This window comes from Pseudomonas sp. Irchel 3A18, from assembly GCF_900187465.1.
GTDB classification, from domain to species: Bacteria; Pseudomonadota; Gammaproteobacteria; order Pseudomonadales; family Pseudomonadaceae; genus Aquipseudomonas; species Aquipseudomonas cichorii.
The window spans coordinates 76,780-133,772 of sequence record NZ_FYDI01000012.1; the positions used below are offsets into that span (position 1 = coordinate 76,780).

At 57.6% G+C, this 56,993-nt stretch carries 44 protein-coding genes and 2 pseudogenes; 25 read left to right on the forward strand and 21 right to left on the reverse strand.

Features of this window, described 5'->3' with window-relative positions:
* The 5 genes and pseudogenes from CKW23_RS20290 to CKW23_RS20310 all read left to right on the forward strand — a co-directional run.
* Nucleotides 1–1,631: pseudogene (locus CKW23_RS20290) on the forward strand (toxin); the annotation flags it as partial.
* A gap of 18 nt (nt 1,632–1,649) precedes the next feature.
* Nucleotides 1,650–5,960, forward strand: coding sequence for a SpvB/TcaC N-terminal domain-containing protein (locus tag CKW23_RS20295; RefSeq protein ID WP_095068204.1), 4,311 nt, complete (start codon nt 1,650–1,652; stop codon nt 5,958–5,960).
* Nucleotides 5,960–8,851: an RHS repeat domain-containing protein gene (locus tag CKW23_RS20300; RefSeq protein WP_025261656.1), complete on the forward strand. Its 2,892-nt coding sequence runs from the start codon at nt 5,960–5,962 to the stop codon at nt 8,849–8,851. The genes CKW23_RS20295 and CKW23_RS20300 overlap by 1 nt, the downstream gene beginning before the upstream one ends.
* A 187-nt stretch (nt 8,852–9,038) precedes the next feature.
* The gene (locus CKW23_RS20305; protein ID WP_025261657.1) at nt 9,039–11,816 is read left to right on the forward strand and encodes an RHS repeat domain-containing protein; all 2,778 of its coding nucleotides are present in this window, start codon (nt 9,039–9,041) and stop codon (nt 11,814–11,816) included.
* Between the two features lie 166 nt (nt 11,817–11,982).
* Complete coding sequence (locus CKW23_RS20310) at nt 11,983–14,802, forward strand: RHS repeat-associated core domain-containing protein (RefSeq protein WP_051427745.1); 2,820 nt, start codon at nt 11,983–11,985, stop codon at nt 14,800–14,802.
* Nucleotides 14,803–14,845: 43 nt separating this feature from the next.
* On the opposite strand, the gene CKW23_RS20315 is transcribed toward CKW23_RS20310, so the two are convergent.
* From CKW23_RS20315 to CKW23_RS20325, 3 genes are all read right to left on the reverse strand, one after another.
* On the reverse strand, nt 14,846–16,003 hold the full coding sequence (locus tag CKW23_RS20315) for a phosphatidylserine/phosphatidylglycerophosphate/cardiolipin synthase family protein (protein ID WP_025261658.1): 1,158 nt from the start codon (nt 16,001–16,003) through the stop codon (nt 14,846–14,848).
* Between the two features lie 138 nt (nt 16,004–16,141).
* Nucleotides 16,142–16,480 carry a hypothetical protein gene (locus CKW23_RS20320; RefSeq protein ID WP_025261659.1) on the reverse strand — a complete coding sequence of 113 codons (339 nt, stop codon included), beginning with the start codon at nt 16,478–16,480 and terminating at the stop codon, nt 16,142–16,144.
* The gene (locus tag CKW23_RS20325; protein WP_095068205.1) at nt 16,477–17,583 is read right to left on the reverse strand and encodes a serine hydrolase; all 1,107 of its coding nucleotides are present in this window, start codon (nt 17,581–17,583) and stop codon (nt 16,477–16,479) included. Before CKW23_RS20325 ends, CKW23_RS20320 begins: the two co-directional genes overlap by 4 nt.
* A 272-nt stretch (nt 17,584–17,855) precedes the next feature.
* Here CKW23_RS20325 and olsB point away from each other — a divergent pair, with 272 nt between their 5' ends.
* Both olsB and CKW23_RS20335 read left to right on the forward strand, forming a co-directional pair.
* A complete protein-coding gene (gene olsB, locus CKW23_RS20330) occupies nt 17,856–18,611 on the forward strand; it encodes an L-ornithine N(alpha)-acyltransferase (protein WP_025261661.1) in 756 nt (251 codons plus the stop codon).
* Nucleotides 18,611–19,402, forward strand: coding sequence for a 1-acyl-sn-glycerol-3-phosphate acyltransferase (locus CKW23_RS20335; RefSeq protein ID WP_025261662.1), 792 nt, complete (start codon nt 18,611–18,613; stop codon nt 19,400–19,402). The genes olsB and CKW23_RS20335 overlap by 1 nt, the downstream gene beginning before the upstream one ends.
* Here CKW23_RS20335 and CKW23_RS20340 read toward each other — a convergent pair.
* Entirely contained in the window at nt 19,360–19,959 is a 600-nt protein-coding gene (locus tag CKW23_RS20340; RefSeq protein WP_025261663.1) for an ACP phosphodiesterase, read from the reverse strand. The genes CKW23_RS20335 and CKW23_RS20340 overlap by 43 nt on opposite strands.
* Nucleotides 19,960–20,116: 157 nt before the next feature.
* Here CKW23_RS20340 and CKW23_RS20345 point away from each other — a divergent pair, with 157 nt between their 5' ends.
* From CKW23_RS20345 to CKW23_RS20355, 3 genes are read left to right on the forward strand one after another with little or no spacing between them, the layout of a single operon-like run.
* Nucleotides 20,117–20,431: a helix-turn-helix transcriptional regulator gene (locus CKW23_RS20345; RefSeq protein WP_025261664.1), complete on the forward strand. Its 315-nt coding sequence runs from the start codon at nt 20,117–20,119 to the stop codon at nt 20,429–20,431.
* A 26-nt stretch (nt 20,432–20,457) separates the two neighbouring features.
* Nucleotides 20,458–21,624 (forward strand): MFS transporter, encoded by a 1,167-nt coding sequence (locus CKW23_RS20350; protein ID WP_095068206.1) that lies wholly within the window; start codon nt 20,458–20,460, stop codon nt 21,622–21,624.
* A gap of 21 nt (nt 21,625–21,645) precedes the next feature.
* Nucleotides 21,646–22,695: an alkene reductase gene (locus CKW23_RS20355; protein WP_025261666.1), complete on the forward strand. Its 1,050-nt coding sequence runs from the start codon at nt 21,646–21,648 to the stop codon at nt 22,693–22,695.
* A 67-nt stretch (nt 22,696–22,762) separates the two neighbouring features.
* On the opposite strand, the gene CKW23_RS20360 is transcribed toward CKW23_RS20355, so the two are convergent.
* The 4 genes from CKW23_RS20360 to CKW23_RS20375 form a co-directional block, all read right to left on the reverse strand.
* Entirely contained in the window at nt 22,763–23,305 is a 543-nt protein-coding gene (locus CKW23_RS20360; RefSeq protein WP_143008667.1) for a hypothetical protein, read from the reverse strand.
* Nucleotides 23,306–23,817: 512 nt separating this feature from the next.
* On the reverse strand, nt 23,818–24,678 hold the full coding sequence (locus CKW23_RS20365; RefSeq protein ID WP_025261668.1) for an ATPase: 861 nt from the start codon (nt 24,676–24,678) through the stop codon (nt 23,818–23,820).
* Nucleotides 24,679–24,744: 66 nt separating this feature from the next.
* Nucleotides 24,745–25,743 carry an NAD(P)-dependent oxidoreductase gene (locus tag CKW23_RS20370; protein ID WP_095068208.1) on the reverse strand — a complete coding sequence of 333 codons (999 nt, stop codon included), beginning with the start codon at nt 25,741–25,743 and terminating at the stop codon, nt 24,745–24,747.
* 36 nt (nt 25,744–25,779) lie between these two features.
* Entirely contained in the window at nt 25,780–26,679 is a 900-nt protein-coding gene (locus tag CKW23_RS20375) for a LysR family transcriptional regulator ArgP (protein WP_025261670.1), read from the reverse strand.
* A 96-nt stretch (nt 26,680–26,775) separates the two neighbouring features.
* Here CKW23_RS20375 and CKW23_RS20380 point away from each other — a divergent pair, with 96 nt between their 5' ends.
* The 11 genes and pseudogenes from CKW23_RS20380 to CKW23_RS20430 all read left to right on the forward strand — a co-directional run bounded on the left by CKW23_RS20380 (nt 26,776) and on the right by CKW23_RS20430 (nt 41,871).
* Entirely contained in the window at nt 26,776–27,378 is a 603-nt protein-coding gene (locus CKW23_RS20380; protein ID WP_025261671.1) for a LysE/ArgO family amino acid transporter, read from the forward strand.
* A 203-nt stretch (nt 27,379–27,581) separates the two neighbouring features.
* Complete coding sequence (locus tag CKW23_RS20385) at nt 27,582–28,163, forward strand: superoxide dismutase (protein ID WP_025261672.1); 582 nt, start codon at nt 27,582–27,584, stop codon at nt 28,161–28,163.
* A 242-nt stretch (nt 28,164–28,405) separates the two neighbouring features.
* On the forward strand, nt 28,406–29,512 hold the full coding sequence (locus CKW23_RS20390; protein WP_025261673.1) for a pyridoxal phosphate-dependent aminotransferase: 1,107 nt from the start codon (nt 28,406–28,408) through the stop codon (nt 29,510–29,512).
* A gap of 327 nt (nt 29,513–29,839) precedes the next feature.
* On the forward strand, nt 29,840–31,888 hold the full coding sequence (locus tag CKW23_RS20395) for a bifunctional diguanylate cyclase/phosphodiesterase (RefSeq protein WP_025261674.1): 2,049 nt from the start codon (nt 29,840–29,842) through the stop codon (nt 31,886–31,888).
* A gap of 195 nt (nt 31,889–32,083) precedes the next feature.
* Nucleotides 32,084–33,436 carry an imelysin family protein gene (locus CKW23_RS20400; RefSeq protein ID WP_095068209.1) on the forward strand — a complete coding sequence of 451 codons (1,353 nt, stop codon included), beginning with the start codon at nt 32,084–32,086 and terminating at the stop codon, nt 33,434–33,436.
* Between the two features lie 160 nt (nt 33,437–33,596).
* Nucleotides 33,597–33,713 (forward strand): annotated as a pseudogene (locus CKW23_RS20405) (PAAR domain-containing protein); the annotation flags it as partial.
* Between the two features lie 165 nt (nt 33,714–33,878).
* Complete coding sequence (locus CKW23_RS20410) at nt 33,879–35,306, forward strand: di-heme oxidoredictase family protein (RefSeq protein ID WP_025261676.1); 1,428 nt, start codon at nt 33,879–33,881, stop codon at nt 35,304–35,306.
* Between the two features lie 32 nt (nt 35,307–35,338).
* Nucleotides 35,339–36,403 (forward strand): imelysin family protein, encoded by a 1,065-nt coding sequence (locus CKW23_RS20415; RefSeq protein WP_025261677.1) that lies wholly within the window; start codon nt 35,339–35,341, stop codon nt 36,401–36,403.
* A gap of 17 nt (nt 36,404–36,420) precedes the next feature.
* Nucleotides 36,421–37,518 (forward strand): DUF1513 domain-containing protein, encoded by a 1,098-nt coding sequence (locus CKW23_RS20420; protein ID WP_025261678.1) that lies wholly within the window; start codon nt 36,421–36,423, stop codon nt 37,516–37,518.
* Nucleotides 37,519–37,648: 130 nt separating this feature from the next.
* Nucleotides 37,649–38,800: an efflux RND transporter periplasmic adaptor subunit gene (locus CKW23_RS20425; RefSeq protein ID WP_025261679.1), complete on the forward strand. Its 1,152-nt coding sequence runs from the start codon at nt 37,649–37,651 to the stop codon at nt 38,798–38,800.
* Between the two features lie 14 nt (nt 38,801–38,814).
* Entirely contained in the window at nt 38,815–41,871 is a 3,057-nt protein-coding gene (locus CKW23_RS20430; RefSeq protein WP_025261680.1) for a multidrug efflux RND transporter permease subunit, read from the forward strand.
* 53 nt (nt 41,872–41,924) lie between these two features.
* Here the strand turns inward: CKW23_RS20430 and CKW23_RS20435 are convergent, their stop codons facing one another.
* The 5 genes from CKW23_RS20435 to colR all read right to left on the reverse strand — a co-directional run bounded on the left by CKW23_RS20435 (nt 41,925) and on the right by colR (nt 45,653).
* Nucleotides 41,925–42,152 carry a hypothetical protein gene (locus CKW23_RS20435; RefSeq protein WP_025261681.1) on the reverse strand — a complete coding sequence of 76 codons (228 nt, stop codon included), beginning with the start codon at nt 42,150–42,152 and terminating at the stop codon, nt 41,925–41,927.
* Nucleotides 42,152–42,874, reverse strand: a complete 723-nt coding sequence (locus tag CKW23_RS20440; protein WP_025261682.1) for a lipopolysaccharide kinase InaA family protein — start codon at nt 42,872–42,874, stop codon at nt 42,152–42,154. Before CKW23_RS20440 ends, CKW23_RS20435 begins: the two co-directional genes overlap by 1 nt.
* A 6-nt stretch (nt 42,875–42,880) precedes the next feature.
* Nucleotides 42,881–43,561 carry a class I SAM-dependent methyltransferase gene (locus CKW23_RS20445; RefSeq protein ID WP_025261683.1) on the reverse strand — a complete coding sequence of 227 codons (681 nt, stop codon included), beginning with the start codon at nt 43,559–43,561 and terminating at the stop codon, nt 42,881–42,883.
* Between the two features lie 132 nt (nt 43,562–43,693).
* Nucleotides 43,694–44,980, reverse strand: a complete 1,287-nt coding sequence (locus tag CKW23_RS20450; RefSeq protein ID WP_025261684.1) for a HAMP domain-containing sensor histidine kinase — start codon at nt 44,978–44,980, stop codon at nt 43,694–43,696.
* Nucleotides 44,970–45,653, reverse strand: a complete 684-nt coding sequence (gene colR, locus CKW23_RS20455; protein WP_025261685.1) for a two-component system response regulator ColR — start codon at nt 45,651–45,653, stop codon at nt 44,970–44,972. The genes CKW23_RS20450 and colR overlap by 11 nt, the downstream gene beginning before the upstream one ends.
* A gap of 161 nt (nt 45,654–45,814) precedes the next feature.
* Between colR and CKW23_RS20460 the strand changes: the two genes are divergently transcribed.
* Nucleotides 45,815–46,555 carry a phosphatase PAP2 family protein gene (locus CKW23_RS20460; protein WP_025261686.1) on the forward strand — a complete coding sequence of 247 codons (741 nt, stop codon included), beginning with the start codon at nt 45,815–45,817 and terminating at the stop codon, nt 46,553–46,555.
* Here CKW23_RS20460 and uvsE read toward each other — a convergent pair.
* The 5 genes from uvsE to CKW23_RS20490 form a co-directional block, all read right to left on the reverse strand.
* A complete protein-coding gene (gene uvsE / locus CKW23_RS20465) occupies nt 46,552–47,571 on the reverse strand; it encodes a UV DNA damage repair endonuclease UvsE (protein WP_095068221.1) in 1,020 nt (339 codons plus the stop codon). The two genes, CKW23_RS20460 and uvsE, sit on opposite strands and share 4 nt — an antisense overlap.
* 167 nt (nt 47,572–47,738) lie before the next feature.
* Nucleotides 47,739–49,382 (reverse strand): chaperonin GroEL, encoded by a 1,644-nt coding sequence (groL, locus tag CKW23_RS20470; RefSeq protein ID WP_095068210.1) that lies wholly within the window; start codon nt 49,380–49,382, stop codon nt 47,739–47,741.
* A gap of 48 nt (nt 49,383–49,430) precedes the next feature.
* Nucleotides 49,431–49,724, reverse strand: coding sequence for a co-chaperone GroES (locus tag CKW23_RS20475; protein ID WP_004881479.1), 294 nt, complete (start codon nt 49,722–49,724; stop codon nt 49,431–49,433).
* 255 nt (nt 49,725–49,979) lie between these two features.
* Nucleotides 49,980–50,471: an FxsA family protein gene (locus tag CKW23_RS20485; protein ID WP_095068212.1), complete on the reverse strand. Its 492-nt coding sequence runs from the start codon at nt 50,469–50,471 to the stop codon at nt 49,980–49,982.
* A 67-nt stretch (nt 50,472–50,538) separates the two neighbouring features.
* Nucleotides 50,539–51,270 carry a HugZ family protein gene (locus tag CKW23_RS20490; protein ID WP_095068213.1) on the reverse strand — a complete coding sequence of 244 codons (732 nt, stop codon included), beginning with the start codon at nt 51,268–51,270 and terminating at the stop codon, nt 50,539–50,541.
* Between the two features lie 125 nt (nt 51,271–51,395).
* Here CKW23_RS20490 and CKW23_RS20495 point away from each other — a divergent pair, with 125 nt between their 5' ends.
* The gene (locus CKW23_RS20495; RefSeq protein ID WP_095068214.1) at nt 51,396–52,154 is read left to right on the forward strand and encodes an SDR family oxidoreductase; all 759 of its coding nucleotides are present in this window, start codon (nt 51,396–51,398) and stop codon (nt 52,152–52,154) included.
* Between the two features lie 57 nt (nt 52,155–52,211).
* Here CKW23_RS20495 and CKW23_RS20500 read toward each other — a convergent pair whose 3' ends face one another.
* Nucleotides 52,212–53,219 (reverse strand): DUF481 domain-containing protein, encoded by a 1,008-nt coding sequence (locus CKW23_RS20500; RefSeq protein WP_095068215.1) that lies wholly within the window; start codon nt 53,217–53,219, stop codon nt 52,212–52,214.
* A gap of 132 nt (nt 53,220–53,351) precedes the next feature.
* Here CKW23_RS20500 and CKW23_RS20505 point away from each other — a divergent pair, with 132 nt between their 5' ends.
* Both CKW23_RS20505 and CKW23_RS20510 read left to right on the forward strand, forming a co-directional pair.
* A complete protein-coding gene (locus tag CKW23_RS20505; RefSeq protein WP_095068216.1) occupies nt 53,352–53,708 on the forward strand; it encodes an MGMT family protein in 357 nt (118 codons plus the stop codon).
* Nucleotides 53,709–53,762: 54 nt separating this feature from the next.
* Nucleotides 53,763–55,316, forward strand: a complete 1,554-nt coding sequence (locus tag CKW23_RS20510; RefSeq protein ID WP_095068217.1) for an AmpG family muropeptide MFS transporter — start codon at nt 53,763–53,765, stop codon at nt 55,314–55,316.
* A gap of 33 nt (nt 55,317–55,349) precedes the next feature.
* Here CKW23_RS20510 and CKW23_RS20515 read toward each other — a convergent pair whose 3' ends face one another.
* The gene (locus CKW23_RS20515) at nt 55,350–56,048 is read right to left on the reverse strand and encodes a hypothetical protein (protein WP_051427747.1); all 699 of its coding nucleotides are present in this window, start codon (nt 56,046–56,048) and stop codon (nt 55,350–55,352) included.
* Nucleotides 56,049–56,271: 223 nt separating this feature from the next.
* Complete coding sequence (locus CKW23_RS20520) at nt 56,272–56,970, reverse strand: hypothetical protein (protein ID WP_051427748.1); 699 nt, start codon at nt 56,968–56,970, stop codon at nt 56,272–56,274.
* Between the last annotated feature and the right edge of the window lie 23 nt (nt 56,971–56,993).

Below are 56,993 nucleotides of genomic sequence, written 5' to 3' on the forward strand. Positions count from 1 at the left end.
CCCTGACCCTGGATGGCAAACCCTTGTCTCTGCCGCTGTTTGCCGCGCCTCTGGACCCTCGCGCCCTGCTCGCCGCCTACGCCAATGGCGCCACCGAAGGCGGTGCGGGCAGCCTGCTGGCCCAGGAAACGCCGCACTACCGCTACGCGGTGATGTTCAACCGGGCAAGTAGCGCAGTGGATAACCTGATTCAGTTCGGCAATACCCTGCTGTCGATCATCGAACGCAAGGAACAAGGGCAACTGATAGAACTGCAACAGCAGCAAGCGTGGAAGTTTGCGCAGTACGCCATCGACTTGCAGTTGGAAGCTCAAAAGGTCGAAATCGAAGCGCGCAAGGCGCTGCAAGCCGCCAAGGCCATAGCCGATGCCCGGGCCAGCTTCTACGGCAAGCTGGCGGATGAGAATGTCACTGACATTGAGATCGATGCGGCTGTTTCTCATATGAAGGCCAGAGTGGCAAGCGGCAGCGCATCGGTCTCGAAGGCTGTTGCTGCAGCACTGAAACCCGTCCCCAACCATCTGGGAGTTCATTCAGGCGCAGTTGCCGGGTACGTATGCGGGGCCGCAACCGGCATGGCAGGAGGAGGATTCCAGCTTGAAGGTATTCCTCAAATGGTTGCCATCGGCGCAGAGGGTCTCGCCACACTCGAAGACAGCATCGGCACCGCTCTGGAACATACGGAGTTTTTCCGGCGTCGTTTGCAGGAGTGGGAAAACTCTCGTGATCAGGCCAGGCTGGAATCGGAGCACATCGACACGCAACTGGCCGTGCATGACGCACAGACCCGCATCACCGCCCTGCAACTTCGTCAGGCCCAGGAAGCGAAGAAACAGGCCGAAGTCATTTATGCATTCCTCAACAAGCGCTTCACCCACAGCCAGCTGTACCAATGGCTCAACGGCCAGTTCTCGACCTTTTACTATCAGGCTTACGACGCCACTTTCTCTCTATGCCTGGCAGCCCAAGCCTGTTGGCAATACGAAATTGCCGACTACGCGACCACCTTCATCAAGCCCGCCGCGTGGAAAGACGCCTGGCGTGGCCTGACCGCTGGCGAATCGCTCAAGCTGAACCTGTTGCGCATGGATGCGGCGTATCTGACGCGCAACGACCGCAAGCTGGAAATCATCAAGACGGTTTCAGTGAAGCAATTGCCTGTCTCCACCGAAGAGGCCCCCAGCATCAATCCTGGCTGGGACGCCGTGGTCGCTCGCCTGGCAGAGGAAGGCATCGCCGAATTCGAGATCACCCAGGCGATGCTCGACGCCGACTATCCCGGCCACTACCTGCGCCGCATCAAGCGCGTCAGCGTTTCGCTGCCGGTGACAGTAGGCCCTTATCAGGATATCCGCGCCATCCTCACGCAAACCTACAGCGCCGTACAGATGAATGGTCCGCAAGGGGCGCTGAAGGAAAACATGCGCGCCAGCCAGCAGATTGCGGTTTCAACCGGCGTCGATGACGACGGCATATTCGTTTTCAACTTCGATGACGAGCGCTATCTGCCCTTTGAAGGCACCGGAGCGATTTCCCGTTGGGCCTTGCAGTTCAGTGCCAGCCAGGAGGGCATGATCGCCTCGATCACCGACATCATCGTACACGTGCGCTACACCGCGAAAAGCAGCTGACAACGGAGAGCCAGAGCCATGGACGCTCAAGCACAATCGCAACAACCATCGCAGCCGGCAGTCGCGACGCCCTCGCTGCCCAAAGGGGGTGGGGCCATTCAAAGTATTGGCAAAAGCTGGGGGGCCGTTGGCAGCAACGGTTCGGCGTCTCTGGAAATCGCCTTGCCTGTAAGCCCTGGTCGAGGCTATGACCCTGCGCTCTCGCTCAGATACCAAAGCACCATCGGCAATGGCCTGTTCGGTATTGGCTGGAGCCTGAACCTCGGCTGCGTGGCGCGGCGGGCCAGCAAAGGCGTGCCCGGCTACAACGACGATGATCTGATCCTCGGCCCCAATGGCGAAGCCTGGTTGCCGGAGCGCGACGCCAATGGTGTCATCCAGTTCACCAGTGCCAGCAGCTATAACGGCCATGATCTGGGCAAGACGTATCAAGTGGTTCGCTATTTCGCCAGGATCGAAGGCGCGTTCGAGCGAATAGAACACTGGCGCATCGACCCGGTCGATCCGGGTTTCTGGCTGATTCACGGTGCCGACGGCAGCCTGCATTTCTACGGCAAGAAATCCAGTTCACGCAGCACCGACCCGGCCGACGCCAACCGGGTCGCCGAGTGGCTGCTGGAAGAAAGCATGAATGCCACGGGCGAACATATTCTCTACGAGTACAAGGCCGAGGACGAAGCCGGCCTGCCCGATGATTATCCTCGGGACTTCATTGCCCAGTGTTATCTGTGGCGGGTGCGTTATGGCAACGCCAAGGCCCATCCGGTGCTGTACCTGTGGGACGAAGACTCGCTGGAAAACCTGGAGTGGCACTTCGACCTGCTGTTCGACTATGGCGAACGCAGCATCGATCCAAAGACCATACCGACCTATGCGGAGCAGGCTGAATGGCCGGTGCGCAGCGACCCGCACTCCAGCTTTGCCTATGGCTTCGAGCTGGGCAACCTGCGGCTGTGTCAGCAAGTCCTGATGTTTCATCACTTTGCGGACGAACTGGAGGAGTCACCCTTGCTGGTCCAGCGCCTGCTGCTGGAATACAAACAGACCACTCTCAAATACAACGCGCTGGTCGGTGCGCATTCACAGGCCTGGGACGGGACAGCAATGCATCAACTCCAACAGCAGCCCACCCTGCAATTTACCTACAGCGAATTCGATAGCAAAAACGACATTTACAAACCAATGGATTCGATGCCGGGCCTCAATGACGGCCAGCGCTATCAGATGGCCGATTTGTACGGCGATGGCTTGCCCGGCGTGCTCTATAAAGAGGACAAGAGCTGGCGCTATCGGGAACCGGTACGCGCTGATACAGGCGGTGCGGATGCCGTAGCGTACGGTCCGTGGCAGGAGTTGCCCAAAATCCCGACTGCCGACTCAAACACACCGGTACGCCAGGCGCTCACCGACATGACCGGCGACGGACGGCTGGACTGGATCGTTGCCCAGCCCGGCATGTCCGGTTTCTTCACACTCAAGCCGGACCGGAGCTGGTCAAGCTTTGCGAGCTTCGCGGCCTTCCCGCCCGAGTTCTTTAATCCTCAGGGGCAGATGGCCGATCTGGTGGGTAACGGGCTTTCGGATCTGGCCTTGATCGGCCCACGCAGCGTTCGGCTGTATGCCAATCGCCGGGCGGCGGGCTTCGCAGCACCGACTGACGTCACACATGACGATGACCGCTTGCCACTGCTCAGCGACAGCCCCAATGAACTGGTGGCATTCGCCGACTTGCTGGGCACCGGGCAGCAGCATCTGATCCGCATTCGGCACAATGAAGTCCGCTTCTGGCCAAATCTGGGGCATGGGCGTTTCGGCAAGGGCCAGCTGTTCGCCAGCTTGCCGTTCAGCTATGAGGCGTTCGATTCGAGCCGGGTTCTACTGGCCGATATGGATGGCTCCGGAGCCAGCGACCTGCTGTACCTTGAGTCGGACGGCATCCAGGTGTTCATGAACGAAGGCGGCAATGCGTTCGCCGCGCCTTTCGAGCAAGCCTGGCCCGACGGAATGCGCTATGACCGTTTCTGCCAGGTCAGCGGTGCCGATCTGCAAGGTCTGGGCTTTTCGAGCCTGATCATTACCGCCCCACACATGCAGCCCCGCCACTGGACGTTGCACTATGCCGCCAACGCATTCGGCTTATTGCACAAACCCTACCTGCTCAAAGCCACGGACAACCATATGGGTACGACAGGCGAAGTGACTTATCGCAGCTCGGCTCAGGAATGGCTGGATGAGAAAAAGGACTTGCTTGAGGCAGGCAAGAGCGCTGTTTCACATCTGCCATTTCCGGTTCATGTGGTGGTCAAGCAAACCCAGAAAGACATCGTGACCGGTAATACCCTGAGCCAGCTCTTCCAGTATCGACAAGGCTTTTACGATCCACGCGAACGGGAGTTCCGCGGCTTCGGGCTGGTCTTGCAGACCGATACCGAAATACCGCCTCAGCAACAAGAGGGCTTTACTGCGCCGGTACTGAACAAAACCTGGTTTCATACCGGGCGCGACCCGCAGCAGCCTCACGACGACTACGACGCCAGCGATCCGCAGGCCGTGCCGCTGGGTGAGCATCTGTTGTCCAGCTACGACCCGGACACCCAGACCGAGCAACTGATCGTTGAACCTGATGAGGCTACTCGGCGGGAAATGGCCCGTACACTCAGCGGTTCGCCATTACGCACGGAAGTCTCAAGCACGGACGGCGTACTGTATTCCGTACAAGCGCAACGCTACCTGGTACGCCAGCTTCAGCCACGATCGCCACATCAGCCTTACGCCTTGATGATGCCGATGTCGCTGGAATCCATCACGTATCAATACGAGGCCGAGCAGCTTGATGACCCCATGTGCCAGCACCAACTGAACCTGGCCTGGGACCATTACGGCACCGTGACTTACGCCGTGACGGTGAACTATGCACGGCGCAAGAAGCCGCAGGATACGCCGCCGTTTGAAGACCCCTGGCAGCAACAATGGTGGCAGGCGTCCCATGACGAAGCACAGCAGAACTTCTACCTGAACGAAGCACGCAACGAAAGCATTCACCTGGACAGCCCGCAAAGCTGGCGCCTGGGATTACCCTACAGGACTCGGGGCAATGCCATGGTCGTTCCGGCAAGCGTACTGGCACCGTCGCAGATCAGCTACGAGCACTTCATCGACCCGCAAGGCACATTCGCCGCCCTGCCCCGCACACTCATCGGCCTGTCGGTACAACGCTACATCGGTGCAGGCGATGGGGAGGCGACTTTTCAGGCGCTGGCCGACGCCGTCGAAAACGCAGAACTGGACGATCACGCGCTCAGCGCCTACGAGCGCGTCATGGATGCCGATCAACTGGCCATCAGACTCGCAGAAGTGGGCTACCAACAGATGCCCTCGTTCCTGCCCGATGACGGTTTGAACCTCTGGTCGGTCAAGCAGGGATTCTTCACCTACGCCGGGCCTGAAGCCTTCTATCGCATCACCACATTCAGGCCGACGCGCAGCCATGGCTGGACCAGCGTTGAATACGACCCCTACAGCTTGTTCGTGAACAAGATCACCGACCCGGTGGGTTGCATCACCACAGCGACTTACAACTACCGCGTGCTGCAAGTGTTCCGGATTGTCGATCCCAACCACAACACCCAGGAGGCGGACTACGATGCATTCGGTCGGTTATGGGCCAGCAGTTTCTACGGCACCGAGCTGGGCCAGGAGGTCGGCTTCGATCCGCTCGATCCCGAGACCCGCGTCTGGGGTGGCAGCAACGAGGCAATCAATTCGCCTGCAAGTGCCCTGAGAAATTCGGCAGCCGTTTATTACTACGACGGCAATGTCTCATTTGGTACGGGCAGCATCCCCTTTGCCAGTGCGGTCCTTCAGGCAGACCGCTACCCGGGCGATCCGCAGAAACAGATCCGCATCAGCCTGGTTTCAGTGGATGGCTTCGCACGCACCTTGCAGACCCGGCAACTGGTCGAGGATGGCGACGCCTATGCGGTCGACGAATACGGCAAGCTGATACTGGAAGGCGGCAAACCGAAAATCGTCCACGCCTCGCCCCGCTGGCGGATAAGCGAGCGTGTGGAATACAACAACAAGGGGCTGGCGGTGCGGGTCTATCGCCCATACTTCGCCAACCGTCATGTCTATGTGAAAGACGAATCGTTGCGTGAACATGGTTATTTCGACCGACAGTTCTACGACCCGCTGGGGCGCCCGACCATTACCCTCACCGCCAAGGGCTGGATGCGACGTCAGACTTACCGCACCTGGTACAGCATCAGCGAGGACGAGAACGACACAGCTGAAGAAATGCTGGCATTGAAGGCGTCAGGAGAGCACTGATGAGCAATGCACTGCACTCCCACACCCCGATTGTCACTGCTATTGACGGGCGGGGCCTGACGGTGCGCGCAACCGAATATCGCAAACTTCAGGACCAGGACGAACCGCTCACCCTGACGTCGCGCATGGCCTATGACGCAGCGGGCCGCCTCACTGCGCTCTGGGACCCACGCCTGTGGGCACTCGCGCAACAGGATGCAGCATCACCCACCACCCGTACTTACCGTTACAGCCTTACCAGAGTCCCGCTGTTGACCGAGAGCGTGGACGCTGGCTGGGAACTGACCTTATCGGCTGAGGCCAGCAATGTCGTTGAAAGTTGGGATGCACGCGGCAGCACACGGCAGATCAAATACGACCCCTACCTCAGGCCAGTGGCGACAGTGGAAATCGACGCACAGCAGAATGCCCGCACGATCATCCGCTCGGTGTATGCCGACAGCAGCGATGATTCAGCCGAACACAACCGGTGCGGTCAACTGGCTCGCCTGGATGACACCGCAGGCTCGCTGCATTTTCCCGATTACGGGGTTCTGGGCCAGCTTCTCAGCCAGCCCAGGCAATTCCTGAAAACCCCGGAACTGCCTGACTGGACAGACGCAACGGACTATCTCGACCTGGTGGAAACCGAAGCATTCACCACGCACTGGCAGTACAACGCTGTCGCAGAGCCGACACTGCAAACCGATGCAAGAGGCAATGTCCAACGTGCGGCCTACTCGGTTGCAGGCAACCTGAGCGGCGTCTATCTACAACTGAATTCACAGGACGAAACCACGCTTGTGGATGGCATGGTCTACAACGCATTCGGCCAGGTAGAAAAACAGACAGCGGGAAACGGCGTGGTCAGCCAGATCGTTTATGAGGCATCCACCGGCCTGCTGCAAAGCCTGACCGCTGGCCGCGCAGGCAGTGAAGCCTTGCAGTCGCTGCATTACGGTTACGACCCGGTCAGCAATATCCTGATGATCGAAGACAACGCCCAACCGATTCGCTTCTTCGCCAACCAGCGTATCGAACCCATCAGCCTCTACCGCTACGACACGCTTTATCAATTGATCGAAGCCACAGGCCGTGAAGTCAAAACCGGTGCCAGCCATGGCCCCGCCTTGCCCGTCCTGCAAAACCTGCCGCCCGACCCGAATCAGGTCAGCAACTACACCCAGAGTTACAGCTACGACAGCGCCGGCAACCTGTTGCAGATGCGCCATGTCGGCGCACAAGCCTTTACCCGCACCCTGCGCGTGGCACCGGACAGCAACCGCAGCCTGCCCGAAGGTGAAGTGGAGGTGGATTTCGACACCGCCTTCGACGCCAATGGCAACCTGTTGCAACTGGTGCGCGGCCAGACGCTGGAGTGGGATTTACGCAATCAGTTGCAGCAGATCACCACCGTCACCCGCGCCACCGCAGCGAGCGATAACGAGCATTACATCTACGAAGGCCAGGGCCAGCGCTGCCGCAAGATCCACAGCGCCCAGACCTCCAGCCGCACGTTGAGCAATGAAGTGCGCTACCTGCCAGGCCTGGAAATCCGCACTACCGCCGATGGCGAAATCCTGCATGTCATTACGGCCCAGGCCGGTCGCAGCAACGTGCGGGTTCTGCACTGGCAGGCCGGCCAGCCGAACGACATTGACAACGATCAAATGCGTTACAGCCTGGACGATCATCTGGGGTCGAGCACCCTGGAGCTGGACCAGCAAGGAGGCCTGATCAGCCAGGAAGGCTACTACCCGTTTGGCGGCACGGCCTGGTGGGCAGCGCGCAGTGCCGTGGAAGCGAAGTACAAGACGGTGCGTTACTCGGGTAAGGAACTCGATGCCAGCGGGCTGTATTACTACGGTTTTCGCTATTACGCACCATGGTTGCAGCGCTGGATCAATCCGGACCCGGCGGGCGATATCGACGGTTTGAATTTATATCAGATGCTGGGTAACAACCCCATCAGTCGATTCGATCTGGATGGAAGAATGGATTCATCCGGACAGCAAGATCGAAGCAAAGCCAAAAGGAGACTTATCCACAATACGGTTGTTCATCTGGCAGCGCTGAAACTTATTAAAGAGCGGGTCAATGCAGTCATACAGCAGATAGAAAACTATCTGGACCATGAGGAGCGTGGTATCTCGGCTGTCAAACGCAGCACTTCCCTGATGGGCCAGACTACCGCAAAAATGGCCGGCTCTACAGGCGGTGGCGCTGCAGCGGGAGCCTTGGTTGGGGCAATCGCATGCGGAGCATGCGGCCCCCCCGGGTGGGTGGCGGGCGGAGCTGTACTCGTCGGTGGGTTCGCAGCCGCGAAGGCATCAGGGTACATAGCGGAAAAAACCACTGGCAGACTGAAATGGAACACGGCCATCAATTTGAAAAACAGCGAACTGGACCCTGAAAAGATATTTGATGAAGCTTCGCAAACAGCCCACTCACTGCATGGGACGGTGATACATGCGGCCCGTGAATATACCGATCTAAGAGATCAAAAAGCACGCAACAACATGATGAAATTGATGGCTGGAACAGCATTGGAGCAAACACCAGTGGTCGGTATTGCCATAAAACACGCTCCGGAATTCGTGGAGCTGACATACGAAATACAGCACAGCGAAAAACAGATAGAACCTGAGAAATGGGGGGAGCTGGACACCCATCTGAATACACTGGAGACGGACTTGCTAGAAAGGATGAACGCTCTCAAAGATGAGTTTGAAAGAATCGGCATAGAGTCGGTAAAGGTCAGTGTAATACCGTTGAAAGAAAGAGCATCGGTTGAAACCTTGAACAAAAAGATGAGAACGGTAATGGGCATTATTAAAAACGCCCGAGACCTGTCCATTGAAGCAAGGAAACCGAGTCGACAAAACTCAAAGTTCAAGATGACTAGATTGTGAAAACGACAGGTGAAGCGAATTCGCGCAGACCTGCTGATGCTGTAGATACCGCTCGTGGCCAAGGTCCCTCCCATATGGCCCTGTGGGAGGGGCCTTGGCCGCGATCAGGGGGGATGTGACATACGGCCAAACCGGCCAATGTCACTGAACTAAACTCATGTCAGACCGCAAACAGGGACGCTTGCGAATGAACATGGCACTGCACACTCACACACCCAGGCTGCTCGTTATCGATCCGCGTGGATTGGCGCTACGCAGCGTTGAGTTTTGTCGCCGCGAGCAGGATCAGCCTGTCGATGAGCGTGTGACCTGCCAGGCCTACAATGCGGCTGGACATCTGGTCAGCCAGCGTGATCCTCGTCTTGCACTTCCCAACCTCAGCACGGCTTACAGCCTCAGCAATCAGGCGTTGCTGACCGAAAGCGTCGACGCCGGCTGGCGGCTCGGGTTATTGAACGAAGCAGGCTTGCCGGTTGAAGGGTGGGACAGTCGCGGTAGCCAACGCCAGGTTGAATACGATGCTGTGTTGCGTCCGTTGGCAATCACCGAAGACGGGCAAGTAACCGAGCGGCTTGATTACGGTGGGCCAGATGGTTTTGAGCACAACCAGTGTAACCGGCCAGTTCGCCATGACGATACGGCGGGGACTCGCCATCTACCGGATTACGGTGTGCTCGGGGCTGCACTGATCGAAGCCCGGTATTTTTTGCTTGATCCAGAAGCACCGGATTGGCCACTGGACGAAGCAGAGCGCGATGCCCTTCTGGAAAGCAATCGCCTGGAAACACAATGGGCCTTTAATGCCTTGGGCGAGCCTCTTCTACAGACCGACGCCATCGGCAATGCGCAGTCCTTCAAGCAGACCGTGGCCGGGCAATTGAAAGCCGTCGATCTGACGTTATCCGGTGCAACGCAAACGCTGGTCAGCGATATCCGTTACAACGCCTTCAATCAGATCGAGCAGGAAACGGCGGGCAATGGTGTGATCAGCCACTCGATCTACGATCCTCAAGATAGTCGTTTGATAGAAATCCGGGCGGGCAGCCCGGCGTTGCAGCACCTCATCTACGCTTACGATCCGGTCGGCAATATCCAGCAGATCGAAGATGCTGCCCAACCGATTCGTTACTTCGCCAACCAGCGCGTCGAGGCGATTAATCAGTACCGCTACGACACGCTCTATCAGTTGATCGAAGCAACGGGCCGTGAGGTCAATATCGGTGCCAGTCACGGTCCTGCCCTGCCCGGTTTGCAGCCGCTGCCGCCTGATCCGAACCAGATCAGCAATTACACCCAAAACTACGACTACGACGCGGCGGGCAATCTGTTGCAGATGAGGCATGTCGGCGCGCAGTCTTTTACCCGCACCATGCGCGTAGCCCCGGACAGTAACCGCAGCCTGCCCGAAGGTGAAGTGGATGTGGATTTCGACACAGCCTTCGATGCCAACGGCAACCTGCTGCAACTGGTCCGCGGCCAGACGCTGGAATGGGATCGACGCAATCAATTGCAGCAGATCACCACCATCACTCGCGCGGCAAAGGCCAACGATCACGAACGCTATATCTACGACGGCCAGGCCCAGCGCTGCCGCAAGATCAACAGCACCCTGACCTCCAGTCGCATGCTGAATAACGAGGCTCGCTACCTTTCGGGCCTGGAAATCCGCACCAACGCCGATGGCGAGATCCTCCATGTCATCACCGCTCAGGCGGGGCGCAGCAGCGTGCAGGTATTGCACTGGCAGGCAGGCCTGCCGAGCGGCATCGCCAACGACCAGGTCCGCTACAACCTGGGCGATCACCTGGGATCGAGCACTTTGGAACTGGATCAACAAGGCGACCTGATCAGCCAGGAAAGTTATTACCCGTTTGGTGGCACGGCATGGTGGGCGGCTCGCAGTGCATTAGAAGCGAAGTACAAGACGGTGAGGTATTCGGGCAAGGAACGCGATGTCAGCGGATTGTATTATTACGGCTTCAGGTATTACGCACCGTGGTTGCAGCGGTGGATCAATCCGGACCCGACGGGTGATGTGAACGGGTTGAATCTTTTTTGTTTTGTGGGTAATTCCCCCGTCTGTCATAAGGATATGGACGGCAGGATTTATATAGGGGTACGAGACCCAGTCGAAGAAGAGATACTGAACGCCGGAAACGTTATCATGTTTCGGGGCCTGGATGAGTTCCCGGATGATTTAAAAGAAAATATAAAAAGAGCCTTAGTCAGCAATCAAATCACCTACCAGCATGCAGGCGAAATGATAAGGTATTACCCAAACGAAAGCGCCGACATTATGCGCAGCTTCTTTGGCTACCAATATTCTGATGTCGTACACGACGTTACCCACTCGTGGGAATCCTCTTATATACGGGCCTCTGAATACCTGAGCGATGATGGAGAAGGAAAGTTTCTTGGAATTAGAACCCCTAACGAGAAGCTCAGCGCCTTTATTTTCCCCGAAGACCCTCTAGGCCGGATAGCCATAGATACCAGACATGCCTATACAAAAAAGCTGCCTCATACCATAGGCCACGAGCTGACGCACATAGACGACGTACTGGAAAGTGCAGTAAAAGGCCCTTCCTCAACGGACAATTACTATATCTTCGCAGAATACATCTCCCTATTGACAGGGGGAGGAAATATAACCCAGAAACCCCCATACCAAGCCGTTTCCGAAATCATCACCAGTGGAGGTTTGAACTTGAACTATTTCTCATACATCTTACCGGCCGCCAACAACTTCATAGAACGGGTCAAGACTTTTTATCCTGCCCCTGAGTTCATCACAGATTTAAATACTGCAATCACTCAATTTAATCAAAACCCCGGTATTGCTGCCAGGGTTTCCGCCAATAATGCTGACAGCCTAATGCATGCAGCCCATCACTTACACGAGTATTACATGAAAAACATCTTGACGCAGACTGCCCCTACAACACAGAGACGCGGTCAGCCATAAAAAGAGATACGAAGTTGACGGCATTCGCAAAAAAGTATTCCGGCCTGCAAGAATACAGGAGGCCTATTCCCGGATAAATCCGGTCCTACATGATTCGATATATGGACAAGCCATCCAATCGCCTTGAACTAAACTCATGTCAGACCGCAGACAGGGACGCTTGCGAATGAATATGGCACTGCACACTCACACACCCAGGCTGCTCGTTATCGATCCGCGTGGATTGGCGCTACGCAGCGTTGAGTTTTGCCGCAGCAAGCAGGATCAACCTGCCGATGAGCGGGTAACCTGCCAGGCCTACGATGCCGCGGGACGTCTGGTCAGCCAGCGTGATCCTCGTCTTGCACTTCCCAACCTCAGCACGACTTACAGCCTCAGCAATCAGGCGTTGCTGACCGAAAGCGTCGACGCCGGCTGGCGGCTCGGGTTATTGAACGAAGCAGGCTTGCCGGTTGAAGGGTGGGACAGTCGCGGTAGCCGACGCCAGGTTGAATACGATGCTGTGTTGCGTCCGTTGGCAATCACCGAAGACGGGCTGGTAACCGAGCGGCTTGACTACGGTGGGCCAGATGGTTTTGAGCACAACCAGTGCAACCAGCTCATTCGCCATGACGATACGGCGGGGACTCGCCATCTGCCGGATTACGGTTTGCTCGGGGCTGCACTGATCGAAGCTCGGCATTTTCTGCATGCCTTGGAAACACCGGACTGGCCACTGGCCGAAGCAGAGCGCGATGCCCTTCTGGAGAGCGACAGCCTGGAAACACAGTGGGCGTTCAATACTCTGGGCGAACAGATTCGGCAGACCGATGCCATGGGTAATGCGCAGTCCCTCAAACAGACCGTAGCCGGGCAATTGAAAGCCGTCGATCTGAAGTCATCGAGCACCACGCAGACGCTGGTCAGTGATATCCAGTACAACGCCTTCAATCAGGTTGAGCAGGAAACCGCAGGCAATGGTGTGATCAGCCGCTCGCTCTACGATCCTCAAGATGGTCGTTTGATGGAAATTCGTGCGGGCGATCCAGCGTTGCAGCACCTCATCTACGCTTACGACCCGGTCGGTAATATCCTGCGAATCGAAGACGCTGCCCAACCGGTTCGCTTCTTCGCCAATCAGCGCGTCGAGGCGATTAATCACTGCCGCTACGACACACTCTATCAGTTGATCGAGGCCACGGGCCGCGAGGTCAATACCGGTGCCAGTCACGGCCCTGCCCTACCCGGCTTGCAGCCGCTGCCGCCCGATCCGAACCAGATCAGCAATTACACCCAAAACTACGATTACGACAGCGCCGGGAATCTGTTGCAGATGCGCCACGTCGGCGCGCAAAACTTTACCCGCACCATGCGTGTGGCAGAGGACAGCAATCGCAGCCTGCCCGAAGGTGAAACCGACGCGGACTTTGATACCGGCTTCGACCCCAACGGCAACCAGTTGCAACTGGTCCGTGGCCAGACGATGGAGTGGGATGTCCGCAACCAGTTACAGCAAATCACCACCGTCACCCGCGCCACCGAAGCCAGCGATAACGAGCGCTATATCTACGACGGCCAAGGGCAAAGATGCCGCAAGATCAACAGCACTCTGGCCTCCAGTCGCACGCTGAATAACGAGGTTCGCTACCTGCCGGGGCTGGAAATCCGCACCACTGCCGATGGAGAAGTTTTGCACGTCATCACAGCCCGAAACAGTCGGATACTGCACTGGCAGGCAGGTCTGCCGAGCGGCATCGCCAATGATCAAATCCGCTATAGCCTGAGCGATCACTTGGGCTCAAACACTCTGGAACTGGACCAGCAAGGCAACCTGATCAGCCAGGAAAGTTACTACCCGTTTGGCGGTACATCGTGGTGGGCTGCGCGCAGTGCTGTGGAAGCGAAATACAAGACAATTAGATATTCAGGTAAAGAGCGTGATGCCAGCGGGTTGTATTACTACGGGTTCAGGTATTACGCGCCATGGTTGCAGCGCTGGATCAACCCGGACCCGTCAGGCGATGTGGATGGGTTGAATCTCTTTTGCTTTGTCGAGAACAACCCCATCAATCGCATTGATCCAGATGGACAAAAAAACGAAATGGCCAGAGAACGTTGGAGGCTCGCGGTCGATGAAATCAAAGAACGGAAGAACACGAGTGACATAAGCGTCAAAACATTTGCCCCTGGCATAATTGCAGTGAGCATAGAAGGCAAGAATGAATTATTTTCAAGAATGGGGATAAATTTCGCTCGTCCCTTCAAAGGTAAACGCCAACTTTCTTATCTATCTCTAGAGTCGGATTATAAAAGCAAAATTTCAGGTGGCGACTACCGTTTCCCACTAAAGTCTGCACCCGGTTTCAAAATATATGAAGAGGCTGGCGCTCCGACGAGTAATTATATCGCCTTCATCAACGGTGGCTTCTATAACAACAGAGGTGAAGCATCACCCTCTGCACCTACACATGCAGCGATTGGGAAGATATTCATGGGAGGGAAGGAGAAAGCGTCAGTCGATATTCCCAAAGGTTACGAGCAGTATTATGTCCCCCTTACCATGAGTGATGGCTCGACCATTCACACAGGCCCATTATTGACGTCCGGAGGCAAGCTTGAGTTTACTGAAGAGCACTTGAAGGATAAAAAATTCCAATACTCCCCAGAGACGGCTGCCCCCGGACAACTGGGACATGCAGGCACGCCCAATCAGCGTTCGGGCATCAGTATGCCGGTCGTGTTCGATAAAGAATCCAGAATTCGTATCGCAGTAGGTTTGGGTGGAGGCAGAACGCAAAGCTCCCGTGCCTATACAATGCCCGAATGGGCAAATGTAATGCTCAAACTGGATAGTATGAATGCGACATCAGGCTGGTCAGTCAATCTGGATGGTGGCGACAGTTCCGTGTTGGGTGTTGTCTCCCGTAACGGGACCATACTTATGGATCAAGCGGCACTGGCTAATCATAAGCGAAGAATACCCAACTTCATTACCTTTTATAAATAAGTGTAACTTTCGCTCGCGAATGAATTCGTTCCAACATCACCGCTTAGTTGCGCCGATCCAGCAGATTGACCACCAACCGATCAATCCAGCCCCAAAGCCGCTGCTTGACCCGGCGCCACAAAGGTCGGGCTTTCCAGGCGTCCAGAGTAATTTCGGTGCTCTGGGCGAAATCCTTGTCGAAGCTGGCAACCACATCGCGGGTCAGGTCCGGGTCGATGGCTTCGAGGTTGGCCTCAAGGTTGAAGCGCAGGTTCCAGTGATCGAAATTGCAGGAACCAATGCTGACCCAGTCATCGATCAGCACCATTTTCAGGTGCAGGAATCGCGGCCGGTACTCGAAGATTTTCACTCCGGCCCTGAGCAGACGCGGGTAATAGCGATGCCCGGCGTAACGCACCGAGGGATGATCGGTACGCGGGCCGGTAAGCAGCAAGCGAACATCGACACCTCGCAAAGCCGCCTTGCGCAGCGAGCGGCGAACTTTCCAGGTGGGCAGAAAATATGGCGTCGCCAGCCAGATACGCTTCTGGCCGCTGTTCAGCGCGCGGACCAGAGACTGCACGATATCGCGATGCTGACGCGCATCGGCGTAAGCCACGCGCCCTAGGCCGTGACCGGACTCAGGAATTCTTGGCAGATGCCTGAGACCGAAGTCTTCCATGGGTCGCCAGGCCGTGCGGTGCAGGTTGGCGTGGAACTGACGGTCGAACAACGCCTGCCAGTCGATCACCAGCGGGCCGGTGATTTCCACCATCACTTCATGCCACTGGCTGACCGGATGGCTCGGCTCCCAGAATTCATCCGTGACACCCGTACCGCCCACCACCGCCAATGCCTTGTCCACCACCAGCACCTTGCGATGATCGCGGTAAAAATTGCGGATGCCCCGTCGCCAGCGAATCGGGTTATAGAACCGCAGGATCACCCCGGCGTCGGTCAGTTGCCTGCGCAATCCGGTGCTGAAAGCCTGAGAGCCGAAGTCGTCAAACAGACAGCGCACGATCACACCGCGTCGTGCGGCTTCGGCCAACGCTCGAACGATGGCGTCCGCACAGGCGCCTGCTTCGACCAGATACAGCTCCAGATCGACCTGCTGCTCGGCGCGGTCGATGGCGGCGATCATGCGCGGGAAAAACGTCGGGCCATCAATCAGCAGTTGAAAGTGGTTGTCCGGCCGCCAGGGAAAGATCGCTCCCGCCACGTCAGCGTGCCGTGAAGATCAAAACAGCGGTAGCGAGGGTGGCGTGGGCAAGCAGCTTGGGCATGAAAACTCCGAATGCACATTCAAGGGCAACCTTATCCGCCTGTCAGACCGCTGGCAAACAACTCGGTTCGTCTCTCAAGGTGCATCAGGCAGCAAACGACACCCCTGACGTGTGCCCTGCCACGCCGCAACGCTGCTGCGTCCCAACCCGCTGGCACTGACCGACTTGTTTAGTGAGTCATCCGTCAGGGTAGCGGGAATGTATTGCTTGACGTAACTGCGGCAGTAATCGGCAGGATTGTTCATCACATAACGGCACGAACAGTACTCCTTGGCCGTGTAGGCACTGATGATGGTGGGGAACGCTTGCAAGGCAACACGGTATTGCCAGGCGAGTACGGAGATCATCAAGAGCGCCAACAAGAGCAGACTGCTGAAGGGACGACGCAGGATAAACATTCGACGTGCGCTCATTGCCCGCCCTCCTTGCCGAAGGCCACCTGTAATAGCTTGAGCATCCGGTTGTGGTCGTAGCTGCCATCGCGGTCATCGGCATAGCGCACGATGACGAGCTTTTCGCTGGGGATCACATACAGCGCCTGCCCCCAATGCCCAAGCGCCGCGAAGGTCTCGGGCGGAGCATCCGGCCACGGGCCATGGCCACCGTCATGGGTCCGATTGAGCCACCAATGTCCGCCCGGCACTTCGGCGCTCGCTTGTACGTTCTGGCCGCTAAAAGGCGTCAGGACAAAATCCACCCAGGCGGTCGGCAGCAACTGTTGTTGCTGCCAACGCCCGCCGCGCTGCATCAACAGGCCAATACGCGCCAGGTCACGGGCGGTCATGTAGGTGTAGGAAGAACCGACGAAGGTGCCGCTGCCATCGGTTTCCCATGTCGCACTGCCAATGCCAAGCGGGTCGAACAGCGCGGTCCATGGATAGTCCTGGTAAACCTGTTCACCCACCATGTTTTTCAAGGCGGCGGACAGAACATTGCTGTCGCCACTGGAATATCGATACGACGTGCCCGCAGCGCTGGCAATCCCATGGCTGGCCGTAAAACGGGCCATGTCGTCACGACCTCGGGTGTAAAGCATGGCCACGACCGATGAGTTAAGCGGCGCGTATTCATAGTCTTCCTGCCAGTCGAGGCCCGATGCCCAGTGCAGGAGGTCTTGAACGGTCATGTCTGGATGCGTCTTGAGCGGGCTGTAGAACTTTGCGACGGGATCATTCAACTGGAAACGCCCTTGCCCGAATGCCACCCCCAACACAGTGGCCAACACACTCTTGCTGATTGACCAGGTCAGGTGTGGCGTCTGGGCCGTTGTGACTCCGGCATAGCGTTCATAGACGATACGACCGTCACGAATCACCAGCAGGGCATCGCTGCGAACACCTGCGCGGGTCGTGTCGTCACGGGGCGCAAAAGCGTAGTCCTCAAGCGCCTTGAGCGCGGCTGTCGGCGTAACGGGCTCAACGACCCATTGCTCACCTGGCCAGTCTTCGGCCAGTGCCGCAAAGGCATTCAGGCCCACAAGCAAAAGCAGACATAACCGGACAAAACGACGGGACATGGCCAAAGTCTCTGGAGAATAACCGGGCAACCTTAGCAGGGGTTCGTGACAGAACAGATCTCTGGCGGGAGCACATTGGGTGGTGCGAATGAGGTGGGAGCCAATTCATTCGCGAAGGCTAACAACCAACACCATCACCCGCCCCCGTCACACAACCATCACCAAAGCTTCACCTCCATGACACGACGGCTCCCTAGCCTGCACATACAGCAAGCGCTTGGACAATTCAGTCAACCGGCCGCACTTGCATGGCTGGCTTATGGAGATTTCGCATGACCCAGATTGCCCGCATCCGTGACAACACTTCTGACCGTCGTCTTCAGGCCGAACGCCTGATCGGTGCACACGCCCTGCAGGAAGCTCAGGCGTTGCGTTTCAGCGTGTTCAGCGAAGAATTCAACGCCCGTCTCAAAGGCGCTGAACTGGGTCTGGATATTGATGACTACGATGTCCACTGCTCGCATATCGGTGTTCGCGACCTCAACACCGGTCGCCTGGTCGCCACCACCCGTTTGCTCGATCACAAGGCCGCAAGCTCTCTGGGCCGCTTCTACAGCGAAGAAGAATTCAGCTTGCACGGCCTGCTGCATCTGCAAGGCCCGATCCTGGAGCTGGGCCGCACCTGCGTTGACCCGGCCTACCGCAACGGCGGCACCATCGCCGTGTTGTGGAGCGAACTGGCGGAAGTCCTCAACGAAGGTGGTTACAGCTACCTGATGGGCTGCGCCAGCATTCCGATGCAGGACGGCGGCATTCAGGCTCATGCGATCATGCAGCGTTTGCGCGAACGCTATCTGTGCACCGAAAACCTGCGCGCCGAACCCAAGAACCCGCTGCCGACACTCGACATTCCCAATAACGTGATCTGCGAGATGCCGCCACTGCTCAAGGCCTACATGCGCCTGGGTGCGAAGATCTGCGGCGAGCCTTGCTGGGATGAAGATTTCCAGGTCGCCGATGTGTTCATCCTGCTCAAACGCGACGAGTTGTGCCCGCGCTATGCCCGTCACTTCAAGGCAGCCGTGTGATGAGCCGCCTGCGCAGCCATGCGCGTGTTGCACGGGTGTTGCTGGTGATTGCTGTAGGGCTGACGATTGCCGCAGCCTTTGCGGTGATGGAGCGTTTGAAAGTCGGCAGTTCCATGGAACGCCGACAACGCTGGACTCGCTGGTTCATGGCTCGCCTGACCAATGCCCTGCCCTTTCGTGTGACGGTCAGCGGCAAGCTGCCGACTCAGCCAATGCTGTGGGTCAGCAACCATGTGTCATGGACGGATATTCCACTGCTGGGCATGCTCGCGCCGCTGTCGTTTCTGTCCAAGGCCGAGGTACGGACCTGGCCGGTTGCGGGCTGGCTGGCGCTCAAGGCAGGCACCTTGTTCATTCGTCGCGGCTCGGGCGACAGCCGCCTGATCCAGCGCCAGATGGGCAGCCATCTGCAACACGGCACGCCATTGGTGATTTTCCCGGAAGGCACCACCACCGATGGCCGTGCCCTGCGCACCTTCCACGGTCGCCTGCTGTCCAGCGCCATCGAAACAGGCGTGGCCTTGCAACCCGTGGCGATTGCCTATTCACGCGACGGCAAGCCGGACCCGATTGCGCCGTTCATTGGTGATGACGATCTGCTGTCGCACTTGCGCCGCCTGTTCGCCAACGATCAGGGCGATGTGCATATCCATCTGCTGGAGCCGATTCCCACTGCCGGCCTGGAACGTGCCGCACTGGCATTTCAGGCACAACAGGCAGTTCAGGTGGCGCTGTTTGGTGAAACCGCTCAGCCGAGCGAAGCGGTGTCGCGCCCAGCCAGGGCTGCTTGAGCGAAGTCCTGCAACAGCGGATAGAACTCATCGAAATCCGCACTCAAGGGTTGGTACAGCGCCTGCAATTCCTGCATGGCACCGGCCAACCCTTCAGGCCGTGACAGACGCCTGGAAATCCCGCCCAGCACTTGCTCCAGCACCTCGAACTCCCGATACGAACCCAGCCAGTCCTGCGCCGCCATGCGCGGCGCAATCAGTGCCAGGCGCTCTGGCAATTGAGGCTCAGCGGCCAGTGCACCGTAGACCTTGCGGGTAAAGGTTTGCAGCGGGATATCGGCATAGCGGTGCCAGTCCCGTGCCAGGCAATGGTCGAAAAAGACATCCAGCATGATCCCCGCATAACGTCGCCGCTGCACCGGGAAACGAGCCATCGCATCCTTGATCAGCGGATGGTTGTCGGTGAATGAATCGATGCTGCGATGCAGCCGGATCGAGGCTTCCAGCTCCGCAGGAAAACGCCCCGGCAAAGGCCCTTTGACGAAATCGCCATACAGGCTGCCGAGCAATTGGGCGGGCCGTTGGCCGCCAAGATGAAGGTGTGCGAGGTAATTCATGGAGCAAAGCCTACGCCGTTTTCAGAGTGCCGGTCTATATATCGTTATAACCCGATATACCGATTTGATCCTTGCTTAGCGCAATTGCATATTTGTATATCGCGAAATACAGATATAAAGTTCGCTCTATCGCGATATACCGTTAACTGAGAACGACATGACCATCGACCTCGACGAAATAATAAAAGCCCTGGCGCACCCCTTGCGCCGCGAGATCCTGACCTGGCTCAAGGATCCGCGAGCCAGCTTTCCGACTCAGGAATACTCCATCGAACACGGCGTGTGCGCCGGTCAGATCGATCAGCGTGCAGGGATGTCGCAATCCACGGTTTCAGCCCACCTCGCCACTCTGCAACGCGCAGGCCTGATCAGCAGCAAAAAGGTCGGGCAATGGCATTTCTTCAGACGCAATGAAGAAACCATCGAAGCCTTCGTCAAAGCCCTGGTGCAGGAACTGGACAACCAGTCATGACGCCCCAGCCCCCAAGGAGACGCCACGTGCCCTTTCCCTTACTTATTCTGGCCCTGAGCGCCTTTGCCATCGGCACCACTGAATTCGTCATCATGGGCCTGCTGCCCAATGTCGCCGCCGACCTGGGTGTTTCGATCCCCGGCGCCGGCTGGCTGGTGACCGGTTATGCACTGGGGGTAGCCATAGGAGCCCCGTTCATGGCCCTGGCCACCGCCAAGTTGCCGCGCAAGGCCGCACTGGTCACGCTGATGGGTATTTTCATCATCGGTAATCTGCTCTGCGCGCTGGCCAGCGACTACGACGTGCTGATGTTCGCCCGTGTCGTCACAGCCCTGTGCCATGGCGCATTCTTCGGGATCGGTTCAGTGGTTGCCGCAGGCCTGGTCCCGGCCAACCGCCGCGCTTCTGCCGTAGCACTGATGTTTACCGGCCTGACGCTGGCCAACGTGCTGGGCGTGCCGCTGGGCACAGCACTGGGTCAATACGCGGGCTGGCGTTCGACCTTCTGGGCCGTGACCATTATCGGCGTCATTGCCTTCATCGGTCTGGTTCGCTTCCTGCCGGGCAACCGCGAGGAAGAAAAACTCGACATGCGTGCCGAACTGGCCGCACTCAAGGGCGTCGGTATATGGCTGTCGCTGAGCATGACTGCCCTGTTCGCAGCGTCGGTATTCACCCTGTTCACTTACGTTGCGCCATTGCTGGGCGAAGTGACTGGCGTGTCGCCGAACGGCGTGACCTGGACCCTGCTGTTGATCGGCCTGGGCCTGACAGCGGGCAATGTCCTGGGCGGCAAGATGGCTGACCGCAGCATCCCGACCACCCTGATTGGCGTGTTCATCGCCATGGCTGTGATTTCCACCATCCTGAGCTGGAGCAGCGTGGCGCTGATCCCGGCTGAAATCACCCTCTTCCTCTGGGCGGTTGCTGCCTTTGCCGCAGTGCCTGCCTTGCAGATCAATGTCGTGACCTTCGGCAAGGCCGCACCGAATCTGGTATCGACCCTGAATATCGGCGCCTTCAACGTCGGCAATGCGCTGGGCGCGTGGGTCGGCGGCAGTGTCATCGCTCATGGCCTTGGCCTGACCAGCGTGCCACTGGCCGCAGCCGTGCTGGCCGTGCTTGCACTGCTGGTCACCCTGATTACTTTCCGCCAGACCGCCAATCCCGATCTGGCTCCTGCTACCAACTGATCATTTAAGAGGGTTCGACGCATGACAACTATCTTTGACCCGATCACCGTGGGCGATCTGCAACTGCCTAACCGCATCATCATGGCGCCACTGACGCGCTGCCGCGCCGACGAAGGCCGCATACCGAATGCGATGATGGCCGAGTACTACGTACAGCGCGCCTCGGCAGGCCTGATCATCAGCGAAGCCACTTCGGTCACGCCGCTGGGCGTGGGTTACCCGGATACGCCAGGTATCTGGTCCAACGATCAGGTTCGCGGCTGGAGCAATATCACCAAGGCGGTACATGGCGCCGGTGGCCGCATTGTCATGCAACTGTGGCACGTAGGGCGTATTTCCCACCCTTCGTACCTGAACGACGAAACACCTGTAGCACCGAGCGCAATCAAGCCGGCTGGCCATGTGAGCCTGCTGCGTCCCAAGTCCGACTTCGTGACACCTCGCGCGCTGGAACTGGCGGAAATCGGTGATGTGATAGAGGCCTACCGGGTCGGCGCAGAAAACGCCAAGGCTGCCGGTTTCGATGGCGTGGAGCTGCATGCCGCCAACGGTTACCTGATCGATCAGTTCCTGCAGACCAGCACCAACCAGCGCAACGACCAATACGGCGGCACTCTGGAAAACCGTGCCCGTCTTTTGCTGGAAGTCACCGACGCAATCATCGAAATCTGGGGCCCGGGCCGTGTCGGTGTGCATCTGGCACCACGCGCCGACCTGCATGACATGGGCGACGACAACCTGGCCGAAACCTTCGGCTATGTAGCGACTGAACTGGGCAAGCGCGGCATCGCATTCCTGTGCTCCCGGGAAAAGGAAGCAGGCGACAGCCTCGGGCCGCAACTCAAGAAAGCCTTTGGTGGCGTTTACATCGCCAACGAAAGATTCACCAAGGCCAGCAGTAATGCCTGGCTGGCAGAAGGCAAGGCCGATGCCGTGGCCTTCGGTGTGCCTTATATCGCCAACCCGGATCTGGTAGAGCGCCTGGAAAAGGATGCTCCGCTGAACCCGGCCATTCCTGAAACCTTCTACGGCAAAGGCCCGGTTGGCTATATCGATTACCCACGCCTGTAATCACAAAAAACACCACAAAGCCCTGACTCGAAAGAGCCAGGGCTTTTTTGCATCAGAACACTTTTACTTACTTTGTACTTTCAACAGAGCCCTGCACATTACCGTCTGCATCCGTGATCGTGCCATCGGCCAACTTCCAGCGACCATCCGGATACTTCACCGAACCATCGGCCAGCAACCAGGTGCCATCTTTATACAGATAGCTACCATCGACATACTGCGTGGTGCCATCGGCATGCACGATAGTACCGTCCACGTTCTGCACGGTGCCGTCAGGGCTGGTGACCGATTGCCCTTGCGCATCGGCAACACTCCCATTGGGATAAGTGACGGTCCCGTTGGGGTTGAATACGCTATTGAGCGGATGGACCAATTGCAGAACACCCGTTGCCGTATTGATTACGTTCAATGTTGTTTCCAGACGCGATGGTCGCACTGGAGCAGGCGGCAGACTTGAAGCATTGATGCTGGGCGCAGAGCCGCTGAAAACCGGTGTTGGCGGGACCGGGCTGACTGCAGGCTTTTTAGCTGTCGGCTTGACGGGCAGAACAGGCTTGACCGGCGGCTTGGTCGGTAGTGTCGGTTTGACCGGAGGCTTGGGAGGTGCCACTGGCTTGACCGGAGGCTGTTTCGGTTTGGTAGGAAACTTCGGTGGCTTGGTGGGAGGCCAGCCTGGCTTGGGTGGTTTTATCCCCACGCGGGGCCTTTGCTGCAAATCTGCAAGCTTGTCCGGCCCCGCAGGAACACCCACAACGTCACTATAATCGTCAGAACTTTTAAAACTTTCCTCAGCCCTGTTCGATACTTTATTTTCGACGCCTTTCATACTCTTGATTCCATTCATTATTTAAACTCCTATTTAAAACCGCACCTCCACAGTAATACCTGCCACCCAATATTTCGTATATTTATTTATTGAGTGAGATATTTTTACTTAACAAATTCAAACAAGAAACTCATTAAAAACAAAAATCGATTACTTATAAAAAACCGTCTAACCCTAATTAAAACGCGCACGAAAGAGTGCCTTTGCGCACTGTTCAAGCGCCTGTCACTGTCCCAAGGCGAGAACCTGAAATCGACCTGCCCCGCGACAAAGTTGCCACGGGGCAGGCCTGAACCTTATCGACTGGCGTTGACCTGCTGCGACAACGTCTGGATCTGGCTGGTCAGGGTGTTGATGCTGCGGGTCACCTGAGCGCGGAAGGCATCGAACTCGGCAGTATTGCCAGCACTGGCCGCCACAGGTGCCGGGCGGTTTTCCTGTTCGCTCTTGAGCACCACAAGGTCCTGTTCAAGGCGCTCGATGGCCGCTGACGGGTTGCCCTGTTTTTTCAGAGTCGCTACATCGGCACTCAGGCTCTTGAGCTGGGTGTCTAACTTGGCCTGATCGCTCTGGGCAGCTTTGAGGTCCGGCAATGCGGTCTTGAGGGCTGTCAGTTCGATAGCGACGTTCTTGAGCTGTTCCTGCAACTGCGCATTGTCATGCTGTTGCTGCGCAGCTTGTGTGGATATCTGCTCCAGACGCTTGTCCAGGCTGGTTTGCTGCCCTTCGACACCTGCGCGTTGCTTGTCCTGATCTTCCAGTTGCGCTTCAAGAAGCTTGATGCGCTGCTTGAGGGCTTCGCCATCGCTGCTCAGGGATTCGGTCGCGACCACCTTGCCGGAAATATCCTGTAGGCGACCGGCCGCTTCCTCGCTGATGCGGGCAAAACTTTCCTGGGTCGCGACCAGTTGCTGTTCCATCAGGGAAACCTGCTGGAAGCTCCACCAGCCCAGACCACAGAACGCAATGAACAAAGCGCCCACCAAAGCCCAGAGCGGACCGGTGCTCGGCCCTTTGACCTTGACCACCGGCGTGGTGCGCGAGTGCACAGTCGTGCGTTCACGAGCCCCTTTGGTAGGGACGAAATCATCGTCATCGTCGTCCTTGGCACTGAGGTTCGGAACGTCATCGACGTCGTCGTATGGATCGTTACGCATGGGTAACCCTTTAAAAGAAACGGTTGAAACCAAAGTTGCGCAGTATAACCGGGCTCTGTTGCCGTTTCAGCGCGAACCACCCTGCTGGGCCGACCACCAGCCACAGAACTCATCCAGCGCAGTCCATAGGCTGACTCTGGGCTGGTAATCCAGATAATGCCTGGCCCGGCTGATATCAAGCGTGAAATCCTTGTTCATGACCTGCATACCCAACCTCGACAGCGTGGGTTCAGGTCGACCCGGCCACAACAGGCATGCGCCTTCGTTGATCGCCGCGGCGGTATACGCCAACCGGTATGAGCGATAGCGCGTGACCTGAGGCAACTGCATCTGGCGCATCACATAGTTGATGGCATCCCACAGCGGGACCGGCGCACCATTGCTGATGTTATAGGCCTTGCCCAGCGCCGACCCGGTTGCCAGCAGGCTGCTTAACATGGCGTCGTTAAGATTCTGCATGCTGGTGAAATCCACCACGTTCAGGCCATTGCCCACGATTGCCAGACGCTTCTTGCGCTGCATGTGCAGCAGGCGCGGGAAAATGCTGGTGTCGCCCGCACCCGTTACAAAACGCGGCCGCAAGGCGATGACTTCAAGCCCGAACTCTTCAGCGCCAAACACTTTTTGCTCAGCCAGGTACTTGGTGCTGGCGTAGTGATTGTGCAAGCGCCTTGGCACTTGCTCTTCCTTGATGTCGCGGTGCGAACGTCCGTCGAAATAGATCGACGGCGACGAAAGATGGACAAGCCTTCGCACTCTTTGTTTCAGACAGGCCTCGACAATGTTTTCGGTGAGCTGCACGTTGCCCTGGACGAAATCCTGGCGAGTCCCCCATAAACCGACCGCACCGGCGCAATGCACCACGGCCTCCACGTCATGACACAAGGCCTTGACCAGTTCCGGGTCCGCCAGATCACCCTGGATGAACTCGGCGCCGCGTCGTACCAGATGCTCGACACCTGTGGCCCGACGGCCATTGATGCGCACGCTCATGCCCTGCTCAAGAGCAAAACGCGCAAAGCGTCCGCCGATGAAGCCGCTTGCGCCGGTGACCAGAATCTTCATTTACCGCTCCCACATTTCATATGTCTGCACTGACGCTCACTTGTCGTTCAGGGGCACCAGCCACTTGCTCGCCTGCTGCACCAGATTCTCAGTGAGGCGCGTCAGCAATTGCCCGCCGTTGCGCCAGTGGTGCCAATACAAGGGCACATCGATGTAGCGTTCAGGCACCAGTTCGCGCAACGAGCCTTGCTGCAATTGCGTCTGCACCTGTAACTCGGGCACCAGCCCCCAGCCGACACCCGCCTCTATCATCCGCACAAACCCTTCGGACGAAGGGCACAGATGATGCTCGAAACCGCCCTCGCACCCAAGCAGGGCAAGGTAGCGGTGCTGTAAAAAGTCATCGGGGCCAAACACCAGAGCCGCTGAACGCATCAGCTTTTCAGGGCTGACGCCTTCGGCGAAATACCGTTCGATGAACGCCGGGCTGGCCAGCGCACGATAGCGCATGGCACCCAGCAACTGGCTGCGAGCGCCGGCCACCGGTCGCTCGCTGCCACACAGGCAGGCGGCCACTTCACCAGCGCGCATGCGTTTGAGGCCGACGTCCTGATCCTCGACCACCAGATCCAGCAACAGACGTTGCTCGGCACAGAAGGCACCCACTGTCGGCGCCCACCAGGTTGCCAGACTGTCGGCATTGATCGCGATGCGCAGCCGTTCAGGCAGGCCATTTTCGTCCAGCGCAGGCACCAGGCCTTGCAGGTCACGTTCCAGCAGACGCACCTGCTGCACGTGGTTGAGCAGGCGTCTGCCGATATCGGTAGGCGTGGGTGGCGTGGCCCGTACCAGCACCGGCTGGCCAATGCGCGCTTCAAGCAGCTTGATGCGTTGCGAGACGGCCGACTGGGACAACCCCAATACCTGAGCGGCACGTTCAAAACCTGCCTGCTCAATGACAGCCGCCAGGGCTGACAGTAACTTGTAATCGAACATCAGTTTTCCTAATGAGGAATCAGGAATATTTGTTTTTCTTATACACCCAGAGGCCAGACAATCGCTACCTCTCCTCGGCATTGCGGAATTCATTTCATGTGGCAAAGTTACTTCAACGGCCTGTTGGTCGCGGGCGGCCTGATCATGGCCATCGGTGCACAGAATGCTTTTGTCCTGGCACAGGGACTGAGACGCGAACACCACGTGCCGGTGGCGATGCTGTGTATCCTCTGCGATGCGATTCTCGTCGCTGTAGGGGTTTTCGGTCTGGCGAATGTCCTGGTGCAGAACCCGACCTTGCTGGCGATCGCACGCTGGGGCGGCGTGATCTTCCTGACCTGGTACGGCGTGCAGGCCTTGCGTCGCGCCTGTTCGCGCCAGAGCCTTGAGCAAAGTGCGACCGCTGGCCAAAGATCGCGTCGTGCAGTGCTGCTCAGCGCTCTGGCAGTCACGCTGCTCAATCCGCACGTGTATCTCGATACGGTCCTGCTGATCGGCTCGCTGGGTGCGCAGCAAAGTGCGCCAGGCGCCTATGTCGCCGGTGCCGCCAGCGCTTCGTTTCTGTGGTTCTCGACCCTCGCCATCGGCGCGGCCTGGCTTGCCCCATGGCTGGCACGCCCGGCTACGTGGAGGCTGCTCGATCTGATGGTGGCAGTGATGATGTTCAGTGTGGCGGCACAATTGATCAGGGCTGACTGAAAGGCTTTTCCTTTTAGTGATAAATGGATACAACGGCTCTGGAACCTTTATCCCACACACTTGTTGCGTGGTTAAGCCGAAGGCCCGGTGCTATGATCCGGGGTCTGCGCCGCAAAAGAGTAAAAACTCCCGGTGCATGCTGTATACGGCCGCCCGTGATCGGCCTTGCGATTACCGCAATCGACCTGATAAGGAGATGAACCATGGCTTTTGAATTGCCACCTCTGCCCTACGCAAAAGACGCTCTGGTGCCGCACCTTACTGCTGAGACGCTGGAATATCACCACGACAAGCACCACAACACCTATGTCGTGAACCTGAACAACCTGGTGCCAGGCACCGAGTTTGAAGGCAAGACTCTGGAAGAAATCATCAAGACTTCTTCGGGCGGCATCTTCAACAACGCCGCTCAGGTCTGGAACCACACGTTCTACTGGGAATGCCTGTCGCCAAATGGCGGCGGCGAGCCAACCGGCGCTCTGGCCGATGCCATCACCGCTGCATTCGGCTCCTTCGAGAAATTCAAGGAAGAGTTCAGCAAAACCGCCATCGGCACTTTCGGTTCCGGTTGGGGCTGGCTGGTGAAGAAAGCTGACGGTTCCCTGGCTCTGGCCAGCACCATCGGTGCAGGCAACCCGCTGACCAGCGGCGACACCCCGCTGCTGACCTGCGACGTCTGGGAACACGCTTACTACATCGACTACCGCAACCTGCGTCCGAAGTACGTCGAAGCGTTCTGGAACCTGGTGAACTGGGACTTCGTGGCCAAGCAATACGCTGCCTGATTCCTGCTGTTTACAAAAAACCCGGCCATGCCGGGTTTTTTATTGTGTGCCATTCAGTCCTTTGATTTAAAAAGAAATACTGCGCCCTCCAGACCGACCTTGTCCGCCCTCCCGAATCCCGCCGGTAAATATCCTTCGCTTGCTATCGTTTTCATCAACGAAGACCCCGCCACTCAAGGCCTGCGTACCATCAATACGCTATTACGAGTGCAGACGTTCGCAACCAACAAGGGACTTACTCCATGTCATCGGTCAGTCGTCGTTCTTTCGTTACCCTCTCTGCCCTGGCCTGCACAAGCCTGGCACTCCCGCGAATCAGCTCAGCCGCTCCCGCAACCAAGCATCCTGCCGGCAATGACAGGATTCATCTCAACTTCAATGAAAGCCATCTAGGCCCTTCTCCCCTGGCACTTGAAAAAATGCAGGCTGGTGCAGCCTCGACAGGACGCTATCACTACGGCGCGCAATTGAAACTGATCGAGCTGTTTGCCAGACAGAATCAGATACCCAGTGATTACGTGCATGCCTACAGCGGCTCGCGTGAACCCTTGCAGTACGCCATTGCGGCCTTTACCGATGAGCACCGCAGCCTTACTCTCGCTACACCTTCCTATGATGCGCCCATCGAAGCGGCTAACAGCCAGCACGTCGCCTTTCATGAAGTCCCCCTGCTACCTGACGGGGCACATGATCTTGAGGCCATGTTGAAAGTCGACAAGACACCCGGCCTGATTTACATCTGTAACCCCAACAATCCCACCGGGACCGTGACACCCCAGCAGCAGATAGAAAAAGCCATACTCACCAAACCCGAAGGTTCAGTGGTGCTGATCGATGAGGCGTACATTCACTTCTCGGATGCCGCCAGCCTTGTTTCGCTGGCAGCCAGGCGCAAGGATGTTCTGGTCCTGCGCACCTTCTCCAAGCTCTATGGCATGGCGGGAGCCAGGCTGGGTCTGGCGGTAGGACATCCCGAACTGCTGGAGAAAATAGAAGTGTGGGGCGGCAACAATTTCGTCCCGCTGCCTGCGGCCATGGGCGGCATGGCCAGTCTTGAAGACCCTGACTTGGTAAGGCAGCGCAAGCAGCTCAATACCCGCGTACGCGAAGAAACCCGTGCCTTTCTCGCAAGCCATGGATTCACCTGCACGCCTTCCCAGGCCAATTGCTTCATGATAGATACCGGCCATGAGGCTGAGAGGGTCATCAAGGGATTGGCCAAACGCAATATTCTGATTGGCAGGAAATGGGATGTCTGGCCGACCTGGGTGCGAGTCAGCATTGGTACAGAGGCAGAAATGCAGGCATTTCGCCAAGCATTCCTCGAAGTCGTACAACAATTGGCCTGAGTTTTCCGGACCCAGCGCTCTGGGTCGGCTTTCTTCCCCCGCTTCGTGCCAGCGGGGGCATCCAGCCTCAACCTGACACGGCTGGTTTACATGTTGCCAGAAGGCAATAGCATACTAATATTACTTCTTGTATTTACAGAGTCATACTCAAGTTCCATGCATACTCGCCCGACACAGTAGAGTTGCCTGGATCCAACGCTACGCGCAGGCAGGACAAAGGAAGCAGAAATCGGCCTGATGAGTACACGCTCGTCACAGGGCTGACACAGCTGGTTTTTCGATGGGTGCAGGGTTGCACGCTCCCGGCACGAATTAAGGAATGACCATTTGAAGCTGGAACTCAAACACAGCTTGTCGGTTAAGTTGTTGCGCGTAGTACTGCTTTCAGCGCTGCTCGTGGGCGTTGTCTTGAGTTGCGCACAAATTGTCTACGATGCCTACAAGACCCACCAGAACGTGGCCAGTGATGCCGAACGTATTCTGGACATGTTCCGTGACCCGTCGACCCAGGCGGTGTACAGCCTGGACCGGGAAATGGGCATGCAGGTCATCGAAGGTCTGTTCCAGGATGACTCCGTTCGCATGGCCTCCATCGGGCACCCGAACGAAACGTTGCTCGCAGAAAAAGCGCGCCCTCTGAAAGATTCTCCCATTCGCTGGCTCACAGACATCATTCTTGGCCAGGAGCGCAGCTTCACGACCCAACTGGTCGGCCGCAGCCCCTACAGCGAATACTACGGTGATCTGCGCATCACGCTGGATACCGCCAACTATGGCGAGAGCTTTATCATCAATGCGGTGATCATTTTCGTGTCAGGGGTATTACGTGCCCTGGCCATGGGTCTGGTGTTGTATCTGGTCTATCACTGGCTGCTGACCAAGCCGCTGTCCCGAATCATCGAACACCTGACCAGCATCAACCCGGACCGCCCAAGCGAACACCTGCTGCCGCTGCTCAAGGGCCATGAAAAGAATGAGTTGGGTATCTGGGTCAATACCGCCAACCAGTTGCTGGCCTCCATCGAGCGCAATACCCACCTTCGCCACGAAGCGGAAAACAGCCTGCAGCGCATGGCCCAATACGACTTCCTGACCGGCCTGCCCAATCGCCTGCAATTACAGACACAACTGGACAAGATTCTGGTGGACGCCGGACGCCTGCAGCGTCGTGTCGCGGTGTTGTGTGTCGGCCTGGATGATTTCAAAGGCATCAACGAGCAGTTCAGTTATCAGACCGGCGACCAGTTGCTTCTGGCCCTGGCAGACCGGCTGCGCGCTCATAGCGGGCGACTGGGTGCTCTGGCACGCCTGGGTGGCGACCAGTTCGCTCTGGTTCAGGCCGATATCGAGCAGCCTTATGAAGCCGCAGAGCTGGCGCAGAATATTCTGGATGACCTTGAGGCGCCGTTCGCCCTGGATCTTCATGAAATCCGCCTGCGCGCAACCATCGGCATCACTTTGTTCCCGGAAGACGGCGACAGCACCGAGAAGCTGCTGCAGAAAGCCGAACAGACCATGACCCTGGCCAAGACACGCTCGCGCAACCGCTATCAGTTCTATATCGCCAGTGTCGACAGCGAAATGCGCCGCCGTCGCGAGCTGGAAAAAGACCTGCGCGAAGCCCTGCCCCGAGGCCAGCTATATCTGGTCTATCAGCCACAGATCAGCTATCGCGACCATCGGGTGATGGGCGTCGAGGCGTTGATCCGCTGGCAACACCCGGAGCACGGTCTGGTGCCGCCCGATGTCTTCATTCCGCTGGCAGAGCAGAACGGCACCATCATCGCCATCGGTGAGTGGGTGCTCGATCAGGCCTGTCGCCAGTTGCGGGAGTGGCACGATCAGGGCTTCACCGAACTGCGTATGGCGGTCAACCTGTCCACTGTGCAACTTCACCACTCGGAACTGCCCCGCGTGGTCAACAACCTGTTGCAGATCTACCGCCTGCCACCTCGCAGCCTGGAGCTGGAAGTCACCGAAACCGGCCTGATGGAAGACATCGACACCGCCGCCCAGCACTTGCTCAGCCTGCGCCGCTCAGGTGCGCTGATCGCCATCGACGACTTCGGTACCGGCTATTCGTCACTGAGTTATCTCAAGAGCCTGCCGCTGGACAAGATCAAGATCGACAAGAGCTTCGTGCAGGACCTGCTCGACGACGATGACGATGCGACCATCGTGCGCGCCATTATCCAGTTGGGTAAAAGCCTCGGCATGCAGGTCATTGCCGAAGGCGTGGAAACCAGCGAACAGGAAGCCTACATCATCTCCGAAGGCTGTCATGAAGGTCAGGGCTACCTGTACAGCAAACCCCTGCCCGGCCGTGACATCCTGCCGTACCTGAAACAGGCGCAGCGCAGCCAGGTAGAGGCGTGAGCGAATTCATTCGCGAATGAATGCGCTCCTACGGCCAGTTTCGGGTTGTCTTGAAACCGACAGTTACATGTCGTCGAATGCTCGTTCACGACTTTAAGGGCGTTATGCCTTTACACCGAATGCAAATCTTTCGCATTATGTCGCAGTTTTTCTGGGCGCCCGGCGCCATAAATCCCCTAGACGCAGGAATTCGTCATGATTCGTATGCCTCTGGCAACAGCTAGTCTGCTGGCCATAGCTATCTCCCTCGCCGGTTGCGGTGAAGGCAAGGACAAGGCAGCCGCTCCCGCCCCTGCTGCAGCTCCTGTGACTCCGGCAGCAGCGCCTGCCGCACCTGCTTCATCAGCTGCAACCCAGACCGATGACGCCGCTGCCAAGGCCGTGGTCGCCAATTACACCAACATTGTCTTCGCCGTGTTCAGCGATGCCGAAACCGGCGCCAAGAAGCTGCAGACCGCTGTCGATGCTTTCCTTGCCGCACCGAACGACCAGACCCTCAAGGCTGCTCGTGATGCCTGGGTTGCCGCCCGCGTGCCTTACATGCAGAGCGAAGTCTTCCGCTTCGGCAATACCATCATCGACGACTGGGAAGGTCAGGTTAACGCCTGGCCCCTGGACGAAGGCCTGATCGACTACGTGGCCAAGGATTACCAGCACGCGCTGGGCAACCCGGGCGCGACCGCCAACATCATTGCCAACACTGAAATCCAGGTCGGCGAAGACAAGGTAGACGTCAAGGACATCACCGCCGAGAAACTCGCCAGCCTCAATGAGCTGGGCGGTTCCGAGGCCAACGTCGCCACCGGCTACCACGCCATCGAATTCCTGCTGTGGGGCCAGGACCTGAACGGCACCGGCCCTGGCGCCGGCGCACGTCCTGCCAGCGACTACCTGGAAGGTGCCGGTGCAACCGGCGGCCACAACGACCGTCGCCGTGCCTACCTCAAGGCCGTGACCGAACTGCTGGTCACCGACCTGGAAGAAATGTCGCTCAACTGGAAACCCGGTGTAGCCGACAACTATCGCGCGTCCCTGGAAGCAGAAACCGGCGAAAGCGGCCTGCGCAAAATGCTGTTCGGCATGGGCAGCCTGTCCCTGGGCGAACTGGCCGGCGAGCGCATGAAAGTGGCACTGGAAGCCAACTCCAGCGAAGACGAGCACGACTGCTTCAGCGACAACACGCACAACTCGCACTTCTACAACGGCAAAGGCATCCGCAACGTCTACCTGGGCGAATACACCCGCACCGACGGCAGCAAGATCACCGGTCCGAGTATCTCGTCCCTGGTCGCCAAGGTTGACCCGGCCACCGACGCCATCCTGCGCGCCGACCTGGACGACACCCAGGCCAAGTTGCAAGTGATCGTTGACCACGCCAACAAGGGCGAGCACTTCGACCAGTTGATCGCAGCGGGCAACACTGCTGGCAATCAAGTGGTGCGTGACGCCATTGGAGCCCTGGTCAAACAGACCGGCGCCATCGAGCAAGCCGCAGGCAAGCTGGGCATCACCGACCTGAACCCGGACAACGCCGATCACGAGTTCTGATCAGTGATGTAACCGAGGCTTCAGGCCTGCAATACCGAATGCCAGTCAGGTCTGCTGACTGGCATTTTTTTCAAGAACGCAGTCTCGCCGGACGCATTAAACAGACCTTGCAGAACGAGCCTTACGACTACCGACACGCTCAATCAGGACGGAATCTGATATGGCAAAACCTGCAGCTCGTGTAACTGCACCGACTGCCTGCCCTTCCCCAGGGCACGCTATAAATCCGATCGTTTCCGGTTCTCCCGACGTTTTCTTTGATGGATTAGCCGCCGCCCCTGAGAGAGTTTGTCGCCACCGTTGATGGTATTCAGATTTCCGGCGTCACCGATTTAGTAACAATACGTTGCCTCAGCCCGAGTAAACGGTAACTTTTCCTATTTCAGACCCATCAGGCTGATAAGCTTGCTCGCCCTGATTTTCAGCTCGTTGCAGAATTCGTATGAGTATGCCGCTGCGCCTGTCCCTCGTTTTTTTATCGGTTCTGGTCCTGACCGCGTGCGATGACGCGCCGCAGTTCACTCAGGCCGAACCGGGGGAAGCTCTGTCTGGAGGTGCTGCTACGGTAAAGAAAAGCGATCAGAACGCCTTCTCCCTGCCATCGGCCAATCTCTCGCCGGTGCGCAGGCTGGACTTCAGTGTCGGCAACAGTTTCTTCCGCAATCCCTGGGTCATCGCGCCCTCGACCACCACTGCCCGTGACGGGCTGGGTCCGTTATTCAATACCAATGCCTGCCAGAACTGCCATATCAAGGACGGTCGCGGCCATCCGCCAGAGCCCGGCGACACCAATGCCGTGTCGATGCTGGTAAGGCTTTCGATTCCAAACAGCCCGGCGTATGCGGAGGTCATCAAGCGCAACGGTGTGGTGCCCGAGCCGAGTTATGGCGGACAGCTACAGGACATGTCGACCCCTGGTGTCGCGCCAGAAGGCAAGGTGCGGGTCGAGTACGATCCTCTGACCATCCGCTTTCGCGATGGTATGACTGTCGAGTTGCGCCAGCCGACCTTGCGTATCACGCAACTGGGCTATGGCCCCATGCACCCCGACACCCACGCTTCGGCGCGCATTGCTCCGCCCATGATCGGTCTGGGTCTGCTTGAGGCGATTCCCGAAGCAGCGATCCTGGCCAATGCCGACCCTGACGACAAGAATGACGACGGTATTTCCGGCCGCACCAACTGGGTCTGGGACGATGTGCAGCAAAAGGTCGTCATGGGACGTTTCGGCTGGAAAGCCGGGCAACCCACACTCAATCAACAGAATGTCCACGCCTTTTCGGGCGATATGGGCCTGACCACCAGCCTGAAAACCGTCGACGACTGCACCCCGGCGCAAGCGGATTGCCGCAACGCACCGAACGGCAATGGCCCCAACGGCGAACCCGAGGTGAGCGACAACATTCTGCGACTGGTAGAGTTCTATACCCGCAACCTGGCTGTTCCGGCACGTCGTAGCGTGGACGACCCGCAAGTGCTGGCGGGCAAGAACCTGTTCTTCAAGGCAGGCTGCCAGCAATGCCACACACCGCAATTCACCACCCGCGCCGATGCCGCAGAACCGGAGCTGGCCAATCAGGTGATTCGTCCCTACAGCGACCTGTTGCTCCACGATATGGGCGAAGGTCTGGCCGACAACCGGACCGAGTTCCAGGCCACCGGCCGCGAATGGCGTACACCGCCGCTCTGGGGCCTGGGCCTGACCGCTACCGTCAGCGGGCACACACAATTTCTACATGATGGTCGCGCTCGCAACGTGATGGAGGCGATACTGTGGCACGGCGGCGAAGCCCAGGCAGCACAACGACAGGTCCTGGCCTTCGACGCCGACCAGCGTGCGGCGCTGTTGGCGTTCCTGAATTCGTTATAAGCATTCCCCTTTAAAAAGAAGGAGCCGGACACATGTTCCGACCCAAGTTGTTGTTCACCAGCCTCGCGGCCCTGGCTCTGGGCGCCTGTGCACCATCGGACCCGCAAGCCATCACCTCTGCCGCCATCGCCAAACAGGTGATCCTGCCGACCTACAGCCGCTGGGTCGAAGCTGATCGCCAACTGGCAAGCAGTGCAATTGCTTTCTGTCAGGGCAAGACCGATCTGGAAAGCGCACGCGCCGACTTCCTGAAAGCACAGAAAACCTGGGCCGAGCTGCAGCCCTTGCTGATCGGGCCGCTGGCCGAAGGCAACCGAGCCTGGCAGGTGCAGTTCTGGCCGGACAAGAAGAATCTGGTCGGACGTCAGGTCGAGCAACTGGTCAACGCACAACCACAGATCAATGCCGAAGACTTGTCCAAGGCCAGCGTCGTGGTTCAAGGCTTGTCGGCGTATGAATACATTCTGTTCGATGCCGAGATCGACATGGCCAACGCCGAACAGAAAGCCCGCTACTGCCCGTTACTGATGGCCATCGGTGAGCGCCAGAAGATTCTGGCCGAGGAAATCCTCAGCCGCTGGAACAGCAACGACGGCATGCTCGCGCAACTGAGCAAGTTCCCGAACCCGCGCTACGCCGACTCCCACGAAGCGATCGCCGAAGTGCTGCGCGTGCAGGTCACGGCACTGGACAGCTTGAAGAAAAAGCTGGGCACGCCATTGGGTCGCCAGACCAAAGGCCAGCCGCAACCGTTCCAGGCAGATTCGTGGCGCAGCAAGTCCTCGCTCAGCAGCCTGGAAGCCAGCCTGATCAGCGCTCAGACCGTCTGGGCCGGCGTGGATAACAAGGGCCTGCGAGGTCTGCTGCCCGCCGAGCAGAAACCGCTGGCCGACAAGATCGACGCAGCCTACGCTGCCAGCCGCAAACTGCTGTCGGAACTCAAGCCGCCACTGGCCGATTTGCTGGCCAGCGAAGCCGGTCGTCAGCAGCTCAATGGGTTTTACGACAGCCTGAACGTGGTTCACCGTCTGCATGAAGGCGAACTGGCCAAGGCCTTGGGTATTCAGTTGGGCTTCAACGCCAACGACGGCGATTGATCGAGAGGGTGTAGATGATGTTGCGACGCCAGGCTCTGGCACTTGGCAGCCTGTTGCTCAGCGCTTGTACGCTGGGCGGCTGGACGCTGTTTCGGCAAAAAGGCAAAAGCCCGCTGCTGCTTTCCGCTCGCGACGATGGCGACGCAAGGCATTACGCAGTAGGTTACCGGCTCGACGGCACGCAGGTGTTCGCAACTCAGGTCGCCCAGCGTTGCCATGACATCATCCATCACCCATCCTTGCCGCTGGCGGTCTTCATCGCCCGCAGGCCCGGCACTGAAAGCTACCTGATCGACCTGCGCGATGGCCGCCTGCTGCAAACCATCACGTCACAGCCCAACCGGCACTTCTACGGCCATGCCGTGATTCATGGCGATGGCGAATGGCTGTACGCCACGGAAAACGACACCACCGATCCGGGTCGCGGCCTGCTGGGGGTTTATCGTTTTGTCGATGAGCGACTGGTGCATTCGGCAGAGATTTCCACTCATGGTATCGGCCCACATCAGGTGTCGTGGATGCCGGACGGCGAAACCCTGGTGGTCGCCAATGGCGGCATTCGCACCGAGGCAGAAAGCCGGGTCGAGATGAACCTGCATGCCATGGAGCCCAGCCTGGTACTGATGCAACGCGACGGCACACTGCTGAGCAAGGAAACCCTCAGGCAACAGATGAACAGCGTGCGCCACATGGGCATTGCCAGCGACGGCACCATTGTCTCCGGGCAGCAGTTCATGGGCGATGCTCATGAGTCCTCCGAACTGTTGGCGATAAAACGTCCAGGCCAGCCCTTCCAGGCCTTTCCCGTGGCCGAAGAGCAATTGCGGGCGATGGGTCACTACACCGCCAGCGTCGCGGTGCACAGCGACCTGCGACTGGTTGCACTGACCGCCCCGCGTGGCAACCGGTTCTTTATCTGGGACCTGGACAGCGGTGCAGTAAAACTCGACGCGCCTCTGCCCGACTGTGCAGGCGTGGGTGCGGTTGCCGACGGTTTTGTCGTGACCTCGGGTCAGGGCCGCTGCCGCTTCTACGACTGCCGCCAGCCCGAACTGGTGGCTAAACCTCTGGATCTGCCGTCCGGGCTCTGGGATAACCACTTGCATCTGGTGTGATGTGTACGCCCATCACTAATCCGGTCATACAGCCATAAATAAAGAAATGTCCTACACCCTGCCGGTTTGCAATATCCGGCGCTGGAGCTAGCCTGCTTCTCAGGTTAAATATCTCCAAAGGAAGTGCAGTATGGTGCGTCGGCGCATGCTGATCATGCTGGGCTTTGTTCTGCTTGTAGTGCTTTTGCTCGCGGGCTACAAGGCCCTCTCCATTTATCGGCAGATTCAGCAATTCAGCGCCCCAAAACCACCGGTCAGCGTGGCTGTGGCCACTGCCAGCGAACAACCGTGGCAAAACCTTCTACCCGCCATCGGCACCCTCAAGGCCTTGCAGGGCGTCGACCTGAGCCTGGAAATCGCCGGCACGGTAAAGGCCGTGCAATTCGAGTCAGGACAAAAGGTCAGGGTGGGTCAGCCCTTGCTGCAACTGGACAGCGATGTCGAAAAGGGCCTGCTGGGCACTGCCGAAGCAGACTTGGGGCTGGCGCAGGTTGAACACGGTCGCGGCAGCAGGCTGGTGGGTGATCAGGCGATTTCCAGAGGGGACTTCGACAAGCTCGCCGCCCAACTGAAAAAAGCCGGCGCGACCGTCGCCCAGCTCAAGGCCTCTCTGGCCAAGAAGCAGATCCTCGCGCCGTTCAGCGGCACCATCGGCATTCGTCAGGTGGATGTGGGCGACTATCTGGCCAGCGGAACGGTCATCGCCACCCTGCAGGACCTGAGCAGTCTTTATGTCGACTTCTACGTGCCGGAGCAGGCGCTACCTAAGATCGCCATCGACCAGATTGTCCGGCTCAGTGTCGCGGCCTATCCGGACCAGTCATTTGAAGCTCGGGTCAGCGCCATCAACCCCAAGGTCGATGACACCACCCGCAACGTGCTGATTCGCGCCACCCTGCCCAACCCTGAAAGCAGACTGCTGCCCGGGATGTTCGCCAATCTGCAGGTTGTGCTGCCCAGCGCCCCAAGCCAGATCGTGGTGCCGGAAAGTGCGATTACCTACACCCTTTATGGCAACTCGGTATTTGTCGTCGTGCCGAAGAAAGACGACAAGGGCGAGCCGGAAAAAGACGCCAAAGGCCAGCAACAACTGGCGGTGGAACGGCATTTCGTCGAAACCGGTGAGCGCCGTGCCGGGAAGGTCATCATCACCAAGGGGCTCAAGGCGGGCGAGCAGGTTGTCAGTGGCGGACAGCTCAAGCTCGATAACGGAACCCATGTGGCCATCAGCGCCGACAAGACCTTGTCGGCCGATCCGAACAGCCAGCCACGCGCTGACTGATCAAGGAATTTCTCATGGCATTTACAGATCCGTTCATTCGTCGCCCGGTACTGGCGACTGTGGTCAGCCTGCTGATCGTGCTGCTGGGTTTCCAGGCGTTCAGCAAGCTGACCATCCGCCAGTATCCGCAGATGGAAAACGCCATGATCACCGTGACCACGGCGTATCCCGGCGCCAATGCCGAAACCATTCAGGGCTACATTACCCAGCCGCTGCAACAGAGCCTGGCCAGCGCCGAAGGCATCGATTACATGACCTCGGTCAGCCGCCAGAATTTTTCGGTGATCACGATCTATGCCCGTATCGGCGCCGACAGCGATCGCCTGTTCACCGAGTTGCTGGCCAAGGCCAATGAGGTCAAGAACAAGCTGCCCCAGGATGCAGAAGACCCGGTATTGAGCAAGGAAGCCGCCAACGCCTCGGCGCTGATGTACATCAGCTTCTACAGCTCGGAACTGAGCAACCCGCAGATCACCGATTACCTGTCACGGGTCATTCAGCCCAAGCTGGCCACCTTGCCCGGCATGGCCGAAGCGGAAATCCTCGGCAATCAGGTCTTCGCCATGCGCCTGTGGCTTGACCCGGTAAAACTGGCCGGATTCGGCCTGACCGCAGCCGATGTCACCAATGCTGTGCGCCGCTATAACTTCCTGTCGGCAGCCGGTGAGGTCAAGGGCGAATACGTGGTCACCAGCATCAACGCCACCACCGACCTCAAGTCCGCCGAAGCCTTTGCCGCAATTCCACTGAAGACCGATGGCGACAGCCGGGTGCTGCTAGGGGATGTGGCGCGGGTGGAAATGGGTGCAGAGAGCTACAACGCCGTCAGTTCGTTCGATGGCATACCTTCGGTCTATATCGGCATCAAAGGCACACCAAGCTCCAACCCGCTGGATGTGATCAAGGAAGTGCGACGCATCATGCCGGAGCTGGAAAGCCAGTTACCGCCCAGCCTGAAGGTGTCCATCGCCTATGACGCGACGCTGTTCATCCAGGCCTCGATTCACGAAGTCGTGAAAACCCTGATCGAAGCTGTCCTGATCGTCGTGGTGATTGTGTTCCTGTTCCTGGGCGCACTGCGTTCGGTACTGATTCCGGTTATCACCATTCCGCTGTCGATGATCGGCGTGCTGTTCTTCATGCAACTGATGGGCTACTCGATCAACCTGCTGACCTTGCTGGCAATGGTGCTGGCCATCGGGCTGGTGGTGGACGATGCGATTGTGGTGGTGGAAAACATTCATCGCCATATCGAAGAAGGCAAGACGCCGTTCGACGCATCCATCGAAGGCGCCCGGGAAATCGCCATGCCGGTGGTATCGATGACCATCACTCTGGCGGCGGTCTATGCACCCATCGGCTTTCTGGAAGGGCTGACCGGTGCGTTGTTCAAGGAGTTTGCCCTGACCCTGGCCGGCGCGGTCGTGATTTCGGGCATTGTGGCCCTGACCCTGTCGCCCATGATGTGTGCCTTGCTGCTGCGCCACGATGAAAACGCCAGCGGTCTGGCCCACAGGCTCGACCAGCTTTTCGAGCGTCTGAAAGTACGCTACCGGCGTCTGTTGCACGGCACCCTCGACACTCGCCCGGTGGTGCTGGTATTCGCCTTGATTGTACTGTGCCTGATTCCGGTGCTGCTCAAGTTCACCCAGTCGAACCTGGCACCGGACGAAGATCAGGGCATCATTTTCATGATGGCGACCTCACCCCAGCCCACCAACCTGGATTACATCAACGCCTATACCGATGAGTTCGTGGAGATATTCCGGGAGTTTCCCGAGTACTACTCCTCGTTCCAGATCAACGGCTTCAATGGCGTGCAGACCGGCGTAGGCGGATTCCTGCTCAAGCCATGGGACGAGCGCAGCCGTACCCAGATGGAAATCCTGCCGGATGTTCAGGCACGACTTGCGCAGATTCCGGGCCTGCAGATTTTCGGTTTCAACCTGCCATCGCTGCCGGGGACCGGTGAAGGTCTGCCGTTCCAGTTCGTCATCAACACCCCGAACGATTATGCCGCGCTGCTGGAAGTCGCCGAGCGGGTAAAGAAACGCGCCGTGGAGTCCGGAAAGTTCGCATTCATGGATATCGATCTGGCGTTCGACAAGCCTGAAGTTGTCGTCGATATCGACCGGGCCAAGGCTGCCCAGATGGGCGTGTCCATGCAGGATCTGGGCGGCACACTGGCGACCTTGCTGGCCGAGGCGGAAATCAACCGTTTCACCATCGAAGGCCGCAGTTACAAGGTCATAGCCCAGGTCGAACGTGCGTATCGGGATAATCCGGGCTGGCTGAACAACTATTACGTGAAGAACAGCGAAGGCAAGCTGCTGGCACTGTCCACGCTGATCACGGTCAGCGACCGGGCCAGACCTCGTCAGCTCAACCAGTTCCAGCAGCTCAACTCTGCAATCATCCAGGGTTTTCCCATTGTCAGCATGGGTGAGGCCATCGAGACGGTTCGCCAGATCGCCAACGAGGAAGCGCCTGTCGGGTTCGCTTATGACTATGCAGGCGCTTCACGCCAATACGTTCAGGAAGGCAGCGCCCTGTGGGTAACCTTTGCCCTGGCACTGGCGATCATCTTCCTGGTGCTGGCAGCCCAGTTCGAGAGCTTCCGTGACCCGCTGGTGATTCTGGTCACGGTGCCGCTGTCGATCTGCGGGGCGCTGATCCCGCTGTTTCTCGGGCTGTCGAGCATGAATATCTACACTCAGGTCGGGCTGGTGACGCTGATCGGCCTGATCAGCAAGCACGGCATCCTGATCGTCGAGTTCGCCAATCAGCTACGCCACGATAAAGGACTGTCGGCACGGGAAGCGGTGGAGGAAGCTGCTGCGATTCGTCTGCGCCCGGTACTGATGACCACGGCAGCCATGGTATTCGGCATGGTGCCCTTGATACTCGCGACAGGCGCAGGAGCCGTCAGCCGTTTCGATATAGGCGTCGTGATTGCCACGGGCATGTCGGTGGGAACCCTGTTTACCCTGTTCGTGCTGCCCTGCGTGTATACGGTGCTGGCGGCCAAGGACAAACCGGTTGGTGCTGCACGCTCACTGCCTGCAAATTAAAGGCTGAAACGCGGAAAGCCCCGTAAAGGGGCTCTGGGGAGTTGAAATTCATTTCAACCTTTTGGACCGGCCCCCTGGGCCAGGCTGTACATCAATAGCAATAAATCATGATCCGGCTTTACGGCTGCCACGCTTTTCAATGCGCGCGGCAACGGGCAGTGCCCTTCACCGCTCTGGACACTGAGAATCTTGGTCGAAGGCTGCTCCCAGGCTGCCACGGCGACAGTTGCCGTTGCCAGCGCACCTACGACAAACAAACCTCTAGCCATTTCAAGTTTCATCACTCCAAACCCTTGATAGTGCTGCCAAACACCGAATGGTAAAAATAGACGAGCTTTTGCCAGTCTGCTGTCTCGAATGACGAATGGCGTCGAAACTGTTTCATATCATGCTGGGCAGCACCATGGGCGGTGAAACGACGGCGGGCTTTTTCCAGGTCCAGCAGCGCAACTTCCACTTCGGCCTGCTGGCCATCGCCGCTCACACGCACGAATACATGCTTGCTGTAGAGGCAACTGTGTTGCCAGCGCGCCCTGTGCATCCGGGCCAGGGTCGTGCCTATTTCCTTGAGCAGTCGCTCATGCAGCAACTCGCCGCAACGCTCGCGACCACCATTGGCATACCACTGGTCGAGATCCTCGAAACCGTCCAGCGCGGCCGTGACCAGCAAGGCACGCCACTCATTGTTCTGATCACGCTCTGCGCCGCAGAACACTATTTCAGGTACACCAACGTTGACCTGCCGCAGGCCTTCGATTGCATCACGCTCACGCAGGACTGTCGGACGACCCAACGGATACAGCAAACTGCGGTAGGTATGGCCTGTCTGGCGTTTGCTGTAAAGCATCGGGCCTTCGCCAGCATAAATCCGCTGAACACCGCTTTCACCACCACGACGAACATTGGGCTCTTCCACCCATTCACCGCGCAGGTTCCAGAAGTGGCCGAAGCGGCTCTCTTTTTTGGAGACTCGCATCGCTTTACCTAAAGTCTGAACATTCATCCCGGACTACCTTTTACGCAGTAAATAGACTCGCCACATGGCGTAAAACGGTAAGAAATCCATGCGTTCCTGAATCCGGAAACCCGCCGTCTCAAACTCGGCTTCGACAGTTTCAACCGGTAACACGAAACGATTCTGGTAACTTTCAGCCCCACTTTTGCGCTGTCGATGCAGCTCAAGGCGCTTGCGTTTCCAGGCTTTAAAATTGCCATCAACCCACAAGGAAACAATCACACTGTCACGAGTGACACGCTGAAACTCCCGCAATAGAGACATTCTATGCTCGGCCTGCCCAACATGGTGCAGCAGCCGCATGCAGAAGATGCTGTCCACGGCGTTTTCGGGCAGATCGATTGCAAAGGCAGAGGTCTGCAAAGGTTGTACCCTTTTCACGACATTCTCAGGCTGAGACTCCAGAGCGGTATTGAGCATGTCGGCAGAATTGTCGGCCCCGATGATCGAGCGGTTGGTCTTTTCGGCCAGCAAAGGCCAGAAACGACCGGCGCCACAAGGCAGGTCAAGCACAAGCCCAGGGTCTCCCGCCAGATGCAGGGCCTTTCTGGCCAGTTGCTCATCGCGATAATGAGACAGCCTGCGTGACAGTCCGTGCTGATGTTTTTCCAGATACTCCCGTGCATGATCCTTGTTGTACTTGCGCGAGAACTTGAGCTCGATGCGCTTGTTCATGGGGAGGCATCTCATGATTCTTGTTGGGGCCAGCCTAATGAGTAGCCTGTCATCATCAAGTCATGCCGATGTGAAAAAAATGTTCTCTGGGGCCAGAGAACATTTCAAGATATTACAACCAGCATTTATCAATCAGGATTTGGTCACCAGGCTCACCTTGAACCGGCAGCCATTGGGCTCCATGGGCGTAAGCCCCACACTCCAACCCTGATTCGCACAGATCCGCTGCACCAGAGAAAGCCCCAGGCCAAGACCTTCGCCGCGCTGTTCATTGCCCCGCACAAAAGGCTCGAACATGGCTTCGCGTTTTTCTTCGGGGATACCGACACCGCTGTCCTCCACGATGAAACCGTCTGCCAACAGAGTCAGGGTAATAAAGCCATGATCGGTGTAATGCAGCGCATTGCGCAGCAGATTGCCCATCACCGCATGCAGGAAGGTGGCGTTGTAGCGCACATCGGTGGTCTGGTCGGTTTCTGGCGGGTTGTAGATCAGTTGCAGGCCTTTGCCTTCGATCGGTCCACGCCACAAGGCGACCAGTTGCTCGGCAACAGCACCAAGAGTGGCACGTGGCGTCATGGCCGGGTCTTCGCGCTGGGTGCGAGCCAGCATCAGGAAGGTCTGCACCAGGTCGCGCATTTCTTCACAGGCTCTGGCAATACGCTCCACCTGTCTTCTGGCCCGCTGGTCGAGGGCCGGGTTTTCCAGCAGCAGTTCACAGGAGCTGGCAAGCACCATCAAGGGCGTGCGCAGTTCATGGCTGACATCGCTGGTAAACATCCGCTCCCGTATCAGCGCCTGCCTGAGACGACCGAGGGTCGCATCGAAAGCCACGGCCAGCTCACCGACTTCGTCGGCGGCATAGTCGGGAGCCAATGGCGGTGCCAGACCCAATAGCTGGTCACGATGGCGAACCTGACGGGCCAGACGCACCACAGGGGCCATGACGCGACGGGCCAGCACCCAGCCCAGAAATACGGCCAGCGCCAGAGCCATGACGAACCCCACCAGCACGACGGCAAACAGGATACGCTCGCGCTCTTCAAAGTCGCTCTGGTCCTGCAGCAAGGCGTAATGCCTGCCATCTACCACTTCGATCATGGCGTGGTAGGACAAGGGACCGCGAAACACCTCATGAAAACCAGGCTCGAGATGGCGCAGGTCCTTGGGCAGGTCGAAATCCCCAGGGCCATTGCTGAAGTAGAACAGTTGGTCCGGCTTGGGGCGATGGCTCCAGTCGCTGACGCTGTCCATCAGCATCAGACGATTGAGATCCCCTCCAAGACCTGCGGAAATCAGTTTTTCCTCAACCAGGTGAACCGTGGAAATGATCCCCACGGCGAAGGATCCAGCGACCAGGGCACTCATCAGGGCAAATGCGATGATGATCCGCTGGGCAAGGCTTTGTTTAAACTCCATCCTTGCCCTCGGCCAGACGATAGCCGACACCATGTACGGTTTGCAGCAGCGGTTTGGGGAAAGGTTTGTCGATCACCTGACGCAACTGATGCACATGGCTGCGCAAGCTGTCGCTGTCCGGGCAGTCGTCGCCCCACAGGGCTTCTTCAAGTACCTCGCGGCGCAGCACATGAGGGCTCTTCTGCATCAGGACCGCCAGAAGTTTCAGGCCTACCGGGTTGAGCTTGAGCATGCGGCCATCACGGGTCACTTCCAGCGTATCGAGGTCATAGACCAGATCCGCGACCTGCAGGGTGCGCCGCCCTCCTCCCTGGGCACGGCGCAGCACCGCTTCGATACGCGCCGCCAGTTCGGAAAGCGCGAAAGGTTTGAGCAGGTAGTCGTCGGCACCGGAGCGGAAGCCCTGCAAGCGGTCATCCAGCTGATCCCGCGCAGTGAGCATGATCACAGGGGTGTCACGCCGCGCATCTTCGCGCAGGCGTTTGCACAGGGTATAGCCATCGATGCCGGGCAGCATGATGTCGAGCACGATCAGGTCATAGTGCTCGGTCGCGGCCAGATGCAATCCAGAGAGGCCATCCTGCGCGCAGTCGACGGTATAGCCTTTCATACCCAGATAATCGGCAAGGTTCGCCAGGATGTCGCGGTTATCTTCGACCAGAAGAATTCGCATGGTAGGCACTCTCATATGCAATTTGGGCTGGCGCAGCTTAAGGCGAAGTCAGCCTCAGGGCCAGTACCACATGGCTTTACGTTTTTTTCACTTTATGTGGCAGAAACTGCCGCGTCCCCCGTTACAGCCGTCGGGGCCTTTGCAATTGAACTGGATTCGCCATGTCGACACCCGCAACCCTTCCACACTCTCGCCCGCTCAATCTCTGGATCTATCTGGGCATTCCCTTTGCAACTGCCCTGGTTCTCATGCTGCTGGAACTGACCACCCTGGACATGAGCCTCGCTCGTCTGGTTTATGACCCACAGGCGGGCGACTTCATCGGCAGGCACAGCCATTTTCTCGAAGACATTCTGCACGACCGCGCCAAGCAGGTCGTCATTGGCCTGGCGGTCGTCTCAATGCTTATTTTCGCGGCCTCGTTCAAGGTCGGACGCTTGATGCCATGGCGCCGAGAGCTGGGTTGTCTGGTGCTTTCCATGGCGCTTTCGACCGGCTTCGTGACACCGGTAAAGGTCATCACTTCAGTGCAATGCCCCTGGAGCCTCACGGAATTTGGCGGCAAGGAAACCTACAGCGAACTGCTCGCTTCACGCCCTGAAACGGACAAGCCGGGCCGCTGCTGGCCGGGCGGTCATGCAGCGACAGGATTTACGCTGTTCGCTCTGTTCTTCATATTCCGTGATCGCAAGCCACGCCTGGCGAAAGCCGGACTGGTCCTGGCTTTGAGCCTGGGATCGATCTTTTCCATCGGCCGCATGCTGCAAGGCGCGCACTTCTTCTCGCACAACGTCTGGACGGCGGTGTTCTGCTGGCTGATCTGCCTGGGCGCGTATTACTTCATTCTGTACAGACCGGATAAAAGCGGGCAGACAGAGCACAGCCTGCTCGCGAAACCCTAAACCATGAACTGGTGGTAGTAATCCAGCGTGGCCACATTCTTGTGCTTGGACTCGAACATGACGTCGAAGCGGTCAAGAAAAAGGGTCACGTATTCGTTGGTCCAGCGATTCCACATCATGTCGCTGTGGCCATAGAGGTCACGTTTGGAGAGGACTTGCATCAGCGAGTCCATTTCCAGCTTCTGCTCAGCGCTGAATCCCAGCTCCTGCAGACGCTCCTGAGGCTGAGAGTAATGCATGGTCGGGCGCACGCCACGCCAGCTTTCGATGATGCGCTCGACGCGAGGCGACTGCGCAGATATGTAGTCATCCTCATGGATCCAGCAATGGTGAACATCCAGAACCACTGGCGCCAGATCGGCTAACCCGATGCAGTCGTCCACGCCGTAAGTCTTTTCGTCGTTCTCGAACGTGATGCAGTTATGCGCTTCTTTCGACAGACGCGACCAGATCGAGCGAATCCCCTCGGCACCCAGTCGACCTGCAATGTGGATGTTGCATTTGAAATCCTGGAACTGCCGCCCGTATCCCATCATGCGGATCATGTCGGCGTGATACTCGAATTCGGCCAGGCTGTTCTCGACCACTTCAGGCTTGTCGGACCCCAGCACACAATATTGGCCCGGGTGCATGGACAACCGGATTCCGGCAGCACGCGCCGCAGCGCCAATGGCAGCAAAGCCTTTAATCAGGATCGACTGAATGTCCGGCTGGCGGTAGAACGCGCAGACTTTCGGATGGCTGTAGAACGGCAGCAGATCACTGCTCAGCCGCAACATTTTCAGGGCGTCAGGCAAGGTCGCCACATAAGCCAGCAAGCGCAACTGGGCTTCGAGGTTGTGGTCGATGATTTCTATCAGCTTGGCGTGAGCAACCTCGGTGGAAACGCTCTCCATCCAGCGCAACGTGGTAGTGCGCGGGTTCAAGGCCGACTCAATGGTTTTCAGCTCACCAGCCGACAGATTGCGTTGAGGGTGGCGATACTGGCATGCAAAACCGATCCGGGCAGTGGACATGGCAATCCTGAAATCCGAATGAATGGTGCTCAGACTATCAGGCAGGTAAAAGCGTTCGCTATCCATACTGGCTTTTTAGATGTATCGAGTCGCGTGACAGAAACCCGAAAACAAAGAACCCTGCACTAGGCAGGGTTCTTCGTGGTGTCGCTTGGGGTGAGGCTCGCTTACATCATGCCGCCCATGCCACCCATGCCGCCCATGTCTGGCATGCCGCCAGCCGCTGGCTTGTCTTCAGCCACGTCAGCGATCATCGCTTCGGTGGTGATCATCAAGCTGGCGATGGAGGACGCTGCCTGCAGAGCAGAGCGAGTCACTTTGGCCGGGTCCAGGATGCCCAGGTCGATCATGTCGCCGTATTCGCCGGTAGCAGCGTTGTAACCGAAGTTACCCGAACCTTGCTTGACCTTGTCGACAACAACGCTTGGCTCGTCACCGGAGTTGGCAACGATCTGGCGCAGTGGCGCTTCTACAGCGCGACGCAGCAGAGCGATACCGACGTTCTGATCGGCGTTGTCGCCTTTCAGTTCGGAGATGGCCTGCAGGGAGCGAACCAGAGCAACGCCACCGCCAGGTACCACGCCTTCTTCAACGGCTGCACGGGTAGCGTGCAGGGCGTCTTCAACGCGGGCTTTCTTCTCTTTCATTTCGACTTCGGAACCGGCACCGACCTTGATCACTGCAACGCCGCCAGACAGCTTGGCCAGACGCTCTTGCAGTTTTTCCTTGTCGTAGTCGGAGCTGGTGTCACCGATCTGCTGGCGAATCTGAGCGATGCGCGAGTCGATTTCGGTCTTGACGCCGGAGCCGTCGATGATGGTGGTGTTTTCTTTGTTCAGCACAACGCGCTTGGCATTACCCAGGTGCTCCAGGGTAGTGCTTTCCAGGCTCAGGCCGATCTCTTCGGAGATAACGGTACCACCAGTCAGGACAGCGATGTCCTGCAGCATTGCCTTGCGACGGTCGCCGAAACCTGGAGCCTTGACGGCTGCAACTTTCACGATACCGCGCATGTTGTTCACAACCAGAGTCGCCAGGGCTTCGCCTTCAACGTCTTCGGCAACGATCAGCAGAGGACGGCCAGCTTTTGCGACTGCTTCCAGAACCGGCAGCATTTCGCGAATGTTGGAGATCTTCTTGTCGACCAGCAGGATCAGCGGGCTGTCCAGCTCGGCAACCATGGTGTCCGGCTTGTTGATGAAGTACGGGGACAGGTAACCACGGTCGAACTGCATGCCTTCTACGACAGACAGTTCGTTTTCCAGACCCGAACCTTCTTCAACGGTGATAACGCCGTCTTTGGTCACTTTTTCCATGGCTTCGGCAATGATGTCGCCGATGGAGTTATCGGAGTTGGCGGAGATGGTGCCAACCTGAGCGATAGCCTTGGTGTCGGTGCATGGCTTGGACAGCTTCTTCAGCTCGGCAACGATGGCGATGGTCGCCTTGTCGATACCGCGCTTGAGGTCCATCGGGTTCATGCCGGCAGCGACGGCTTTCAGGCCTTCGTTGACGATAGCCTGAGCCAGAACGGTAGCGGTGGTAGTACCGTCACCAGCGTCGTCGTTGGCACGGGAAGCAACGTCTTTGACCAGTTGCGCGCCCATGTTTTCAAAACGGTCTTTCAGTTCGATTTCCTTGGCAACCGAAACACCGTCTTTGGTGATCAGAGGAGCACCGAAGCTCTTCTCGATGATGACGTTACGGCCTTTTGGACCCAGGGTCGCTTTTACTGCATCAGCCAGGACGTTCACACCAGCGAGCATTTTTTTGCGACCGGCGTCGCCGAATTTAACTTCTTTAGCAGCCATGATCTTTATTCCTTGAATACTTTGTCGTGACGGAAATCAGCGGGGTTCTCAGCCTTCGATGACAGCGAGAATTTCGTTCTCGCTCATCACCAGCAGGTCTTCGCCGTCTACTTTCACAGTGTTGCTACCGGAGTAAGGGCCAAACACTACTTTGTCACCCACTTTCACGGCCAGCGCACGTACTTCACCGTTATCCAGCACACGGCCGGTACCTACAGCGACGATCTCGCCACGGTTAGGCTTTTCAGCAGCCGAACCTGGCAGCACGATACCGCCGGCAGTTTTCGTTTCTTCTTCGCTGCGACGGATTACGACGCGGTCATGCAGAGGACGAAGCTTCATTGTCGATCTCCTGATTATGGTTTTAGAGCGCTCGGTGAATACACCGGCGGGGTTTAAAAAATCCGGTCTTGCCGGTCACGGTTCGACGAGCGAACCGCAGAATACGGTCTGGCATAAAGGCCAGAAACCTTGCGGTGACCCATACATAAGGGCGAGCAAGGTGATTACAAGTCTCGCCCAGGATTTTTTTTCGTATAACAGGCACTTGAAAACGAACACGGCACCCGAAGGTGCCGTGCAGACAGCTTGCGACGGTTACTTGTCGCGATGCTCGAATTCGCCTTCGATGACATCGGGCTCACGAGCCGTCTGATGAATCGCGCCGGGACGGCTGTTTGCCGGACCCTGGCTGGCCTGATGCATGTCCTCGGCGAATGCTCGCTGACGCATGGCCTGATTCTCGGCACGCTGGCGCAACTTGTCGGCCAGCATGCGGCGAGTGAACGGCAACAGGCAGATGACACCCAGAATGTCACTGATGAAGCCTGGCAGCAGAAGCAGACCGCCACCTACGGCGATCATCAGGCCTTCAAGCATCTGCTGGGCAGGAAGCTCGCCACGGGCCAGGCTTTCACGGGCACGCAACGCTGTGGCAAACCCTGCCACGCGCATCACGAACAACCCGAGCACCGAAGTGCCGAGCACCAGCAGGAAGGTCCAAAGGAAGCCGATGGACATGCCGACTCGTACCAGAATAAACAGCTCCAGCACCGGGAAAAGCAGAAAGAGCAGCAAAAAAACACGCATCAAATCAGTTCCTCTACGGAAGAATGCCTTCCAAGTAGACCGTATGTGATGTCAGAAGATCGTTAATTCAAGCTTTTTGCTCTTCAGATGACGGCCATTTTTGCACGCGAGCCAAATGAACCAAGGCTTCGCGCACTTGTGTCGGCGTATTGCAGGGCTCGCCAAATGCCAGCCAGTGGATGCCGCGCCCGATCCGTAGATGCATGCCCTCAGTGTCGAGACCGACCATTTGTGCAGGCTCGGTCTGCGGCAGACCGGACAGCGCCACGTAATGGGCGATGGCATTGGCGTGGTCGTCATTCATGTGCTCGACCATGCGGGTTTCGACCTCCCCGGCGAACGGGTTGGCCAGGGCAACGTCATCAAGCCAGTGGATGGCGCCAAAGCCGCCAATGTAGCGATAGCGCACCGGAGTCAGTACCCAGAAATCGAAATCATGAGCCGTGTGGTAGCTCTGCGACTCGGGGAAATAGCGGTAATAACGCAGGGCAGCCGCTTCAATGGCTTGTGAATCGGTCAGCTTGCGGGCCTCGGCCAGCACCGTGATACGCCCCACTGCCTGAACATCATCGGCTTCGCGCTCGCCCACCAGCAAGGAACACTTCGGGTCCTGAGTCAGGTTGTGGGTGTGCTGGGCAATACGGCTTATCAGAATCAGCGGCCTGCCCTGCTCATCCAGGCAGTAAGGCACCGCCGAGCCGAACGGAAAGCCCGGCATGGACTTGGAATGTGTGGACAACACAGAGCGGTACTCTTTGAGCAACAACTCCCGGGCATTTTTAGAGGCTTTCGCGCTCATCCTGAGACTCCTTATAACGTTTTCGTCAGAATAAAGACGAACGCGCTGAAACAGCTTATAAAGTGTTGTGAATGGCATCCATGATGAATGATGCCACGGCATTGGCTTAGAGATTGGGCACGCACATGGAATTGAAAAACAAGTTAATTATTATTACGGGTGGCGGTCAGGGGCTGGGCCGTGCAATGGCCGAGTATCTGGCAACCAAGGGCGTCAACCTGGCGCTGGTGGACCTTAACCAGGAAAAACTCGACCAGACCGTCACAGCCTGCAAGGCACTGGGAGTGGAAGCCCGCGCCTATCTGGCCAACGTCGCCAATGAAGAACAGGTGACGGATACGGTTGCCCGGATAGCCGAGGACTTCGGCCCGATTCATGGCCTGATCAATAATGCCGGAATCCTGCGCGACGGTTTGTTGCTCAAGGTCAAGGACGGTGAAATCACCAAGCTGAGCCTCGCGCAATGGCAGGCCGTCATTGACGTCAACCTGACCGGCGTCTTCCTCTGCACTCGGGAAGTGGCGGCAAAAATGGTAGAGCAGAAGAGCCAGGGCGCGATCATCAACATTTCATCGATATCCCGCGCCGGCAACATCGGGCAGACCAACTATTCGGCCGCCAAGGCCGGGGTGGCTGCGGCAACCGTGACCTGGGCCAAGGAGCTGGCGCGTTATGGCATCCGGGTCGCAGGCATTGCACCAGGCTTTATCGAAACCGAAATGACCGGCAGCATGAAACCCGAAGCCCTGGAAAAGATGACGTCGGCCATCCCGCTCAAGCGCATGGGCACGCCAGCCGAAATCGCGCATTCGGCGGCTTATATTCTGGAGAACGATTACTACAGCGGCAGGATTCTGGAGCTTGATGGGGCAATGAGGATCTAGGTTGAGCCCCCACGGCATCGCTACGATTGCGAGATGCCGTGGGGAACGTGCCGTTTTTTACCAGCTCACACCGAAGCCAGCGGTGTAGCGAGTCTTGTCGACGTCGCCATTATCCGAACCGCTGATGATGTTTCTCTCGGCCTTGAGGTTGAGGGATGCCCAGTCCGTGACCTTGTAACGCAGCCCCGCTTCGACATCCATCGAGTAGTCGGCCACCCCGCTCAGAGGCTTGCCCACTTCACCGTTAGTGAAGAACTCGAACTTCTTGCCGACCAGATAGCGGTTGTAGTCCCAGGTGCCGGCGACCGCATAGAAGTTCTCCTTGTCACCGTTGGCGAACTCGAAGTCGGTGCGGTTGAGCAGCGCGCCCACCTTGAATGCACCCAGTTCGTCATCCCAGAACTGATAACCGGGACCGGTACCGACGGTGCGCTGACGGGAGAGGTCTTCGATCTTGTCACGCTTGTAGGTGATACGCGCATCCCAGAACAGCTTTTCGGTCAGGAAGCGGTCCAGGGAGTATTCAGCGCTCCAGTTATCGGTGCTGACCGCCTCGTCAGTCGTCTCGCGATTGTAGTCGCCCTTGGCGTTATGCCGCCACTGACCATGGCGTGCCGAGGTCTTGAAGGCCACGTTGTAGTCGTTGGTATCGTTCTCGGCTCGCTGGAAATCCAGGGCGGCATCGATATTGCCCTTCCAGACCAGGTCGGTGATGACCGGCTTGGGCTTGATGATTTGCTGGATACTGGCCAGTTCCACGGTTTTCGGCGCTTCACCGTTGACCAGCACGACCTTGCCGTCATCGCCAGCCTTCAACGACTTGGCGACTTCGCCTGTGTACTGATCCTGCTTGATCAGCAATGGCTGATCGCTTTCAAGGGTCTTGACCTGCTTCCAGTCCAGAGGCACGGAACCGCCATAAGGCGTCTCGATGAGCAGCTTACCGCCATCGAAAACTTTGATCGTGCCGCTCAACCGGTCACCGTTCTTCAACCAGACGGTATCGGCAAGCAGTGGAGTGGAAATCGTGGTTATTGCGAGGCACAACAGGGTTCTGGACAACATAAGCGACTACTAGGCTCTGTTAAGCGGAGAATCGGGCATTATCCTGCAGGCCAGCAGGACGACGTCAGGTATCAATGACAGTAAGATATTTCCGTAGTTCCCGTGCCAAAGCTTTTAAACAGGAATAAAAACGTGATCCCTGCCGCCCCAGAACATGAAGATCCTGCCGGGCTTTCTCCCGCAGAGGCCCGCCGTACGGCGCTCTATCTCACACTTGAGCAGGTACCGGAAGGCAAGGTCGTCAGTTATGGGCAATTGGCCGAACTGGCCGGGCTGGGAAAAGCTGCACGTTGGGTCGGACGCACTTTGAGCCAGTTGCCCCAAGGCACTTCACTGCCCTGGCATCGGGTATTGGGGGCTGGCGGCAGGCTCAGCCTGCCACTGGGCAGCATTTCAGGTGACGAACAGCGTGCCCGCTTGCGCGCAGAAGGCCTTACCATCCGTAACAATCGGGTCGATATGCAGCGCCATGGCTGGCGTCCCACGTAGCACAGCGGTTAGAGTGCGCCCTTTGTTTTCGCAACCTGAGGCAGTTTCCAGCCCATGCCCCGTAAAACCTGGCGCGCCGCGCTCGCCGCCTATGCCAGCCCCTCGACATTAGTATTGCTGTTGCTTGGTTTCGCAGCGGGCATGCCTTACATGCTGGTCTTCTCAACGCTGTCGGTCTGGTTGCGCGAAGCCGGTGTCGCCCGCGAAACCATCGGTTATGCCAGCCTCATCGGTCTGGCCTACGCCTTCAAATGGGTCTGGTCGCCATTACTCGACCAATGGCGCCTGCCTCTGCTCGGGAAACTGGGCCGCAGACGCTCATGGCTGGTCCTTTCACAGGCGCTGGTGATGCTGGGCCTGATCGGCATGGGCTTTTGTGACCCGCAGCAGCATCTTTCCTGGTTGATCGCCATTGCCGTGGTGGTGGCCTTTGCTTCCGCGACCCAGGATATCGCCATCGATGCCTATCGCCTGGAAATTGCCCAGGACACCCAGCAGGCAGCCCTGGCCGCCAGCTACATGTCCGGCTACCGGGTCGCGGCGCTGCTCTCCACTGCCGGCGCACTGTATTTCGCCGAAGGTTTCGGCTCGACGGGATTCTCTTACAAGCACTCGGCCTGGACCGGGACCTATGTGCTGTTCGGCCTGCTCATGCTGCCCGCTCTGGTGACCACCTTCATCATGCGTGAACCGCCAGTGCCGCTGCGCACCCAGTTGTCAGCAGCGCGCTACGGTTTTGTGCATCAACTGGCATCGGTATTCGTGCTGATCGTGCTGCTGGTTTCCGTGCCGGCCATGTTCACCCAGCTCTACAACACCGACTTCGCCAGCGTATTGTTCGAGGGCAGCAGCTGGATGGACCTGCTGATGGAAGACCGGGCCTTCCTGCGTTCCATCCTTTATATCCTGCTCACCATCGCCTGCCTGTCCTCCATGGGACGACGCGGCCTCGCGCCCGTGCTGACCCCCGTCAACGACTTCATCATGCGCTACCGCTGGCAGGCCTTTATCCTGCTGGGCCTGATCGCGACCTATCGCATGTCCGACACGGTAATGGGCGTCATGGCCAACGTGTTCTACATCGATCAGGGCTTTACCAAGGACCAGATTGCCAGCGTCAGCAAGATCTTCGGTCTGATCATGACCCTGCTGGGCGCGGGCGTCGGCGGTCTGCTGATCGTGCGCTTCGGCATCATGCCGATCCTGTTCATCGGCGGTCTGAGCTCAGCGGCGACCAATATCCTGTTCCTGCTCCTGGCCGACATGGGCCCGAACCTGAAGATGCTGGTGCTGACCATTTCCCTGGATAACCTGAGTTCCGGGCTGGCCACATCCGCCTTCGTCGCCTATCTGTCGAGCCTGACCAACCTCAAGTTCTCTGCCACCCAATACGCCCTGCTCAGCTCGATCATGCTGCTGTTGCCACGCTTGATCGGCGGTTATTCAGGGGTCATGGTGGAGAAATTCGGCTACCACAACTTCTTCCTCATTACCGCGCTGCTGGGCGTGCCGACCTTGCTGATGATCATTTTGCAGTGGAGCAAGGAAATTCGTACCGCAGACAAACAGGATGAGCCCGACAAGACCGTGGCTGACAAAGCGCATTAATCAAAATGCCCGGTGCATCAAGCACCGGGCTTTTTACCACTCCCAGTCTTTCTCCATGAACTCGGCCGTGGGTGGCAGGACCGAGTGCAGGAGTTGCAGGTACTGCTCGAACAGGTCCTTGTTGGGGAAGCGGGCGACAAACCCTGTAGTGATGTCGGTGCAATGAATAACGATGATGGAGCGCTTTCGATCAATCGTGACGAAGTTGTGGGTATCCCATGGACGAGTTTCCCGATGATGGATCGGGTTCTTCCAATTCAGCAAAGAGCGTGCTGCCCCGAGTGAAATGGCGGCTGGGCCAAGCAGAAATAGCAGAGAGCCTGTGACAAGGGCGACACCGAGAAATAGCAGGATGGTAAAGATGGCGATGCCCTTGAAGAAGGGACCTGCAAAATTTGGATAGTAGTCGTAGTACTCGACAGAGCCTGCCTGGATATCTATATGGTAATTGAATATGGTCTTTTTTCTGGCGACAAGCATAATCATATAAGTCGCGGACACCACTGCCGCACAACCGAACCCTATAAGTAACTCCACATCCTCAGGGAGCGTATCCCACATCATCCATAGGCAATAAAGAAAAAGCGCAAGGCTTGAGCCTATAATGATAAGCTGAAATTTAATTAATTCCTTTGGAGGGCAATCAATTGTTTTTATACTCCACGCCATTACAGTCGAATCGCTGCTGAAAATTTTGTTCTGCGCTGTACTGCAGGCTGCTATGTTATTCATAATAATCTCTTATTCCAGAAGAGCGCTTCATGACCTGTAAACAGCGCGAAGTGAACGAGCGCGCCCTGTAAGGCTGATGCCGAACAGTTAAGGTCATAACTCAATGTGTGGGAGGCAGCCTGGCGACTTCAGCGTACAGACACAGAATATCTGTCAGTTTTCAGGCCTTTTTCGCCAGCAAGCTGCCTCCTGCAAGTAGCTCATTGCATCAAGCACCGGGCTTTTACCACTCCCAGTCTTTCTCCATGAACTCGGCCGTGGGTGGCAGGACCGAGTGCAGGAACTGCAGGAATTGCTCGAATAACTCTTTGTTGGGAAAGCGAAATTCAAACCCCACCGTGATATCAGTTCGGTGAGTGATGATCATGGAGCGTTTGCGATCCACCGTGACAAAGTTGTACTCGTTCCAGGGCAAGCTTTGTTCATTATTGATTTTATTCTCCCAGTTCAGTAAAGAGCGTGCTGCCCCAAGTGAAATGGCGGCTGGGCCAAGCAGAAATAGCAGAGAGCCTGTGACAAGGGCAACACCGAGAAATAGCAGGATGGTAAAGATGGCGATGCCCTTGAAGAAGGGACCTGCAAAATTTGGATAGTAGTCGTAGTACTCGACAGAGCCTGCCTGGATATCTATATGGTAATTGAATATGGTCTTTTTTCTGGCGACAAGCATAATCATATAAGTCGCGGACACCACTGCCGCACAACCGAACCCTATAAGTAACTCCACATCCTCAGGGAGCGTATCCCACATCATCCATAGGCAATAAAGAAAAAGCGCAAGGCTTGAGCCTATAATGATAAGCTGAAATTTAATTAATTCCTTTGGAGGGCAATCAATTGTTTTTATACTCCACGCCATTACAGTCGAATCGCTGCTGAAAATTTTGTTCTGCGCTGTACTGCAGGCTGCTATGTTATTCATAATAATCTCTTATTCCAGAAGAG

Coding starts and splice junctions, on each gene's coding strand:
- CKW23_RS20450 (WP_025261684.1), bottom strand. CDS start 44,980: ATGGAGTTTAAACAAAGCCTTGCCCAGCGGATCATCATCGCATTTGCC.
- CKW23_RS20520 (WP_051427748.1), bottom strand. CDS start 56,970: ATGAATAACATAGCAGCCTGCAGTACAGCGCAGAACAAAATTTTCAGC.
- CKW23_RS20295 (WP_095068204.1), top strand. CDS start 1,650: ATGGACGCTCAAGCACAATCGCAACAACCATCGCAGCCGGCAGTCGCG.
- CKW23_RS20460 (WP_025261686.1), top strand. CDS start 45,815: ATGTCGACACCCGCAACCCTTCCACACTCTCGCCCGCTCAATCTCTGG.
- CKW23_RS20485 (WP_095068212.1), bottom strand. CDS start 50,471: ATGCGTGTTTTTTTGCTGCTCTTTCTGCTTTTCCCGGTGCTGGAGCTG.
- CKW23_RS20435 (WP_025261681.1), bottom strand. CDS start 42,152: ATGAAACTTGAAATGGCTAGAGGTTTGTTTGTCGTAGGTGCGCTGGCA.
- CKW23_RS20355 (WP_025261666.1), top strand. CDS start 21,646: ATGACAACTATCTTTGACCCGATCACCGTGGGCGATCTGCAACTGCCT.
- CKW23_RS20390 (WP_025261673.1), top strand. CDS start 28,406: ATGTCATCGGTCAGTCGTCGTTCTTTCGTTACCCTCTCTGCCCTGGCC.
- CKW23_RS20365 (WP_025261668.1), bottom strand. CDS start 24,678: ATGCGTAACGATCCATACGACGACGTCGATGACGTTCCGAACCTCAGT.
- CKW23_RS20305 (WP_025261657.1), top strand. CDS start 9,039: ATGAACATGGCACTGCACACTCACACACCCAGGCTGCTCGTTATCGAT.
- CKW23_RS20490 (WP_095068213.1), bottom strand. CDS start 51,270: ATGAGCGCGAAAGCCTCTAAAAATGCCCGGGAGTTGTTGCTCAAAGAG.
- CKW23_RS20440 (WP_025261682.1), bottom strand. CDS start 42,874: ATGAATGTTCAGACTTTAGGTAAAGCGATGCGAGTCTCCAAAAAAGAG.
- CKW23_RS20310 (WP_051427745.1), top strand. CDS start 11,983: ATGAATATGGCACTGCACACTCACACACCCAGGCTGCTCGTTATCGAT.
- CKW23_RS20495 (WP_095068214.1), top strand. CDS start 51,396: ATGGAATTGAAAAACAAGTTAATTATTATTACGGGTGGCGGTCAGGGG.
- CKW23_RS20325 (WP_095068205.1), bottom strand. CDS start 17,583: ATGTCCCGTCGTTTTGTCCGGTTATGTCTGCTTTTGCTTGTGGGCCTG.
- CKW23_RS20400 (WP_095068209.1), top strand. CDS start 32,084: ATGATTCGTATGCCTCTGGCAACAGCTAGTCTGCTGGCCATAGCTATC.
- CKW23_RS20410 (WP_025261676.1), top strand. CDS start 33,879: ATGAGTATGCCGCTGCGCCTGTCCCTCGTTTTTTTATCGGTTCTGGTC.
- CKW23_RS20425 (WP_025261679.1), top strand. CDS start 37,649: ATGGTGCGTCGGCGCATGCTGATCATGCTGGGCTTTGTTCTGCTTGTA.
- CKW23_RS20420 (WP_025261678.1), top strand. CDS start 36,421: ATGTTGCGACGCCAGGCTCTGGCACTTGGCAGCCTGTTGCTCAGCGCT.
- CKW23_RS20300 (WP_025261656.1), top strand. CDS start 5,960: ATGAGCAATGCACTGCACTCCCACACCCCGATTGTCACTGCTATTGAC.
- CKW23_RS20380 (WP_025261671.1), top strand. CDS start 26,776: ATGTGGCAAAGTTACTTCAACGGCCTGTTGGTCGCGGGCGGCCTGATC.
- CKW23_RS20475 (WP_004881479.1), bottom strand. CDS start 49,724: ATGAAGCTTCGTCCTCTGCATGACCGCGTCGTAATCCGTCGCAGCGAA.
- CKW23_RS20375 (WP_025261670.1), bottom strand. CDS start 26,679: ATGTTCGATTACAAGTTACTGTCAGCCCTGGCGGCTGTCATTGAGCAG.
- CKW23_RS20515 (WP_051427747.1), bottom strand. CDS start 56,048: ATGAATAACATAGCAGCCTGCAGTACAGCGCAGAACAAAATTTTCAGC.
- CKW23_RS20385 (WP_025261672.1), top strand. CDS start 27,582: ATGGCTTTTGAATTGCCACCTCTGCCCTACGCAAAAGACGCTCTGGTG.
- CKW23_RS20445 (WP_025261683.1), bottom strand. CDS start 43,561: ATGAACAAGCGCATCGAGCTCAAGTTCTCGCGCAAGTACAACAAGGAT.
- CKW23_RS20500 (WP_095068215.1), bottom strand. CDS start 53,219: ATGTTGTCCAGAACCCTGTTGTGCCTCGCAATAACCACGATTTCCACT.
- CKW23_RS20370 (WP_095068208.1), bottom strand. CDS start 25,743: ATGAAGATTCTGGTCACCGGCGCAAGCGGCTTCATCGGCGGACGCTTT.
- CKW23_RS20340 (WP_025261663.1), bottom strand. CDS start 19,959: ATGAATTACCTCGCACACCTTCATCTTGGCGGCCAACGGCCCGCCCAA.
- CKW23_RS20335 (WP_025261662.1), top strand. CDS start 18,611: ATGAGCCGCCTGCGCAGCCATGCGCGTGTTGCACGGGTGTTGCTGGTG.
- groL (WP_095068210.1), bottom strand. CDS start 49,382: ATGGCTGCTAAAGAAGTTAAATTCGGCGACGCCGGTCGCAAAAAAATG.
- CKW23_RS20345 (WP_025261664.1), top strand. CDS start 20,117: ATGACCATCGACCTCGACGAAATAATAAAAGCCCTGGCGCACCCCTTG.
- CKW23_RS20430 (WP_025261680.1), top strand. CDS start 38,815: ATGGCATTTACAGATCCGTTCATTCGTCGCCCGGTACTGGCGACTGTG.
- CKW23_RS20510 (WP_095068217.1), top strand. CDS start 53,763: ATGCCCCGTAAAACCTGGCGCGCCGCGCTCGCCGCCTATGCCAGCCCC.
- colR (WP_025261685.1), bottom strand. CDS start 45,653: ATGCGAATTCTTCTGGTCGAAGATAACCGCGACATCCTGGCGAACCTT.
- CKW23_RS20320 (WP_025261659.1), bottom strand. CDS start 16,480: ATGAGCGCACGTCGAATGTTTATCCTGCGTCGTCCCTTCAGCAGTCTG.
- CKW23_RS20415 (WP_025261677.1), top strand. CDS start 35,339: ATGTTCCGACCCAAGTTGTTGTTCACCAGCCTCGCGGCCCTGGCTCTG.
- olsB (WP_025261661.1), top strand. CDS start 17,856: ATGACCCAGATTGCCCGCATCCGTGACAACACTTCTGACCGTCGTCTT.
- uvsE (WP_095068221.1), bottom strand. CDS start 47,571: ATGTCCACTGCCCGGATCGGTTTTGCATGCCAGTATCGCCACCCTCAA.